Origin of the sequence: Halorubrum sp. SP9, assembly GCF_005435015.1 — an archaeon.
GTDB classification, from domain to species: domain Archaea; phylum Halobacteriota; class Halobacteria; order Halobacteriales; family Haloferacaceae; genus Halorubrum; species Halorubrum sodomense.
In genome coordinates this window covers 1-49,325 of record NZ_SGXU01000020.1, presented here as the reverse complement: position 1 = coordinate 49,325, position 49,325 = coordinate 1, and the positions used below count along the sequence as shown (strand labels likewise).

49 protein-coding genes and 2 tRNA genes are annotated in these 49,325 nt (G+C 70.1%); 24 read left to right on the top strand and 27 right to left on the bottom strand.

The annotated features are described in order from the left end of the window. Positions 1 to 97: 97 nt before the first annotated feature. The 8 genes from EXE45_RS11880 to EXE45_RS11845 form a co-directional block, all read right to left on the bottom strand. Complete coding sequence (locus EXE45_RS11880; RefSeq protein WP_137694463.1) at positions 98 to 847, bottom strand: hypothetical protein; 750 nt, start codon at positions 845 to 847, stop codon at positions 98 to 100. Between the two features lie 121 nt (positions 848 to 968). Beyond that, positions 969 to 1,973, bottom strand: coding sequence for a GTP 3',8-cyclase MoaA (moaA, locus tag EXE45_RS11875; RefSeq protein ID WP_137694462.1), 1,005 nt, complete (start codon positions 1,971 to 1,973; stop codon positions 969 to 971). A 115-nt stretch (positions 1,974 to 2,088) separates the two neighbouring features. Next, positions 2,089 to 2,856: an MBL fold metallo-hydrolase gene (locus EXE45_RS11870; RefSeq protein WP_137694461.1), complete on the bottom strand. Its 768-nt coding sequence runs from the start codon at positions 2,854 to 2,856 to the stop codon at positions 2,089 to 2,091. Positions 2,857 to 2,964: 108 nt separating this feature from the next. Then, entirely contained in the window at positions 2,965 to 3,390 is a 426-nt protein-coding gene (locus EXE45_RS11865; RefSeq protein WP_092923830.1) for a universal stress protein, read from the bottom strand. Positions 3,391 to 3,491: 101 nt separating this feature from the next. Next, positions 3,492 to 4,049, bottom strand: a complete 558-nt coding sequence (locus EXE45_RS11860; protein WP_137694460.1) for a diadenylate cyclase — start codon at positions 4,047 to 4,049, stop codon at positions 3,492 to 3,494. 141 nt (positions 4,050 to 4,190) lie between these two features. Beyond that, on the bottom strand, positions 4,191 to 5,129 hold the full coding sequence (gene cruF, locus EXE45_RS11855) for a bisanhydrobacterioruberin hydratase (RefSeq protein ID WP_137694459.1): 939 nt from the start codon (positions 5,127 to 5,129) through the stop codon (positions 4,191 to 4,193). Further along, complete coding sequence (locus tag EXE45_RS11850) at positions 5,126 to 6,013, bottom strand: prenyltransferase (protein ID WP_394347996.1); 888 nt, start codon at positions 6,011 to 6,013, stop codon at positions 5,126 to 5,128. Before EXE45_RS11850 ends, cruF begins: the two co-directional genes overlap by 4 nt. After that, positions 6,010 to 7,512: an NAD(P)/FAD-dependent oxidoreductase gene (locus EXE45_RS11845; RefSeq protein WP_137694457.1), complete on the bottom strand. Its 1,503-nt coding sequence runs from the start codon at positions 7,510 to 7,512 to the stop codon at positions 6,010 to 6,012. Before EXE45_RS11845 ends, EXE45_RS11850 begins: the two co-directional genes overlap by 4 nt. A 90-nt stretch (positions 7,513 to 7,602) precedes the next feature. On the opposite strand from EXE45_RS11845, the gene EXE45_RS11840 reads away from it, so the two are divergent. Together EXE45_RS11840 and EXE45_RS11835 are read left to right on the top strand one after the other, a co-directional pair. Beyond that, on the top strand, positions 7,603 to 8,352 hold the full coding sequence (locus EXE45_RS11840) for an SDR family oxidoreductase (protein ID WP_137694456.1): 750 nt from the start codon (positions 7,603 to 7,605) through the stop codon (positions 8,350 to 8,352). 496 nt (positions 8,353 to 8,848) lie between these two features. Then, the gene (locus EXE45_RS11835; protein ID WP_137694455.1) at positions 8,849 to 9,700 is read left to right on the top strand and encodes an SDR family oxidoreductase; all 852 of its coding nucleotides are present in this window, start codon (positions 8,849 to 8,851) and stop codon (positions 9,698 to 9,700) included. Positions 9,701 to 9,706: 6 nt separating this feature from the next. On the opposite strand, the gene thiE is transcribed toward EXE45_RS11835, so the two are convergent. After that, the gene (gene thiE, locus EXE45_RS11830; protein WP_092923807.1) at positions 9,707 to 10,339 is read right to left on the bottom strand and encodes a thiamine phosphate synthase; all 633 of its coding nucleotides are present in this window, start codon (positions 10,337 to 10,339) and stop codon (positions 9,707 to 9,709) included. Between the two features lie 113 nt (positions 10,340 to 10,452). Here thiE and EXE45_RS11825 point away from each other — a divergent pair, with 113 nt between their 5' ends. Further along, on the top strand, positions 10,453 to 11,904 hold the full coding sequence (locus EXE45_RS11825; protein WP_137694454.1) for an MATE family efflux transporter: 1,452 nt from the start codon (positions 10,453 to 10,455) through the stop codon (positions 11,902 to 11,904). Between the two features lie 96 nt (positions 11,905 to 12,000). Here EXE45_RS11825 and EXE45_RS11820 read toward each other — a convergent pair whose 3' ends face one another. From EXE45_RS11820 to EXE45_RS11790, 7 genes are all read right to left on the bottom strand, one after another. Continuing rightward, the gene (locus EXE45_RS11820) at positions 12,001 to 12,861 is read right to left on the bottom strand and encodes a mechanosensitive ion channel family protein (protein WP_092923799.1); all 861 of its coding nucleotides are present in this window, start codon (positions 12,859 to 12,861) and stop codon (positions 12,001 to 12,003) included. A gap of 106 nt (positions 12,862 to 12,967) precedes the next feature. Continuing rightward, positions 12,968 to 14,131: a 7,8-didemethyl-8-hydroxy-5-deazariboflavin synthase subunit CofG gene (gene cofG, locus EXE45_RS11815; protein WP_092923796.1), complete on the bottom strand. Its 1,164-nt coding sequence runs from the start codon at positions 14,129 to 14,131 to the stop codon at positions 12,968 to 12,970. A 115-nt stretch (positions 14,132 to 14,246) separates the two neighbouring features. Then, positions 14,247 to 14,906, bottom strand: a complete 660-nt coding sequence (gene cofC / locus EXE45_RS11810; protein WP_137694453.1) for a 2-phospho-L-lactate guanylyltransferase — start codon at positions 14,904 to 14,906, stop codon at positions 14,247 to 14,249. 15 nt (positions 14,907 to 14,921) lie between these two features. Further along, positions 14,922 to 16,100 (bottom strand): tubulin/FtsZ family protein, encoded by a 1,179-nt coding sequence (locus tag EXE45_RS11805; RefSeq protein WP_174549019.1) that lies wholly within the window; start codon positions 16,098 to 16,100, stop codon positions 14,922 to 14,924. Between the two features lie 109 nt (positions 16,101 to 16,209). Further along, complete coding sequence (locus tag EXE45_RS11800; protein WP_137694452.1) at positions 16,210 to 17,106, bottom strand: complex I NDUFA9 subunit family protein; 897 nt, start codon at positions 17,104 to 17,106, stop codon at positions 16,210 to 16,212. A gap of 86 nt (positions 17,107 to 17,192) precedes the next feature. Continuing rightward, positions 17,193 to 18,056, bottom strand: a complete 864-nt coding sequence (locus EXE45_RS11795) for a universal stress protein (RefSeq protein WP_137694451.1) — start codon at positions 18,054 to 18,056, stop codon at positions 17,193 to 17,195. Between the two features lie 96 nt (positions 18,057 to 18,152). After that, complete coding sequence (locus tag EXE45_RS11790; protein WP_092923781.1) at positions 18,153 to 19,532, bottom strand: hemolysin family protein; 1,380 nt, start codon at positions 19,530 to 19,532, stop codon at positions 18,153 to 18,155. 169 nt (positions 19,533 to 19,701) lie between these two features. Here EXE45_RS11790 and tmk point away from each other — a divergent pair, with 169 nt between their 5' ends. Continuing rightward, entirely contained in the window at positions 19,702 to 20,295 is a 594-nt protein-coding gene (gene tmk / locus EXE45_RS11785; protein ID WP_092923778.1) for a dTMP kinase, read from the top strand. Between the two features lie 47 nt (positions 20,296 to 20,342). Here tmk and EXE45_RS11780 read toward each other — a convergent pair whose 3' ends face one another. Together EXE45_RS11780 and EXE45_RS11775 are read right to left on the bottom strand one after the other, a co-directional pair. Continuing rightward, positions 20,343 to 20,666, bottom strand: coding sequence for a hypothetical protein (locus EXE45_RS11780; RefSeq protein ID WP_092923775.1), 324 nt, complete (start codon positions 20,664 to 20,666; stop codon positions 20,343 to 20,345). A 79-nt stretch (positions 20,667 to 20,745) separates the two neighbouring features. Then, positions 20,746 to 21,330: a DUF5813 family protein gene (locus tag EXE45_RS11775; protein WP_394348153.1), complete on the bottom strand. Its 585-nt coding sequence runs from the start codon at positions 21,328 to 21,330 to the stop codon at positions 20,746 to 20,748. Positions 21,331 to 21,474: 144 nt separating this feature from the next. Here EXE45_RS11775 and EXE45_RS11770 point away from each other — a divergent pair, with 144 nt between their 5' ends. Both EXE45_RS11770 and pyrF read left to right on the top strand, forming a co-directional pair. After that, entirely contained in the window at positions 21,475 to 22,788 is a 1,314-nt protein-coding gene (locus EXE45_RS11770) for a carboxylate--amine ligase (RefSeq protein ID WP_137694449.1), read from the top strand. Positions 22,789 to 22,835: 47 nt separating this feature from the next. After that, positions 22,836 to 23,666: an orotidine-5'-phosphate decarboxylase gene (gene pyrF, locus EXE45_RS11765; RefSeq protein WP_092923766.1), complete on the top strand. Its 831-nt coding sequence runs from the start codon at positions 22,836 to 22,838 to the stop codon at positions 23,664 to 23,666. 25 nt (positions 23,667 to 23,691) lie between these two features. Here pyrF and EXE45_RS20455 read toward each other — a convergent pair whose 3' ends face one another. Continuing rightward, positions 23,692 to 23,832, bottom strand: a complete 141-nt coding sequence (locus tag EXE45_RS20455) for a hypothetical protein (RefSeq protein ID WP_167603423.1) — start codon at positions 23,830 to 23,832, stop codon at positions 23,692 to 23,694. Positions 23,833 to 23,883: 51 nt separating this feature from the next. On the opposite strand from EXE45_RS20455, the gene trmY reads away from it, so the two are divergent. From trmY to EXE45_RS11750, 3 genes are all read left to right on the top strand, one after another. After that, positions 23,884 to 24,498 carry a tRNA (pseudouridine(54)-N(1))-methyltransferase TrmY gene (trmY, locus tag EXE45_RS11760; RefSeq protein ID WP_137694448.1) on the top strand — a complete coding sequence of 205 codons (615 nt, stop codon included), beginning with the start codon at positions 23,884 to 23,886 and terminating at the stop codon, positions 24,496 to 24,498. Between the two features lie 10 nt (positions 24,499 to 24,508). Continuing rightward, a complete protein-coding gene (locus EXE45_RS11755; RefSeq protein WP_199233619.1) occupies positions 24,509 to 24,925 on the top strand; it encodes a CHY zinc finger protein in 417 nt (138 codons plus the stop codon). Positions 24,926 to 25,372: 447 nt separating this feature from the next. Continuing rightward, positions 25,373 to 25,445 (top strand) — tRNA-Pro (locus EXE45_RS11750). Positions 25,446 to 25,599: 154 nt separating this feature from the next. Here EXE45_RS11750 and EXE45_RS11745 read toward each other — a convergent pair. After that, on the bottom strand, positions 25,600 to 29,676 hold the full coding sequence (locus EXE45_RS11745; protein ID WP_158294264.1) for a pentapeptide repeat-containing protein: 4,077 nt from the start codon (positions 29,674 to 29,676) through the stop codon (positions 25,600 to 25,602). Positions 29,677 to 29,800: 124 nt separating this feature from the next. Here EXE45_RS11745 and EXE45_RS11740 point away from each other — a divergent pair, with 124 nt between their 5' ends. Beyond that, a complete protein-coding gene (locus EXE45_RS11740; RefSeq protein WP_092923756.1) occupies positions 29,801 to 30,595 on the top strand; it encodes a DUF429 domain-containing protein in 795 nt (264 codons plus the stop codon). A gap of 42 nt (positions 30,596 to 30,637) precedes the next feature. Here EXE45_RS11740 and EXE45_RS11735 read toward each other — a convergent pair whose 3' ends face one another. Beyond that, on the bottom strand, positions 30,638 to 31,987 hold the full coding sequence (locus tag EXE45_RS11735; protein ID WP_092923753.1) for a sodium:calcium antiporter: 1,350 nt from the start codon (positions 31,985 to 31,987) through the stop codon (positions 30,638 to 30,640). Positions 31,988 to 32,128: 141 nt separating this feature from the next. Between EXE45_RS11735 and EXE45_RS11730 the strand changes: the two genes are divergently transcribed. Further along, entirely contained in the window at positions 32,129 to 32,830 is a 702-nt protein-coding gene (locus tag EXE45_RS11730) for a TVP38/TMEM64 family protein (RefSeq protein ID WP_092923750.1), read from the top strand. Between the two features lie 104 nt (positions 32,831 to 32,934). Here EXE45_RS11730 and EXE45_RS11725 read toward each other — a convergent pair whose 3' ends face one another. Together EXE45_RS11725 and EXE45_RS11720 are read right to left on the bottom strand one after the other, a co-directional pair. Continuing rightward, a complete protein-coding gene (locus tag EXE45_RS11725; RefSeq protein WP_137694446.1) occupies positions 32,935 to 33,354 on the bottom strand; it encodes a GtrA family protein in 420 nt (139 codons plus the stop codon). Beyond that, complete coding sequence (locus tag EXE45_RS11720; protein ID WP_092923744.1) at positions 33,354 to 34,880, bottom strand: sulfatase-like hydrolase/transferase; 1,527 nt, start codon at positions 34,878 to 34,880, stop codon at positions 33,354 to 33,356. The genes EXE45_RS11725 and EXE45_RS11720 overlap by 1 nt, the downstream gene beginning before the upstream one ends. A gap of 156 nt (positions 34,881 to 35,036) precedes the next feature. Between EXE45_RS11720 and EXE45_RS11715 the strand changes: the two genes are divergently transcribed. After that, a complete protein-coding gene (locus tag EXE45_RS11715; RefSeq protein ID WP_137694445.1) occupies positions 35,037 to 35,993 on the top strand; it encodes an alpha/beta fold hydrolase in 957 nt (318 codons plus the stop codon). Positions 35,994 to 36,120: 127 nt separating this feature from the next. Beyond that, a complete protein-coding gene (locus EXE45_RS11710) occupies positions 36,121 to 36,396 on the top strand; it encodes a hypothetical protein (protein WP_137694444.1) in 276 nt (91 codons plus the stop codon). 38 nt (positions 36,397 to 36,434) lie between these two features. Here EXE45_RS11710 and EXE45_RS11705 read toward each other — a convergent pair whose 3' ends face one another. Beyond that, positions 36,435 to 36,962 (bottom strand): hypothetical protein, encoded by a 528-nt coding sequence (locus tag EXE45_RS11705; RefSeq protein ID WP_092923735.1) that lies wholly within the window; start codon positions 36,960 to 36,962, stop codon positions 36,435 to 36,437. A gap of 83 nt (positions 36,963 to 37,045) precedes the next feature. Between EXE45_RS11705 and EXE45_RS11700 the strand changes: the two genes are divergently transcribed. The 4 genes from EXE45_RS11700 to EXE45_RS11685 all read left to right on the top strand — a co-directional run bounded on the left by EXE45_RS11700 (position 37,046) and on the right by EXE45_RS11685 (position 39,959). Then, positions 37,046 to 37,120, top strand: a tRNA-Val gene (locus EXE45_RS11700). Between the two features lie 139 nt (positions 37,121 to 37,259). Next, the gene (locus EXE45_RS11695; RefSeq protein ID WP_137694443.1) at positions 37,260 to 38,750 is read left to right on the top strand and encodes a carotenoid oxygenase family protein; all 1,491 of its coding nucleotides are present in this window, start codon (positions 37,260 to 37,262) and stop codon (positions 38,748 to 38,750) included. Positions 38,751 to 38,859: 109 nt separating this feature from the next. After that, positions 38,860 to 39,165 (top strand): hypothetical protein, encoded by a 306-nt coding sequence (locus EXE45_RS11690; protein WP_092923729.1) that lies wholly within the window; start codon positions 38,860 to 38,862, stop codon positions 39,163 to 39,165. 74 nt (positions 39,166 to 39,239) lie between these two features. After that, positions 39,240 to 39,959: an SDR family NAD(P)-dependent oxidoreductase gene (locus EXE45_RS11685; RefSeq protein ID WP_092923727.1), complete on the top strand. Its 720-nt coding sequence runs from the start codon at positions 39,240 to 39,242 to the stop codon at positions 39,957 to 39,959. 429 nt (positions 39,960 to 40,388) lie between these two features. On the opposite strand, the gene EXE45_RS11680 is transcribed toward EXE45_RS11685, so the two are convergent. Continuing rightward, positions 40,389 to 41,129, bottom strand: a complete 741-nt coding sequence (locus tag EXE45_RS11680) for a molybdopterin-binding protein (protein WP_092923724.1) — start codon at positions 41,127 to 41,129, stop codon at positions 40,389 to 40,391. 90 nt (positions 41,130 to 41,219) lie between these two features. Between EXE45_RS11680 and EXE45_RS11675 the strand changes: the two genes are divergently transcribed. Continuing rightward, positions 41,220 to 43,685, top strand: a complete 2,466-nt coding sequence (locus EXE45_RS11675; protein WP_137694464.1) for a penicillin acylase family protein — start codon at positions 41,220 to 41,222, stop codon at positions 43,683 to 43,685. Next, positions 43,682 to 44,020, top strand: a complete 339-nt coding sequence (locus tag EXE45_RS11670) for a hypothetical protein (RefSeq protein ID WP_092923721.1) — start codon at positions 43,682 to 43,684, stop codon at positions 44,018 to 44,020. Before EXE45_RS11675 ends, EXE45_RS11670 begins: the two co-directional genes overlap by 4 nt. Positions 44,021 to 44,023: 3 nt before the next feature. On the opposite strand, the gene EXE45_RS11665 is transcribed toward EXE45_RS11670, so the two are convergent. Beyond that, positions 44,024 to 44,389, bottom strand: a complete 366-nt coding sequence (locus EXE45_RS11665; protein ID WP_137694442.1) for a cupin domain-containing protein — start codon at positions 44,387 to 44,389, stop codon at positions 44,024 to 44,026. A 173-nt stretch (positions 44,390 to 44,562) separates the two neighbouring features. Here EXE45_RS11665 and EXE45_RS11660 point away from each other — a divergent pair, with 173 nt between their 5' ends. From EXE45_RS11660 to EXE45_RS11640, 5 genes are all read left to right on the top strand, one after another. After that, positions 44,563 to 45,453, top strand: coding sequence for a hypothetical protein (locus EXE45_RS11660; protein WP_092923715.1), 891 nt, complete (start codon positions 44,563 to 44,565; stop codon positions 45,451 to 45,453). Between the two features lie 86 nt (positions 45,454 to 45,539). After that, positions 45,540 to 46,580, top strand: a complete 1,041-nt coding sequence (locus EXE45_RS11655; protein WP_092923712.1) for a ring-cleaving dioxygenase — start codon at positions 45,540 to 45,542, stop codon at positions 46,578 to 46,580. A 120-nt stretch (positions 46,581 to 46,700) separates the two neighbouring features. Beyond that, positions 46,701 to 47,558, top strand: a complete 858-nt coding sequence (locus EXE45_RS11650) for a TatD family hydrolase (protein ID WP_092923708.1) — start codon at positions 46,701 to 46,703, stop codon at positions 47,556 to 47,558. A gap of 84 nt (positions 47,559 to 47,642) precedes the next feature. After that, positions 47,643 to 48,224, top strand: a complete 582-nt coding sequence (locus EXE45_RS11645) for a DUF2150 family protein (RefSeq protein ID WP_137694441.1) — start codon at positions 47,643 to 47,645, stop codon at positions 48,222 to 48,224. 73 nt (positions 48,225 to 48,297) lie between these two features. Beyond that, positions 48,298 to 48,780 carry a DUF456 family protein gene (locus EXE45_RS11640; RefSeq protein ID WP_137694440.1) on the top strand — a complete coding sequence of 161 codons (483 nt, stop codon included), beginning with the start codon at positions 48,298 to 48,300 and terminating at the stop codon, positions 48,778 to 48,780. Positions 48,781 to 48,795: 15 nt separating this feature from the next. Here the strand turns inward: EXE45_RS11640 and EXE45_RS11635 are convergent. Beyond that, positions 48,796 to 49,325: DUF63 family protein (locus EXE45_RS11635; RefSeq protein WP_137694439.1), on the bottom strand; the 530-nt coding region annotated here is incomplete at its 5' end.

The following is a 49,325-nucleotide window of genomic DNA, read 5'->3' as shown; positions in this document are numbered from 1 at the left end:
CAGCGAACGTAGTGAGCGAGCACGTCTGATTTTGGTTCGAATCCCACCGTGCTCGCTCCGAAACCGTCGGTTTTTTGATCGTCGCGTAATTAAGGATTCAAGAGTTTATCCTCTGATCTTCATGTCTCTTCATATAATATTCCTTGAATAGTAATTCATCATATAAATGTTGTGTCGTACTTAAGATCGACCAAAAGGCAACCACCAGCACAGCAATTATGACAGAAACTGTGAACATTAGTAAAAAGAATGGATCTGGCCAGTTGGCGGCCGCAAAAGTCGTATATGGCACTAGACCGCCGACAGCGGCAATTCTAAGATTACTAGAGAACATCGAAACAGATTGGAACCTTCGTAGCCTTGGCGTTTGAAAATCTGACATATAAATGAGCAGCAAGTCATATATTTCTCTTGGACGGTCCTCAATGAAATCAACACCTAATTCCGACTCCAGATCTTTTCGAAAATCTAAGTTCATATTGTTTGTAAGACGCTCACTTTCATCGCGGTCTTCATAAAAATTGAGCTTCCTTGGAAGTTTTTGCTGCCATTCTATCAATTTGATATACCAACTCGGCATTTTTTCCATTTGATCTGTTTCTCTGTATACAAAATACCTAAACGACAATGGAACTCTAAATAGACCCGATCTTAATTGATCAATAAATTTCCCAATTATGTACCCAGATAATCCTAATAAAACGAATAGAATGGATTCATTGGGCAATCTATCTGGATTAAGAACAGTAACCCCGACGATTAGTGGAGTCAGGAAAATGAGTCCTGGAACTAGCCGAGTTAGTGTATCTCTAAGTGAAAATCCCAGGAACGGCGAGTTTTGTGACACAATTTAAAATCACGTCCCCGATTTTTAAATAAGCTTTTCTGGATAACTGATGCTATCAAAAGAGTACGATTAGTTCGAAGACTGCGATCCAAACAAAACCTATCGAACATGGATCCTGTTTTCAGTCCGCCGCACTCGGCGTCCCGAGGTACTTCTCGTTCAGTTCGTACTCGCCGTCGTCGCCCTCGACGAGGTATTCGCCGTAGTAAGGCACGCGGTTCGCCACCACTTCCTCGAACGTCTCCGCGATCTCCTCGCGGGTCATCTCGCCCATCGAGCGGAGGTCGTCGTTGCGGTTGAGACACCCCTTCAGGTATCCCTCGTGGGTGACGCGGACGCGGCCGCAGTTGGCGCAGAACTCCTCGTTCTCGACGGGGTCGACGATCTCGACCATGCCGCCCGTCTCGTCGTCGCTCTCCTCGCCGACGAAGTAGCGCTTCCGGTCGTGCATCTCGCGGTGCTCGACGCGGTCGGCCTTCTCCGCGAGCCAGTCGTGGACGCGCCCGATGTCGACGTTCCACTCGGGCTTGCCGGTCAGCTCCGGCATGTACTGGATGAGCTGGAGCTGGAGCCCGTCGTTGTCCGCGACGTGCTCGACCATCTCCTCGACGTAGCCCGCGGTGTGCGTGAACACGACCATGTTGAGCTTCACGGGGTCGAGCCCGGCATCGACGGCGGCTTTGACCCCCTCCAAGACCTTCTCGTAGGCGCCCGACTTCGTCACCTCCGCGAAGTCGTCGGGGTCGAGCGCGTCCTGCGAGACGTTGACGCGGTCGAGCCCGGCGGCCTTCAGGTCCTCGGCGCGCCCGGGGAGGAACGTGCCGTTCGTCGTCATCGACACCTCCATCGAGTCGGGCGTGCGCTCGATGATCTCTTCGAGGTCCTGCCGGAGCATCGGCTCGCCGCCCGTGAACTTGACGGCGTCGACGCCGTACCCCTCGACGACCTCCAGGAAGCGGACCACGTCGTCGGCGCTCATCTCCGACTCGCTCGGTTCCATCGGCCCGCGCGTGTCGCCTAACCCCTCGTTGTGACAGTAGACGCAGTCGAAGTTACACCGGTCGGTGAGCGAGATCCGTACCCCCGTCACCTCCCGTCCGAAGTCGTCCGCGAGTGGGCCGGCCATGCGCGATGGAAGCCACTACGCGCGCTTAAGTATCCGGGTCGTTCGTGCGACTGTGTAACACTCACCGGTTACGTTACGGCCGCGACGCGGCATGATTTTAGTTACGAATCCGGCGTCACAGCGACACGCGGAGGCCGTCGGTCGCGACGCGCACCTCGCCGTCGAACCCCGCCGCCGCGACCTGTTGCTCCATCTCGCGCTCGCGGCCGCCGGTGTGCGGGTAGAGGTGCGACAGGAGGAGCGTCCCGATCTCGGCGCCCGCGAGCGACTCGCCGAGGCTCGTCGGCGTCGGGTGGTTCGACACGTCGACGTCGTCCGGGAACGAGCAGTCGTGGACGAGGCAGTCGGCGCCGTCAGCGAACCGCGCCATGCCCGCGAACGCCTCGCTGTCGCCCGAGAGGACGAGCGGCCCGGCGGCGGCCTCGGCGTCCGAGCTCGGCGGCGAGAACCGGTAGGCGAACCCGTCCATCGAGTGGCGCGTCTCGCGGGCCGCCACGTCGAACCCGCCGGCCGCGAACGGCCGCGACGCCGACACCTCGCGGACGGCGAGGTCGATCCGCCCGTCGAGATAGTCGTGGACGTCGAGCAGGCCGTCGACGAGCGACTTCGTTCCCGCGGGGCCGACCACTTCCAGGTGCTCCTCGCCGGCGAGCCAGCGCGCCTTGAGGAGCGGGAGGAGCGCGGCGACGTGGTCGAGGTGGTGGTGAGTCAACAGGACCGTCGAGACGCCCTCGTAGCCTGTGTCCGTGCCGGCGAGCCGCTGGAGGACGCCGCTGCCGCAGTCGACGAGCAGCGACCGGTCGCCGTCGTCGAGGAGGTACCCGGCCTGCGCGCGGTCGGGGACCGGCATCGCGCTGCCGGACCCGAGGACGGTGAGTTCCATGCCCGTCGGTCGCGTCCGCACTCACCTAATTCGCTCGGACGCGCGGCGGACGGCCGGGCGCTCCCCCGCCGGCCGGGCGCCGGCGCCCGAGCCCGGGGGACGAGCCGCCTACTTGATGAGGAACACCGGCACCGAGGCGTCGTCCGCGACGCGGTCGGAGACGCTCCCGAGCGACCGGATCCGCTCGCGGGGCGACTTCCCCTCCGGGCTCATCACGATCACGTCGATGCCGGCCTCGTCGGCGTACTCGACGATCTCCGTGTCTGGCGTGCCGTGGGCGATGTGCGTCTCGGCGTCGAGGCCGGCCGCGGCGGCCGCGTCGGCGACCGCGTCGACCGCGGTCTCGCCCTGCGATTCGAGGTCCTCGACGACGTCGTCGTGGAGGTCGCCCGAGTTGGCGGTCGCGATCCGCTGGTCGACGACGTACAGCGCGTGGAGCGTCGCGTCGTGGTCGGTCGCGAGCCGGACCGCGTGGTCGAGCGCCCGGTCGACGGCCTCGCTCCCGTCGGTCGGCACCAGAATCTCGTCGTACATGCGTCGGGGTTCGCCCGGCCGGGGCTTAACGGTGGGGCCTCGGTGTCGGCCTCCGAGAGCGCCGTGCGCGCCGAGAGCGTCGCGCCCCGCGCCGGCGGGCGCTACTCGCCGCGCCAGCGGCCGCCGATCTCCTCGCGCCGCATGCTGTTCGCCTCGCCGTCGCGGAACACGCTGACGCGCCCGGTCTCCTCGCTCAGCGTCACCGTCGCGACGACCTCCGGCCGGACGGAGGTCTCGATCGCGCTCATGTGTCGCGACCCCATCCACGGTTCGTAGCTCACGTCGTCGACGAGGTCGGCCTCCTCGTCGCGGGTGCCCAGGTCGCGGAACCTCACCATCTGGCGCTCCACCTCCCCGTCGACCGCGACGACGACGCCGCCGTCCTCCCCGACGCTCACCGACTCGGCGGCGGTCGCGAGCGCGTCCTCGTCGAGGACGGACGGACAGGTGTCTCGGGGCCAGCGGTTCTCGCCCATCGGGTCGGCGTACGCGCCGTAGTCGCTGTCGCCGATGACGGCGAAGTAGAGCCCCGGACCCTTCACGTGCGGCTCCTCCCACCCGTCGAAGGAGACGCTGACGTGTTCGGCGCAGTACGTCAGCCGGTCGACGACCTCGCACACGCGCTCGTGGTCGCCGTACTCGATGGCGAGGTCGCTCATCGCCGTCGGTCCTCCCGGTTGGGTCGTTCCGTTCGATTGCCGCCGTCGGTCACGGTCGGGAGGACGGGTCCGGGGTATATAAGTGCGGCCGAGTCGGTCGGCGCCGCGGTGAGGGCCGAGGACCCCGAGTTCCGCCCGCGTTCACGACCGTCGCCACTCCGTGAACGGCCGCGTGTCGAACCGGTCGGCGCGGACGAGGCCGACGCCGAACCCGGCCGCGACCGCCGCGGGCAGGAGGTTGCCGAACCAGACGTTGATCCCGCCCCAGAGTATCACGAAGCTCACCATGTCGTCGAGCATGAACTCGCAGTCGCGGAGCCGTTCGCGGATCCCCGCCGCCGCGAAGGCGCGGTCGAGCGTGACGACGGCGACGATCGCGGACAGCACCCAGCCGGCGTAGTTCGAGACGGGCACGCCGTAGAACGCGCCGCCGCCGAAGTCCCAGAAGCCGAGCGAGACCGCGCCGGGGTCCAAGACGACGTCCATCGCGACGACGACCGGGATCACCGTCGCCAGCCGGACCCACACGCTGTCGGCGCGCGGGCCGAGCAGGAGCAGGCACAGCAGGTAGGCGTTGGTCACCAAGGGGATGAAGAACACCGGGAGCGCGACGGGCACGCCCGCGAGCATCGGTCCGAGGTCGACCGTGTACGCGAACTCGCCGTACGGCCACCCGGTCGCGACGCCGACCCCCTCGATGAGATACGTGTACGCGGTCAACACGCCGATCCAGCCGAGCGCGCGGCGGTCGATCGTCGGCAGTACGCCGACGACCAGCGGCGAGCGCATCACGATCACGCCGAACAGCACGAACCACGGGTGGAACGCGAACGGCTCGGGCACCCACCCCTCGGCGCTGCCGACGAGCGCGACCGCCCCGACGAGCGGGAAGACGACGGCGATGGTGAAGCGGTTCTCGCGGACGAGCCGGTCGAGCAGCGCCTCGGCCTCGCGGCGCGTGTCGGGCGCGCGGTCGCGGAGCGCGTCGAGGCGCGACCCGGTCGTCGCGGTCGCGGCGCCGCTAGCGGACTCGCCGGCGACCGACCCGCCCTCCGCCGGGCCGCCGTCGCCGTCGCTCACGGCAGCGCCTCCCAGAGCGGGTACACCCGCCAGAGGCCGCCCATCGACAGCAGCGTGCCGACGACGGTGTTCAGCGCCGGGAACCACCAGTAGGCGCGGTCGACGGAGACCGACGAGCGCGCGACCCACGCGACGAAGACGGGGTACACGCCGAGCAGCGCGCCGAGCCGGAAGTCGACGATCCAGAACGCGGCGGCCGCGGCGGTCCACGCCGCGAAGCAGTAGGCGTACGTCCGCGCCTCGCCGAGGAACGTCGCGGTCGTATCGATCCCCGCCGCGCGGTCCGGCTCGATGTCCGGGATCGCGGAGAACGTGTGCATCCCCATCGTCCAGAGCCACGCCCCGGCGAGCGCCGCGAGCGGCGGGTGCGCGCCCGCGACCGTCGCGTACGCCGCCGCGCCCGGCAGGGCGTACAGCCCGTTCGACAGCGAGTCGAGCAACGGCGTCGTCTTGAACCGGGCGGGCGGGGCGCTGTAGCCGACCGCTAAGACGAGGAACCCGAGCAGGTACGGCCACGCGACGCGGGGCGTGATCGCGAGCGTCGCGAGTCCGAGGAGCCCCGACGCGACGACGGCGGCGACCACCAGGCGGCTCCCTCGCCAGCGCGCCTCGCGGCCCTCCTTTTTGGGGTTCAGTTCGTCGATGTCGGCGTCGAACACGTCGTTGACGCCGTAGAGGAACACGTTCGCGGGAACGAGGAAGTAGGCGGCGAGCGCGACCGTGACGGGCGTAAACAGCCCGCTCACGCCGCCGATACCGTAGGTGACGCCGACCGCGACCGGGCCGGCGAGGTAAAGCCAGAACCGCGGCCGCGACAACACCAGCAGGTACCGGAGCCCCTCGCTCCCGGCGGATCGGTTCTGGTCGCTCACGGCCGTCATCAGACGTCGTCGTCGGTCATCGCTTCCGCGGTCAGCCCCCCGCTTATCAGGCACATCGGGACGCCGATGCCGGGCGTCGTCGTCGACCCCGTGAAGTAGAGCCCGTCGACCGCGTCCGAGACGTGCGGCGGGCGCAGCAGCGACGTCTGCGTGAGCGTGTGCGCCAATCCGAGCGCGCTGCCCGCGTAGCTGTTGTACCGGTCCGCGAAGTCGTCGACCGAGAACGTCTCCTCGACGACGATCCGGCCGCGGAGATCGGTGTCGGTGTTCGCCGCGATGTCGTCGATCACGAGGTCGCGGTAGCGGTTGCGGATCTCCGGCGTGTCCGCCAGTCCGGGCGCGACCGGGACGAGCGCGAAGAGGTTGCTGTGGCCCTCCGGCGCGACGGAGTCGTCGGTCTTCGAGGGAACACAGAGGTAGTACGCGGGGTCGTCTGGCCACTCGGGGTCGTCGAAGATCTGCGCGAAGTGTTCGTCCCAGTCGGTCGGGAGGACGAGCGTGTGGTGTTCGAGGTTCGGCACGTCGCCCTCGACGCCGAGGTACAGCAGGAAGGCGGAGGGGGCGTACGTCCGCGACTCCCAGTACTCCTCGGTGTACTGCCGCTTCCGCTCGGGGAGCAGCTCCTGTTCGGTGTGCGCGTAGTCCGCGTCGGAGACGACGCGGTCCGCGAGGTAGCGCTCGCCGTCCTCGGTGTCGACCGCGAAGGCGCCGTACCGCCCCTCGATGCCCGTCACCTCGGCGTCGGTGACGAACTCGACGCCGAGGTCCTCGGCGAGCTCGACGATGCCGTCGACGACGGCGGCGATCCCCCCGTCGGGGTAGTAGACGCCCATGTTGTAGTCGACGTGGCTCATCAGGTTGTACAGCGCCGGCGTATTCGTCGGCGAGCCGCCGAGGAACACGAGCGTGTACTGCATCAGCTGCTGGAGCTTCGGGTGGTCGAAGTAGTCCTCGACGTGGCCCTGCATCTTGCCCAGCAGCGAGAGCCCCCACGAGTAACGGAGGACGTCTCTGTCCACGTAGTCGCGCAGCCGCGGGCGGTCCTCGTACACGAAGTGCTCCATCCCGATCTCGTAGGTGCGCTTCGACTCCTCCAGATAGGCGTCGAACGCCTCGCCCGCGCCCGGCTCGTACGACTCGAAGATCTCCCGGTTCCGCTCGCGGTCCGGCAGCACGTCGACCTTGTCCCCGTCCTTCCAGAACACTCGATAATGCGGGTCGAGCCGCTCTAACTCGTAGAACTCGTCGGGCGACCGGTCGAAGTGGCCGAAGAACCGCTCGAAGACGTCCGGCATCAGGTACCACGACGGCCCCATGTCGAACCGGAAGCCGTCGACTTCGAGCCGACTGGCGCGCCCGCCGAGCTGCTCGTTCTTCTCCAGCAGGGTGACGTCCGCGCCGGCGTCCGCGAGGTAACAGGCCGTCGAGAGCCCGCCGAATCCGCCGCCGATCACGACGATCGACTCGCCGGCGACGCCGTCGATGTCCGGGACCACGTCCATGTCCGAGCGTAGGGACGGAATCGGTATAAATACCGGCCAGATGCGGCGAGAGGATACCACTAAGTCATCGACGAACGTAGCCGACTTCACATGGATCTGACGGTCGCGATCACCGGGGCAACGAGCGGCATCGGGCGAGCCGTCGCCGAGGCGTTCGTCGACGAGGGGGCGTTCGTCGCCCTCTCCGGTCGTGACGGCGCGGCCGTCGATCGGACCGTCGCGGCGCTGAACGGCGAGACCGACGACCCGGACGGCGGAGCCGATCCCGAGGCTGAAGGCGACGGGGAGTCCGACCGCGGCACCGCCTGGGGCGACCGCGTCGACGTGCGCGACGAGTTCGACCTCGAACGCTTCTTCGAGCGGGTCGCCCGCGAGGCCGGCCCGGTCGACGTCGCCTTCGCGAACGCCGGCGTCTTCCACGGCGCGCCGGGCGAGCGCCCGACGACCGAGGTCACGTACGCCGACTACGACGACACGATGCGGACGAACGCGCGCGGCGTGTTCGCGACCATCTCCGAGGCGGTTCCCCACCTCGCCGACGACGCGCGCGTCATCGTCCCCTCGGGGTCGGTCGCGGCCGAGTCGAAGCCCGGGATGGGCGCGTACGCCGTCTCGAAGGCGGCCGCCGAGGCGGTCGCGCGCGGCTTCGCGGCCGACCTCGACGCGACCGTCGGCGTCGTCGACCCGGGGCTCGTCGCGACCGACCTCACCGGGAAGGAGCGCGCCCGCGACCCCGAGAGCGTCGCGCCGCTGTTCGTCTGGGCCGCCACCGAGGCGCCCGCCGAGGACCTGAACGGCGAGCGGTTGGGACTCCGGGAGTGGAAGTCCGCGACGCGATAGGGGTGGATTGTAGCCGGGTTAGCGGCGAAGGTCGCGAGGGGCGCAGCCATTCATTTATAAATACCTGATCACACAGCGGCGGCAGACACCTCCAAAGCCCCAGCCGCTCGCTGATAAACATCTGTTCGCAGATCGATGACGAACACCTCCAAAGCCCCAGCCGGGAGGCCGCCGTACGCTCGCTGCGCTCCTCGCTCAGTCGCTGACGCTCCTTCGCTGCGGTGCTTACGTCGCCTACGGCGACCTCGCGGCTGCCCCTTTGAGTCCCACCCCGCACAGCACCTCACGCCTCCCCAGCCTCGCGGTTCGCGCTCTCCGAGCGCTCACCGCGTCCCTCGCGCGTGCTGCTCGGCCGCAACGCGGCCTCGCAGGCACGCGCCACCACGGTTGTCATTTATAAACGATTGTCGCCGCCGCACGTCGGTATTTAAATTCCACCTCGTCGATTCCGCGCTCGACCACCGAGAATTATCCCGCGGTCGACCGAACGTGGGGTATGCCACTCGCGGACCCCGATCTCTCGGGCTCGACGGCGTTCATCACCGGGACGACTCGCGGCATCGGCAAGCAGATCGCGCTCGCGCTCGCCGAGCGGGGCTGTAACGTCGTCTCGACGGGCAAGACGACGGACGACGACGACTCCGAGCTGGCGGGATCGATCGAACGGACGGCCCGCGAGGTGCGCGAGCGCGGGCCCGAGGCGCTCGCGCTGGAACTGAATCTCCGCGACGAGGAGCGCGTTGAGGAGGTCGCCGAGGAGGCCATCGATCACTTCGGCGAGGTGGACATCGTCGTCAACAACGCGAGCGCGATCCAGCTGGCGAACGTCGCGGACCTGCCCGCCGACCGCTTCGACCTCCTCACCGACGTGAACGTCCGCGGGACCCACCTCGTTGCGCACGCGTTCGCGGACCACCTCGCGGACCTCGACGAGGCGTGGCTGCTGACGAACGCGCCGCCGGTCACGACCGACCGCTCGCCGGGGAAGGCGCCGTACGCGTGGTCGAAGCTCGGCATGTCGTTCGTCACGCTCTCGCTCGCCGAGGAGCTGGCGGGCGACGACGTGGGCTGTAACACCTTCTGGCCGGTGACGACGATCGACACCCGCGCGACGCGCTACTTCGGGCTCGGGACCGAGGACGACTGGCGGACCCCCGAAATCGTCTCCGACGCGGTCCTCGAAATCCTCGCGCGGGACCCGGCGGAGTGTACGGGCGAGAGCTTCTACGACGAGGCCCTGCTCCGCGAGGCGGGCGTGACTGACTTCTCCGAGTACAACCTCACCGAGGGCGATCCGGAACCGATGTCGGCGCGGCTGTTCGACCCGGAGTTCGAACGCGAGGACTGAGGCCCCTCACTCCGTCACCGCGTCCCGAATCGCCGCGGTCGCGGCCTCCGGGTCCTCGGCGGCCGTGATCGCCGACAGGACTGCCACGCCGGCCGCGCCCGCCTCGACCACCGGCGCCGCGTTGTCGGCGTCGATCCCCCCGATCCCGACCACCGGGATCTCGACCGCGTCGACGACCGCGGCGATCCGCTCGGTCCCGATCCCGTCGCGGTCACCGGAAACGTCCTTCGAGTCGGTGCCGTAGACGGCGCCGACGCCCAGGTAGTCGGCGCCCGCGGCCTCGGCCGCCTCGGCCCCCTCGACCGTCGAGGCCGAGACGCCGACGACCGCCGACTCGCCCAGCTGTTCCCGGGCGACCGCGACCGGGAGGTCGGACTGGCCGAGGTGGACGCCGTCGGCGTCGACCGCGCCTGCGAGGTCGATCCGGTCGTTGACGATCAGTGGCACCCCGGCCTCGTCGGTCTGCTCGCGGACGCGGAGCCCCGTCTCGTAGCGCTCCCGCGCGCTCGTCGCCTTGTCGCGGAGCTGGACGACGTCGACGCCGCCCTCCAACGCGGCCGCGACGACCTCCGGCGTCGTCCGCCCCGCCGAGCGGCCGGCCGCCGTGACGAGGTACGTCCGCCATCCGTCGATATTCACACATGGTACGAGCGGGTGGTCGGATAAAAACGGTTGCGCTCCCGGCGCGGTCGAGCGCGGGGACGCGGGTCGGACGGACAGACACAACCCGGCCCGCCCCCTATGTCGGTCCAATGCTATCCCGGCTCCGGAACGGCGCCGCGCGCGTCGCCGAGGCGGTCGCGGGCGCGCTCGACCGGGCCGGCGTCATCGACCGGTCGCGGCTCGACGAGACGATGGGACTGGCGTGGCCCCGGATCGTGACGGGGTTCGCGATCATGTCGAAGAACACCGTCGACCTCGCGGTGATCGGGTACGCGGTCGGCGTGTCGGCCGTCGCGGGGATGGGGTTCGCGTTCGCGTACTGGCAGCTGGCGAAGTTCGTCTCCATCGGGCTCGCGGGCGGCACCGTCTCGCTCGTCTCACAGAACTACGGCGGCGACGAGCGCGGGCGGGCGGGGCTGGTCGTCAAGCAGTCGCTGATCGTGGCCGCGCTCCTCGTCGCGCCGATCGTCGCCGGCTACGTCCTCGGCGCCGAGCGCCTGATCGCGCTCGTCGGCGGCGACGGGGCGGCGCTGTCCGCGGGAACCACCTACCTCGTCGTCACGGCGCCCGCGCTCGCCTTCGAGTTCTTCAACATGATCGCGAGCCGGACGTACGCCGGCGTCGGAGACACCCGCACCCCGATGATCGCGCGCGCCGGCGGCGCGCTGCTGAACGTCGTCCTCACGGTCTGGCTCGTCCTCGGCGCCGGGCTCGGCGTGTTCGGCGCCGGACTCGGCACCGCGGTCTCCATCGCCGCGGTCGGGCTGGTCCTCGCGTGGGGGATGACCGGCCGGTCCTACTTCGGCCGCGGCGCCTCCCCCGTCCCGGTCGGGCGCTCCGGCCCGTGGTTCGACGCCGGGCTGACGCGTCAGCTGCTGCGGGTGTCCGCGCCCCTCATCGCCCGTCGAGTCGCGGAGGGGATCGTCGTCTTCCCGCTCCTGTGGATCGCGTCGTCGTTCGGCCAGGCGACCGTCGCCGCCTTAGAGGTCGGCCGCCGCGTCAGGGCCCTGCTCGGCAGCTTCAGCTGGGGCTTCTCCATCGCCGCCAGCACGCTCGTGGGCCAGCGGCTCGGCGCGGGCGAGGAGACGCTCGCGACCGCCTACGGCCGCGACGTGATCGCCTTATCGGCGGTCGTCTACGTCCTCGCGTCGACCGCGGTGATCCTCGCCGCGCGTCCGATAGCGGGCGTGTTCGTCGACGGTCCGGCCGCGGTGAGCGCGACCGCGGCGTTCGTCGTCGCCGCCGCGATCTCCGCGGTTCCGCTGGGGGTCGACGGCTCGATCACCGGGTCGCTCCGCGGCGCGGGCGACACCCGATGGCCCTTCGTCGCGTCGATGATCGGGCTGTACGCGTTCGCGCTCCCGGCCGCGCTGGTCGGGCTCGCGACGCCGCTCGGCGTCGGCGGCCTCTACGCGGCGCTGGTGGCGGAGAAGCTCGTCCCGGCCGGGCTGAACGGCTATCGATTCCGGTCGAACCGGTGGCAGGCCGTCAGCCGCCGATACCGGCCCGGCGCGGGCGACGCGGAAGAGGAAGCGGGGTAGGGCGGGTAGGGCAGGTGAGGCGGGTAGGGCAGGTGAGGCGGGTAGGGCAGGTGGGGCGGGTAGGGCGGTGCGGACGGCCGCGGGCGTCGCGGCAGCCTACTCGTCGGCCGCGACGTCTTCGAGCACTTCGACGCTCCCGGTGAGCTGCCGGTGGACGTACGGCATGTCGATGCCGGCGTCGTCGAACGCCTCCTTCACGGCGGTGACGTACTCGGAGCGCACCCGGACGAAGTCGCCGCGGTCGGGGTCGTCGATCCACCAGCGCGACTGGAGGCCGACGGCGGAGTCGCCGAGCTCGACGAGCCGGACCGAGACGCCCGGGTCGTCGAGTATCTCGTCGTGGGCCTCCGCCTGCTCGACGATGATGTCGGTCGCCTCGCCGATGTCGTCGTCGTAGCCGATCCCGAAGACGAACTTCTGTCTGAGCGTGTCGTAGGCGACGGGGTTGGTGACCGCGCTGTTCGCGAGGTCGCCGTTCGGCACCGTCACCAGTTCGTTGTCGAACGTCCGGACCCGCGAGACCCGCAGGTCGATCTCCTCGACGCGACCGGACTCGCCGTCCCACTCGATCCAGTCGCCGACCTCGAACGGCTTGTCCTTGAGGATGAACACGCCGGCGACGAAGTTGCCGAGGAGGTCCTGCGCGGCGAACCCGACCGCGAGCGCGATGGCGCCGCCGAACACCGCGAACGCCGAGAGGAAGCCGCCGTAGCCGGCCACGGCGAAGCCGATCGCGATCGCCGCGACCCAGACGACTGCGTTGAGCACGTTCGTCCCGAGGCTCAACACCGCCTCGTCGAACCCGCGCGACCTGACAACCCGCCGGAGTCCCGGGATAAGTACGTACTTGCCGAGCAGCAACACCGCGAGGAAGCCGGCGAGGAATCCGACCACGGACGTCGCGATCGCCGCGACGTCGACCGCGTTCGCGACCGCGTCGAGCTGTAAGGGGTACATCGTCCACCCCTTCACGAGACTATATAAAGAAGCTACTGGCAGCGCGGTTGTTTATTTCCGGTGCGGGACGCGGCCGGTCGGGCGCCCCGCTCGCGGGGAGGGTCGGTCAGTCGCTCCGCACGGCGAGCGGCCCGTCGCCGCGGGCGACCGCGCGCAGCCGCCGCCCGTGGACGTCGTCCGCGGCGATCCGCTCCCGGACCGCGGGCGGGATCCACGCCTCGCGGCCGTCGGGTTCGGGCGCGGCGTCGACGTCCCCGGGCCGGAGGTCTTCGGGGAGGAACCGCGCGTACGTCGGGAGCCGCTCGCACAGCGGCACGCCGCCGGCGTCCGCGACGGCTTCGAGTCCGCGGAGGTCGGGCCACTCGTAGGCGGGGTTGATGTAGTCGTCCGTCACCGGCGAGACGCCGCCGAGGTCGTCGATCCCGCAGTCGACGAGGTCGGCCGCCGGCGAGAGGTTCGGGGGAACCTGAACGGACACCTCGGGCGGGAGCGCCGCGCGCGCCATCGCGACGACCCGGCGCATCGTCGCGAGGTCGGGCTTCGGGAAGTCCGAGCGCTCGTTGGGGACGACGTTCTGCACGATCACCTCTTGGACGTGGCCGAACCGCTCGTGGAGCGCCCGGATCGCGAGCAGGCTCTCGGCGCGGTCGCGCCAGTCCTCGCCGATGCCGACTAAGATCCCGGTCGTGAACGGCACGCCCTGCCGGCCCGCCGCGCGGATCGTGTTGAGCCGCTGGCCGGGGGTCTTCCGTCGCCCTCCCGAGTGCGCGTCGACGTCGGCGGTCGTCTCCAGCATTACCCCCATCGACGCGTTCACCTCGCGGAGGGCGGCGAACTGGGCCTCCGTCAAGTCACCGGGGTTCGAGTGGGGGAGCAGCCCCTCCTCCAGGGCGATCTCGCAGGCCCGGTAGAGGTACTCGTGTATCGAGTCGAACCCCCACTCGGCGAGCGTGTCGTGGACCTCGGTGTACCGGTCGTCGGGGTCGTCCCCGAAGGTGAACAGCGCCTCCGTACAGCCCGCGTCGGCGCCGACGCGGCACTGCTCGCGCACCTCCTCGGGCGAGAGCAGCGACGCCTCGCCGGGGACGTCGTAGTAGGTACAGTACGTACAGGTGTACCGGCACGCCGTGGTGAGCGGGATGAACACGTTGCGCGCGAAGGTGAGCCGATCGGCGGCGTCGACGTTGGAAGGGCGCACCGAGAGCAGTCGCTCGACCGCGCGCTCGTCGACCGCGACGTCGACCCCGTACTCGTCGGCCCCGGCGAACACGGCCGTCACTCGCGGTCGGCGTTCAAAAAGGATCGCGGTTGCGGATCCCGTTGCGACACCTGATTCGGTTACGCCGAGAGGAAACGGAACCGCGGATCGGTTTCGACTCCCTCGCTCACTCTCGCGTGACCGCGACGCGGCCCTCGGAGGCGTCGAGCGCGAAGCCGGCCCCGCGGAGCCACGTCGCCGCCCGCCCCTCGCCGTGGATCAGCACTTCCGCGAGGTCGGCGGGTTCGTCGATGTCGGTGCCGAGTCGGTGCGAGTCGACCGCGGCGAAGTCGGCCCCGATCTCGGCCGCGATCTCGCGGTGGTCGAGGTACGACGCGCCGTGGTAGTCGACCCGGAATTCGGGGTGCGTGGCGACGAAGGCGTTCGTACCGCCGCCGCGCCCCGGAGCGACCGCGACGTCGGCGTCGCGCCCGGCTTCGAAGAGTCGTCGCAGCGCCGCGGGAGTCGCGAGCGCGAGGTCGGCCATCACGACGGCGACCGGTTCGAGGGAGCCGTCGATCCCGGCGCCGTCCTCGCCGCCGGTTCCCAGCCGCGCGCCCAGCGCCGCGTTCACCGCGGTCGTCAGGGGGCGATCGTCGACGGTGACCGGGTGATCGAGGTCGACGGCGTCGGTCGCGAGTATCCGGGGGTCGCCCCCGGCGGCGACGACCGCGTCCAGCACGTCGTCGAGCATCGCCCGCGCGAACTCGCGCCGCTCCTCGGGCGAGAGGGCGTCCGAGAGCCGCGACTTCGGGCGGTCGGTCGAAAAGGGGACGATGACCTCCATCGCGAACGGCGGCCCTTAGAACAGGGATTCCAGCTCGTCGCTGTCGTCGCTGACGAGCTCGTCGAGGTTCTCGTCGCTCTCCTCGCGGATCTCGTCGAGGTTGTCCTGCGCCTCGATGGCGACCTGCTGGAGCTCCTTGATCCGCGGGACGTTCGTGACGCCCGCGAGCAGGATGACCGTCGCGACGAAGCCGGCGCCGCGGTACGGGTAGTCCCCGCCGCGGACCTCCATCGAGCCGGTCTGCTCTTCGAGCCACTTGCGACCGCGCTCGATCCCCTTCCGGTTGAGGTACTCCGGCGGGCCCGCGAGCACGAGCAGCGCGCGCTCCGCGCCCTCGATCTCGCAGGGGAGCGTGAGCCGGCCGAGCGCCGCCTTGCGGACGAGGCTGGTGATCCGGTTCGTGGTGTGCGCGCTGTCGAGCTCGTCGTCGTCGCCGTCGTCTCGGAGCCGCGAGAGCAGGCCGCCCGAGGAGCGCTCCTCGACCTCCTCCTCCGCGTAGCCGACCGTGGAGACGCCGCCGCCGGAGAGCGTGTTGATGATCTCCGAGGAGTCGACGACGCTCTCGGCGACCTCCTGACCCTGCTGGATCTCGCCGGCGCCGAAGAGGATGCCGAACCGTCGGACGATCTCCTCGTTGATCTCCTCGTAGCCGCCCTGGACGGACTCGCCCGTCTTCCGCCAGGCGTCGTTGTCGAACACCATCAGGTTGTCCACCTCGCGGACGAACGTCTGGAACGAGCGGGCCGCGTTGAGGGTGTAGATGCCTCCCTCGTCGCTGCCCGGCAGGATCCCGAGCCCGTAGACGGGCTCGGTGTAGATGCGCTTGAGGTGTTTCGCGAGCACCGGCGCGCCGCCGGAGCCCGTCCCGCCGCCGAGGCCGGCGACGACGAGGAAAGCGTCGACCTCGTGGACCGGGATCGAATCGATGGCGCCCTGGACCTCGTCGATGTCCTCCTCCGCGATCTCCGCGCCGAGTTCGTTGTCCGCGCCGACCCCGTGACCCTTCACCCGGGACTGCCCGATGAGGACGCGCTGACTCTCGTCGATGTGTTCGAGCCCCATGAGGTCCGCCTTCGCCGTGTTGACGGCCGCTGCGGCCCGCACGATCTCGGAGCCAGTCCGCTTGTCGTACTCCAAGAACTTGTCGACGACTTTACCCCCCGCCTGTCCGAATCCGATCATTGCGAGTTTCATCGTGTGCTCCCTCCGCGTTTGAACTGAACAGAACGCGATCTCGTATATAAGCCTTCGGTTGCCGTTACCAGCGGTGATATTAGGACGCTTGACACGTTCGCGTCGCCGGTCATCGGATCCCGAGGTGTTCGCCGAGCGTGGTCAGTTCGGCCGGGTCGACGCCGAACGCGCCGACGTCGTTGTCGGCGGTCGTGTTATCGAACTTCAGCGAGCGGTACTGGTCCGGGCCCATCGGGAACCCGGGCACTGCGCCGAGGACGGAGAGCCCGATCTTCGCCAGCGGCATCGGCAGGGGGACGATGGTGACTCCCTTCCGCTCCGCCTCGTAGACGAGGTCCGTCACCTGCCGGAGCGTGAGCACCTCCGGGCCCCCTATCTCGTAGGTCTCGCCGACGTGCTCGTCGTCGGTCACCGCGGCGGCGATCATCGGCACGAGGTCCTCGACGTGGACCGGCTGGAACCGCGTCTTCCCGCCGCCGGGAAGCGGGTACAGCGGGACGCCCGGCGCGAACATCCCCTTCAGCCGCTTGGTGAACGAGACGAACTCCCCGCCCTCGCCGAAGACGACCGAGGGGCGGAAGATCGTCCAGTCGAGGTCGCTCTCGCGGACGATCGCCTCCGCCTCGCCCTTGGCGCGGATGTAGGCGGTGTCTCCGTTCGGGTCCGCGCCGAGCGCGCTCAGCTGAACGAACCGCCCGACGCCGCCCGCCTCGGCCGCGCGGACGAGGTGCTCGGTCCCGCCGCGGTGGATCCGGTCGTGCATCCGGTTGCCGCCGTCCGGTTCGAACAGCGGCGAGAGCGCGACCAGGTTCACGACCGCGTCGTGGCCGTCGACGGCCGACGCGATGGAGTCGTAGTCGGTCACGTCTCCGGAGACGCCAGTCACTCCGTCCGGCGTTTCTTCGGGCGATCGGGAGAGCGCGGTCACCGCGTGGCCGTCGGCCGCGAGCGCGCGGCAGAGATACGAACCGATGAATCCGGTCCCGCCGGCTACCAACACTTTCATGCGTGGTATCTCGCGTGGAAGCCCCGTAAACCTACCGCGGCGTCAGACGCTCGGCGGCGGTCCCGCGTCGATCCGGCGCGTCGAGATCACGCCTCATCAGACACCGGAACCGTCAACACCGGCACGGGTGCGCTCCGGAGGGTGCGCTCGGCGACGCTCCCGAGCAGGTACCGGCCCACGCCGGTCCGCCCGTGGGTCCCCATCGCGACGAGGTCGACGCCGGGGTCGTCGACGTACGCCCGGATCCCCCGCGCGGCCGAGGAGGCGACCTCGACGGCGCCGACCGCCTCTAACCCGGCGTCCTCGACGCGCTCGACGCCCTCGGCGACCGCGTCGTCGGCGTACTCGGAGAGCACGTCGACCTCGACGTGGTCCCCGAGACCGACGCCGCCGGATTCGACGACCGAGAGGACGTGAACCGTCGCGCCCGTCCGCTCCGCGATCGGAAGCGCTCGGTCGAGCGCGGCGGTCGCGGCCGGACTCCCGTCGGTGGGCACCAAGATGTCCCCGTACGGGTACGGGGTCTCCTCGTCGCCCGGGCGGAGGGCCAACACCGGCACCGGCGACCGACGGACGACGCGCTCGGTGGTGCTGCCGACGAGGCGTTCGACCCCCTGCCGCCCCCGCGTGGACATCGCGACGAGGTCGGCGTCGATATCCGCGGCGTACGCGGCGACCGTCTCCGGGACGCCGCCCTGCCGAACCGCCGTCTCCGCGTCGACGCCGGCCTCCGCGGCGCGCTCGGCCGCGTCCTCGACGATCGACTCGCCCTCGCGTTCCAGCACGTCCACCACGTCGCCGCCGATCCGCGTCACGCTGTCGCGGGTCGTGTCCGCGACGTGGAGGAGGTGGACCGTCGCGCCGTGGTCGGCGGCGATCGACAGGATGTGCTCGAAGGCCGCCGCGGCCGCGTCGCTGCCGTCGGTGGGGACGCAGATTCGATCGAACATACGCCCCCGGTCGCGCCCGCGGGTGAAAAACGCTCGTGTGGTTGCCGCGCTGCGGGACCGTCCGGTCCCGGTCGCGGGAGGGAGACGCTCGTCCCGCTACGCGGCGTCGCCGGGCGACTCCGCGTCGGCGTCCGATCCGTCACCGGCGTCGCCCGACTCGTCCGAGCCGTCGCGCCGCGTGACGCGCACCGTCGAGATGCGCGCGCCGTCGACCGCGGTGACCTCGAAGGCGTACGCCTCGGTCTCCGCGACGTCCCCGACCTCGGGGGAGCGCCCGATGCGGTCGAGGACGTACCCGCCGAGCGTCTCGTAGCCGTCGCCACTGAGGTGGGTCCCGAGCGCGTCGTTGACGTCGACGAGCGCGACGGACCCGTCGGCCTCGTGCGTCCGGTCGCCGGTCCGCCGGATCGTGTGGCGGCGCTCGGCGACGTCGAACTCGTCCCGGAGGTCGCCGACCAGCGCCTCGGCGACGTCCTCGACGGTGGCGATCCCCTCGAAGGCGCCCCACTCGTCTATCACCGCCGCCATCTGTCGGCGCTCGTCGCGGAACTGGACGAGGAGGTCGCTCGCGCTCGTCGTCTCCGGGACCACGAGTATCTCGCGCGCGAGGTCCCCCGCGGTGGCGTCGGCGTCGTCCTCTTCGGTCGCGCGCAGCACGTCCTTCACGTCCACGTAGCCGACGACGCGGTCGGCGTCGTCGCTCCCGACGACCGGGTACCGCGTGTGCCCCACGTCGAGGACCGTCTCGCGGATCGCCGCCAGCGACGCGTCCGCGGGCAGCGAGACCACGTCGGGGCGGGGGACCATCAGCTCGCGGGCCGCGGTGTCGTCGAGCTCGAAGACGCCCTCGATCATCGCGACCTCGGACTCGTCGACGTGGCCGGCCTCACCTGATCGGGCCAGCACGCGCCGGATCTCCCGCTCTTCGAGCGTCTCGTCGCTCTCGGAGGCGGGCGGCACGCCGATCAGGCTCGTGAACGCGTTCGCGGTGCCGTTGAACACCGCGATGCCGGGCGAGAAGATCAGGTACGCCAGCCGCATCGGCGGCGCGAGCAGCAGCGAGATCCGCTCCGCCTGCGCGATGGCGATCGTCTTCGGCGCCAGTTCGCCGAAGACGACGTGGAGGAACGTGATGACGGAGAACCCGATCGCGAACGCGACGAGGTGGACCGCCCCCTGCGGCAGGATCCCCCCGAGGACCGGTTCGATGAGCGCCGCGACCGCGGGCTCGCCGATCCACCCGAGCCCGAGCGACGCGAGCGTGATCCCGAGCTGGGTCGCCGCGAGGTAGTCGTCGAGGTTGGTCATCACCTCCTGGAGCGTCTCCGCGCCGGCCGTCCCGTCCTCGACCAGCTGGTCGACCGAGGTGGCCCGGATCCTGACGAACGCGAACTCCGAGGCGACGAAGAAGCCGTTCAGCGCGACCAACACCAGCGCGCCCGCCACGCGAGCGAACGAGACGGCGATCGCTACCATCCGACCCCTCCGAGCGCGCGACCGACCGCTGAGTCGACGACCATGCCCGCCGTTCGGGGAGCGGTCACTAAAAAGGGCGGTCGGACGGGCGTCGCGCTCGCGGCGAGGCGCCTCCGACTGCGCCGCCGCGACCCGGGTCGTTTATTCGTCGCGGCGGCGGAACGCCACCATGCTGATCACGCTGGAGGGGCTCGACGGCAGCGGCAAGACGACCGTCTGGGAGGCGCTCCACGACGTGTACCCCGACGCGACGTTCACCCGCGAACCCACCGACAGCTGGTACGGGGAGGCGGTGGCGCGGTCGATGGGCGACCCGGAGGCCGACCCGCTCGCGGAGCTGTTCCTGTACACCGCCGACCACGCGAACCACCTCTCGGAGACCGTGCGGCCGGCGCTTTCCGACGGCGACCTGGTGATAGCCGACCGCTACTCGGACTCTCGGTTCGCCTATCAGGGGGCGACGCTCGCGCGCGCCGACGCCGGGATCGAGCGGCCCGTGGAGTACGTCCGCGGGATCCACGCCGCGTTCTCCCGCCCGCCGGACGCGACGATATACCTCGATCTGGATCCGAAGACCGCGGCCGAGCGCGCCGGCCGGACCGACAAGTTCGAGCGAGACGGCTACCTCGCGGCCGTTCGCGACAACTACGAGCGCCTCATCGACGCCGACCCCGGCCGGTTCCACCGGGTCGACGCGACGCGCGCGCCAGAGGACGTGGTCGCTCGCGTCGAGGAAGTCGTCGCGGACCTCGTCGAACGCTGAGAGGCCGCCGGTTCGCTCGAACGCTGAGATCCCTGTTCGCGAGTCCCTCAGCGCGTGTCCGGCAGTTCGTACTCCTCGGGCGACGGGACGTAGAGGTAGTCGATCGCGACGCCCAGCGCCAGCGGGAGCGCGACCAGCAGCGACAGCAGGATCGTCGAACTCCCGACATCGATCCCGGTCCCGACGCCGAGCACGCCCGTGAAGACGATCGTCGAGACGAACAACAGCACTGGCGTCAACACGAGCGTGTACACGACGGATCCCCACGACGTCGAGAGCTGAATCCGAAAGAATCGGGTCGCGACCCCGGCGAGGAACGTGTGGAACGCGACCAAGGCGAGGAGGCTGCCGAACCCGAACAGCGCGAGCATGGTCGCCGTACGGGCCGCCGACACTTCCCCCTATCGTCCCCGGACCGGGTCGCCGCCGCTCAGACGGCACCGTCGCCGCTCAGACCGCACCGTCGCCGCCCTGCCGGCGCGCGGCCGAGAGCAGGTCCGAGACGGGCTCCGTGTACTCGTAGCCGGGAATCACGCCCTGGACGTACGTCCCCTCGACGAAGTCGATCAGCGCGCCCGCGTCGTCGACGCCGCGACGCTCGTTGCTGTCCGTGAACGCGTAGGTGACTCGGATCTCGTCGCCCTCGCGCTCGACGACCGGATCGAACTCGCGCTCGCGGCGGGTGACCCCGCCGACGTCGACCGCGCGTCGCTCGAAGGTGTCGGCCCAGCCGTCCTCGACCACGGCGGCGACCTCGTCGGCGGTGACCGCCGAGAGCATCGGCACGCGGACGGTCACCGCGAATCCGATTCGTTCCGCCTCTGTCGGCTCGGCGCGGACGCGCCCGTCGAACGCGGTCGTCGTCGAGACCCACGCGTCGCCGTCGCGCTCGAAGGAGCCGCGGTCCGCGAACGCCCGCCGGACCCGGTCGGGGAGTTCGTCGGCCGCGTCGGGCTCGTCGACCGCGTCGGGCTCGTCGACCGCGTCGACGCGCTCGGCGTCCGGTTCGGCGTCGTCGGATTCCGTCATACCGATCCGGAGGCGACGCGGCCTGAAAAGGCGCTCGCGTCGACCGCGAGAGCCACGCCTCCGGTGTCGACGCGTCGCTTCTCGTCGTCGATACGGGCACTCCGAACCGGTACGTGGGACGCTTTTGTGCGTCGACCGACGAGACGGGGTATGGCAGACCATTTTCGATCCACCGAGGGACTGATCGACGCGCTCGCGGACGCCGACTTCGACCGACCGCCGGCGCTCGTCAGCAACGCGCACATCACCGGACTCGGCGTCGCTCGCGCGCTCGACGCCCACGACGTGCCCGTGATCGCGCTCGACCGCGCGGGCGGCGCCGGCGACGCCGGCGACGCTGGGACCGGGACCGTTACCCACGACGGGCTCGCCCCGCCGTCCGACGCGGTCGACTTCGCGGGGGCGGTGACGTACCCGCTCGACGACCTCGACGGGTTCCGCGAGGACGTGGAGGCGATCGTCGACGCCGCGGGCACCGAGGCGGTCGCGTTCGGCTGTATGGACGAGTGGGCGCTCTCGTACGCCGAGGCCGACCCGGACGGCGTCCGACTCCCGTTCGCGGGGAGCGAGACGCTCGACGACGTGTTGAACAAGTCGGAACTGTACGCGACCTGCGAGGCGCTCGGCGTGCCCTACCCGGAGACGTACCGGCTGGCGGAGACCGCGGCGGCGGGGACGCGAGATGCGGACGCGTCGGTCGAGGAGGCCGCCGACGCGCTCGGCTTCCCGCTGGTGGTAAAACCGGAGCTCAAGCGCGACTTCGAGGAGGCGTTCGGCACCAACGTGATCGAGGTCGCGGACCGCGAGGAGTTCGCGGACGTCGTCGCGGCCGCGAGCGAGGAGGGGATCGCCGTGATGGCCCAGAAGCGCGTCGACATCGCGACCGGGAAGGACCACTCGCTTGCGTCGTACGTCCCCCCGTCGGGGAGCGACGACGCGCTCGCGGTCGTCGGCAACGCCGCGGTGCGATACCCGCGCGACTTCGGCACCTCCTGTCTCGTCGAGACCGCGGACGAGCCCGCGATCGAGGAGCGCGCGCTCGCCGTCCTCGACGACGCGGGGTACCACGGGATCAGCGAGTCGGAGTTCGTCTACGACGAGGCCCGCGAGGAGTTCCTGCTGCTGGACGTCAACACCCGGCCCTGGAAGTGGATCTCGATGCCGGTCGCCGCGGGCGCGAACCTCCCGATGGCCGCCTACGCCGCGGTCACCGACGCGACCTACGAGTCGGACGGCGTCGAGCCGACGCGGTGGGTGTACCTCCGCGACTACCTCTCGCTGCTCGCGGGCGATGAGACGTTCTGGGACCAGCTGTCGGCCGCCGACTGGCGACGCCTCGTCTCCGGCGAGTTCGAGCGAGAGGGGAACCTCACCACCGGCGTCTACCGCCCCGCCGACCCGGGACCGGCCGCGAAGCTGTTCGAGACGGAGTTCGTCGACCGCGAGTACTACTGCTCCTGTTAACGAGCTCGGAACACAACGGTTAGTGCGCCCGCCGCCACAGGGCGCGTATGGGTTTCTTCGAGACGCTCGCGGACCGGATCGACGCGGTCGACAGCGTCGTCTCGGTCGGGCTCGACCCCGACCCGAGTCGGCTCCCCGAACACGTGACCGACGCCGACCTCCCGCGGTGGGCGTTCAACCGACGGATCATCGACGCGACCCACGAGCACGCCGCCTGCTACAAGCCGAACGCGGCGTTCTACGAGGACCCCGACGGCTGGCGCGCGCTCCGCGAGACCGCGGCGTACGCGGAGGGAAAGGGGGTCCCGGTCCTGCTCGACGCGAAGCGCGGCGACATCGGCAACACGGCGCGGCGGTACGCCGAGGTCCTCGACCACGTCGACGCGATCACCGTGAACCCGTACCTCGGGCGCGACTCGCTCCAGCCGTTCCTCGACCGCGCGGAGAAGGGCGTGTTCGCGCTCTGTCGCACCTCGAACCCGGGCGGCGCCGACCTCCAGGACCTCGAACTCGCCTCGGGCGAGCCTCTCTACGAGCGCGTCGCCGCGCTCGCGGATGTGTGGAACGCGAACGACAACGTTGGCCTCGTGGTCGGGGCGACGGCGCCGGAGGAGCTGGCCGAGGTCCGCGAGATCGTCCCCGAGATCCCCTTCCTCGTGCCCGGCGTCGGCGCGCAGGGCGGCGACGCAGAGGCCGCGGTCGAGCACGGGCTCGCGGCGCGCCCGGACCTCCCGGTCGACGTCGGCCTCGTGAACTCCTCGCGCGGGATCATCTTCGCTGGCGAGGAGTCGAGCCGCCCCGGCGACGAGGCGACCTACTTCGGCGCGGCGGGCGACGCGGCGAAGCGGCTCACGAAGCGGCTGAACCGGCACCGATAACGACCGGCTCGCCGAGCGAACCGAGCTACCCGCGGCCGGCGGCGCACCCGGAGCAGGCGCGCGCGCTCTCGTCCCAGTGGTCGTCGCAGACGGCGCGCCCGCAGCGGTCACAGGTCCGGCTCGCCGTGGCCGCCTCGCAGACCTGACACAGGCCGGTGAGGCTCATACCCGGCGATCGGGTCGCACGCCTTATGAGGATCCGGGGCGAGCCACTGACATGCGCCAGTTCGTCGTCGTCGGCCGCGACGTCCCCACCGACCCCGACGTCATCTCGCTGTCGGACATCCCCGGGGCCGGGCGGCTCGACCTCTGCTGCCGGTGCGTGAGCGCCGGCGTCTTCCTCTCGCACGGGATCCGCGAGGCGGTCCGGGTCCACCTCGTGATCGCCGACGAGTTCACGGTCACCTTCGACGCCGACAGCCTCAGACACCTTCACCCCGACGAGCGCAACGTCGCCGCGCGGGTCCGCGACGCGCTCGACGCCAAGGCGGACGCGATCGGCCACATGCCCGCGGACGTCTCGCCCGGCGTCGAACTCCGCCGGATGGGCCTCGACGCGACGCTCGACCGGCTCGTCGGCGGGGACGGGCGCGGGCCGGACGGGACGCTCGTCCAGCTCCACGAGGACGGCGATCCGCTCGTCGACGCGGAACCCCCCGAGGACCCCGTGTTCGTCCTCTCGGATCACCACGACTTCGCCGAATCGGAGGCCGATGCGATCGCCGACCGCGCCGAGCGGCGACTGCGCGTCGGGCCCGAGCTGCTCCACGCGGACCACGCCGTTACCGTCGTCCACAACTGGCTCGACACGGACGGGTACGCCAGCTACTGACCCTCCGGCGATGTCGACCGACCCCTCCGACCGCGAGACGACGACCGCGCCCGACACCGACCCGCGCTTCGAGGTGCCCCTGCGTGGAATCGACATCGACCCCGAGACGCGCTGCGCCCACTGGGACGACCCGGTCGACGTGGTCGCGCTCCGGTTCGGCTGCTGTGGGGCGTACTACCCCTGCGACGCCTGTCACGACGCGGCCGCCGACCACGAGGCGGTCCCGTGGCCCCGCGAGCGCTTCGACGAGCCGGCGGTGCTGTGCGGCGCCTGCCGGACGACGCTCACGGCCCGCGAATACCTCGAGGCCGACGACGACGCCTGCCCCGCGTGCGGCGCCGCGTTCAACCCCGGCTGTCGGAAACACCGCCACCGGTACTTCGAGGTTGAGGGTTCGGACGACGGAGACGGCAACGACGATTTATAAATAAGGACGCGGTGCGGTGGCGCGTGCCGACGAGCGCCCGACAGGGCGCGAGTCGCACGCGCGAGGGACGCGGCGAACGCGAGCGGCGAAGCCGCGAAGCGTGAGCCGCGAGGCTGGGGAGGCGTGAGGCTGCGGTGCGATCGCGGTCGGGTGGGACTCAAAGGGGCAGCCGCGAGGCCGACGTACGCTCGCTGCGTTCCTCAGTCGGTCGCTAACGCTCCCTCCTTGCGGTACTTGTGTCGCCTACGTCGGCCTCGCGGCTGGGGCTTTGGTGGTGTCCACCGTCTATCTGCTTTTCTGACACTTATAAATGAACGAGGGATCTTCGGCGGTGCCCGTGGCTGCCGTCAATCCTCCCAGACATCATTGATCCGCATGCTGACTGTACCTCTCCGATCGCCCCCCTTTCGGAAGGATTAAAAGAACGAGCGGCCTTCAATCGAGTGCGGGCCGGTGGGGTAGCTTGGTATCCTTCGGCCTTCGGGTGGCCGTAACCACGATTCAAATTCGTGCCGGCCCACTTCCCGCATATTCTTTTTCTACCTTTTACTGACAGGTGTCCGCGTCCCCGTGTCGTGTCTCAACGGGCCGCCCCGAGGCGTCTCAGTGGATCGTTTTGAAGCCGAGACGGAGCGCTATCGATCGACGCCCCGTTCGCGATCGGTCACCGAGCGTCACCACGACACGCGGCGACCGAGGACGAACACCACGAGCGCGACCAGAAGGGCGCCGAGGAACGACTCTAAGCCCGCGAGGAACCGAGACAGCGTCCCGACGGGCTGGATGTCGCCGTACCCGAGAGTGGTGAACGTGACGATGCTGAAGTAGAGGTTCTTCACCATGATGTCCGCGCCCTCGGGCGTCGCGAGCTGCGAGAGGCCGTCGAGTCCCTCGGTGGTCAGCCCCGCCGCGTCTCCGGACGTCCCCTCCGTGAGCGTCGCGTACATGAAGCTCCATCCGACGACCACGACCACGGAGGCGTAGATGACTCGCCACAGTCGTTCGCCGTAGCCGCAGGACTGGTGTAGCAGGTAGTTTCCGAACCACTTGCCCGCCGAGACGAGTCGCACATCGGGGTCCTGATCCGGGTCTCGAACGAACCGGTAGTTTTTCGCCCGCCTGTACTTCATTTCCTGAACGAAGAACTGCGCGGCCACGTGTCGGTCGCCGACCTGATCCGCGCCGTTTTTGGCCTTCAGGTAGGTGTTTTCGAGGTCGGCGGCCGTCGTCGTCTCACGGAACTCCTCGTCACCGGTCATCTCGTACAGCGCCTCGCTGCTCGGCATCTCCGAGGCATCCTCGGCGTCGGCGATCTCCTCGATGACTGCCCTGTCCAGTCCGGTCTGTTCTTGGAGCATCCCGACGTGATCGACCTCGTCGAAGAGCTCCCCGTCCAGCTTGTCGTCGACCTCGTCCAGCTCGTCTTCAACGGCGAGCGCGTCGATGAGGTCCTGTCTTCCGGGGTTCACGAACTCCGCGTCGTCGACGGTGGTGTGTAGTTGCCAGTTGGCCTCCGCGAGTTCCTGTTTGTAGTTCCCGAAGTCGAACCCGTCGAAGCTGGTGTTCGCGAACCGGAAGTACTCGAAGAGGTCCACGTCGCTCGTCTCCCCGAGGCCGTCGGAAAGTTCGACCGCGCCGAGCTCCGCGTTCGCGAGGTCGTAGGCGACGTCGCCGTCATCCGGGAGCGCGATCGCCCCGTCGGCGATCTCACAGTTCCGCATGTCAACGACCGACCCGTCGCCGGTCCGCGTTCCCAGACACGTGAGATCGGCGAACGTCGACCCGAAGAACGCGGCCCCCGACTCGAAGTTCACGCCGTCGAAGTTCGCCACGCCGCCGACCGTGATCGTCTCGAAGGAGGCCGGCCCCTCGACGACCGTCTGCGCGAACGACGCGTCTTCGGCGAACTCCGCGTCGTCGAACGCACACGCGTCCCGCAGTTCGCACAGCTGGAAGAGCGCGTCTCGCCCGAACGTCGCGTTGCTGAACGTCGTCGGACCCCCGACCGACGTGTCGACGACGTTGACGTCGTCCTCGAAGCGGGCGACGTCGCCGTCGAACTCGCCCTCGACGGTCATCGAGAGTGACAGCTGCCCCTCGAAGCGGCTCGACGAGATGTCCAACCCGCCCTCGATCGTCCCCTCGAAGAACATGACCGTCCCGCCGAACGTGACGGAGGAGAGGTCGCAGTCGCCACCCACGTCGAGGTGGACGAAGTCGGCCTGTTCGCCCACGGACGCGGAACTGGCCTCGAGCGAGCCGCCGACCTCGGCTTCCCGCAGCGTCAGCAGCTCCTCGAACGTCCCGAGCGAGAGGTCCATATCGCCGTCGATTTCGGCCCCCTGGAACGTCGTCACGTCCCCGAAAGAGACCCCACTGAACGCGCAGTCCCCGGCGACGCGCGTCCGCTGGAACGAGAACCGCTTCGCGACCGAGGCGGCGTCGAAGTCGACGCCCCCCGCGGTCAGGTCCTGGCAGAGTACGTCCTGCCGGACCTCGGCGCTCGAAACCGACAGCGTTCCACCGACCCGTGCGTCCGAGGCGTGGATCGTCTTCTCGACGGTCAGCTTCGACGCGGAGACGTCGCCGTCGACGTCGGCGTCCGACAGTCTGAGATTCCTGACCCGGCCGCCCCGGATTTTGATATCGTCTTCGGCCTCGATCGCTCCCATTTTGAGGGAGCGATCACAGACCACGTGTCCGAGGTCGAGTGTCCCCGCGGCGTGTGCGTGCTCGAACGACGCCGAATCGAAGACGGTCCGAGAGAACTCCGCGTGGGCGCCGAACCGCGCTCCCTCGAAGTCTCCGCGATCCGTGAACGTCGCCCCGGTGAACAGCGCCTCTTCGCGGATGGTCGCGTTGTCGAAGGAGACTCCGTCACGGAACTCCGACTTCCCGAACCACGCGTGTTCCATGGTCGTCCCCTCGAAGGACGCCCACGTCTTGAACGTCACCACGTTACAGTTCATCCCGCCGGCGACCCTTCCCCCCTCGAACCAGAGCGGTTGCCCGAACTCTGCCCGCCGACAGTTGATCGACCCCTCGACGGTGGCGTACCTGAGATCGATCGGGTAGTTGTCGGGCCCGTCTACGATGTCGAACGAGAGGTTCAGATCGCCGAACCGAGCGCCGACGAACTCCTTGGGCCCCCGTCCCGGCCGTTGAATCGCTTCGAGGAACGCGTCCCGAACGGCCTCGTCGTCGGTGTCTTCGACCGGGGCGTGAAACAGACAGTACTCGCCGCCTTCCCGTGGACTCCGGTGACAGGTCCAGACGTCGTCGTCCTGCTCCCGCGCGTGTTCTCCGAGGTCGCGTCCGTACGAACAGCCGTCGTCCGGGCGAGCGGCGGGGTCGACGCGCGCGTCCTCGTCCCAGTCCGTCTCGATCGCACCGACCTCGCCGTCCGTCGCCGGGTCGGAAGCCTCGCGGCCGTCTCCCCCGTCAATGTCGAGCGCGGTCCGAACGGTCTCGCGCATCTCCGCGAGGTCGCCGGCGTCGACGCCCGAGACGGCCTCGGCGTCGATCGAGTCCGTCAACGTGAGGAACTCCCGAAGCATGTCGTCGTCGAACGTGGCCAGCGTCTCCGCCCCGGCCGTCTCCATCACCGCCGCCAGCTCCCGGAGCTTCTCGCCCGCTTCGTCGGCCACCTCGTCGCCTGCCGGCGGCTCCGCGTCCGTCGCGCTCGCTCCGTCGGCGTCCTCGGCGACCGCCTCTATCTCTCCGTGAACGGCGTCGACGCTGCTCGTGTCGAGGTCCTCGTCGCGGGTACTCGCGAGCACGTCGGCGATCTCGTCGGGGTACGCGTCGGCCAAGCCGTGGAGCGCCTTCTTTGCGTCCGCCCGCGTCTCCCCGCGAGCGTCCGCGAGCAGGTCGACGAGTTCGAACTGCGCCGGCAGCACCACGTCGGGGTACTCGGCCACGAGCGCGCGACACGCGCCGACCGCGTGGGCACGGACCTCGTCGTTACTGTCGGTGAGCGCATCGGCGAGCGCACCGCTCGTTTCGGTCACGGCCCCGGGAGCGTCTTCGGATACGGACGCCAGCACTTCGCTCGCGAGCGCTCGCACGTCCGCATCCGGATCGTCGAGGCGGTCGGCCAGCGGCTCGACGGCCTCGACTACCAAGTGCGGTTGCCGTTTGGCGATCCGATTCAGACACAGCGTAGCGTGGTACCTGACCACGTTGTCCTCGTCGTCCAGCCGGTCGCGGAGCGATTCGGTGTGCGTGGCGACTTCCTCGGGATATCTCAGCGCGAGGCGTGTGAGCGCCAGTGTCGCCTCGTTTCGCTCGGTCGACGTCTCAGCGCCTGTCCGGTCGGCGGCGTCTTCGACAGCTCTCACGCTCGCATCCTCGATGTCGCCCGCGGCGTCGGGACCGAAGTTATCGAGCGCTCTCCCGCATTTCTCGCGGACGTCGCCGTCGCCGTCCGTGAGCCCCCTGACGAGGGGTTCGATCGCGTCTCGACACGCCTCCGGGCGGTTTTCCACGAGCCGGCTGAGCGCGAGCGCGCTGTTGTGTCTGATCACGCTCTGATCGTCGGCCTCGAGCCGTTCGATCAGTGCCGGAAGGGCGTCCAGAACCGCGTCCGATCGCGTCTTTGCCACCCGGCTCAGGACCGTCACCGCGTCGTTTCGAACCGTTGCGTCGTCGTCGTCGAGAAGTGCCACGACCTCCGGAACGTGTTCGACGACCGCGTCCTGATCGCTCGCGGCCGTCTCCGCCCACTCCGAGAGCGGTGCGTCCTCGCGCATGTGTGCCCCGTTCAGAGCGAGCAATATAAGCGTGGGTGAGCTTCGACGACCGCCCGGGGTCGGTCCGGGCTCGCTGTCACTCGATCTGACACGGTTTATTACCGACACCGCCGACGGTGACGACATGCCAACCGAGACCGTCGCGGGCGTCGACTGGGCGGGCGGGGCGTGGCTCGCAGTCGCGATCGACGAGGACGGCGAGCCGGAGTGCCGCCTCGAACGCGACCTCGAAGCGCTGTGGAACGGCGACGACGGCGTCGATCGAATGCTGGTCGACGTGCCGATCGGACTCCCCGACGACGCGGAAACCTTGGCGGCTCGCGAGGCCGTCGACTCGGCCGCGCGGTCGGCGGCAGAGCGCCCGAGCAGCGTGTTCCCCGTTCCGTCGCGGGGCGCGTGCGAGGCCGCGAGGACCGGCGCGGACTACGAGACGGTGAGCGAGCGAAACCGGGTCGACCTCGACAAGGGCCTCAGCCGCCAGTCGTACCACATCGCGCCGGCGGTCGGCGAGGTCGACGCGTTCCTCCGGGAAGACGAGGCGGCGCGCGAGAAGGTGATGGAGGCGCACCCGGAGGTGTGTTTCCGCGGACTCGACGGCAGCCGCCTCGAGCGCTCGAAGACGACGGCGCCGGGCGTCGGGGAGCGGTTGGACGCGCTCGACGGGCACCTCGACGACCCGGGCGCCGCGCTCGGGCGGATCTGCCGGGATCTGGCCGGCGACCCCGAGGCGATCGGTGGCGGGCGCGAGGCCGACGCCGCGGACCCCACCGTCGACGACGCCGTCGACGCGCTCGGGCTGGCGGTCGTCGCGCGCTACCCGGTCGACGAGCTCCGGTTCCTGCCGGCCGGCGCGGAGTACCGAGACGCCGAGGGAATTCCGATGCGGATGGCGTACTGGAGCGCGGCGCCGCTGGCGTGACCGCGCCGACATCGACGGATCGAAAAGCGACCGGAGGCTCGCTCAGTCCTCGCGTTCGGGGAGGGATTCCCGGCGGCCGAACGCGGTCTGTGCCGTCCGCACCGTGCGTCTGACGAGTTCGTTCGCGCTCCGCCGCCGCTTGACGAACAGCGCGATCCCGAGGACCGCGTAGACGGCGGTGAAGGCGTACAGCACCGTCATGCTCAGTTCGGTCGCGGCGGGCTCGGCGTAGGTCCGAATGATGTAGAACTCGGCCATCACCTGCGTGGCGAATAAGACGAGCAGCGCGACCGCCTCCCGGGCGCTGATCTCGAAGTTGACGATGATGGCGATGGCGAAGAAGCTCTGGGCCGCCGTGATCCAGATCTCCGCGGCCTGCTTGGCGTCGAACGAGAGGGTCCCGATCGAGCCGGCCGAGATGGAGTACACGACCGCGAGCGTTCCGATGAGTAGGGTCCACTGGTTGAGCTTCGAGGAGATGAGCGCGTTGAAGCCGGCGGTCGAGCGCGCCTTGTTCACGAGGTACGCGACGACGATCAGCTCGGGGCTCTCGGAGGCGAGCGGCGCGAGCCACTGGATCATGAAGAACTCCGGGATCCCGTACTGGAGCCCCAGCTGCTCGAGCCCCTCGGCGAACGGGTGGACCGCGGTGAAGATGATCGCGCCCGAGAAGGCGAACCCGAACAGGACGACGCCGATCCGGCGCGCCTTCGGGTACTCCTGAAAGTAGGCGGGCACGCCGACGTGAGCGGCCGGCGGTTCGACGTCGCCGCGGATGATGATGGAGATGTACAGGACGAACAGTCCGACGAGGAAAGCGGTGTCAATCGGGCCGATCCCGCCGCTCAGCGGGATGAAGAAGGCGTACGTGGTCGCGACGAGGAGGAACGTGATCTCGGTCGCGAGGTCCCGGTCGAGGGTCACCGCGTCCGTGAGGGTCCCCGACCGTCGTTCGACCGCGGCGTCGTTCGTCGTCGCGGCGCGGTAGATGGTGAACAGCGCGATACCGGACCAGCCGAGCCCGATGAGGATCCGGTTCGCGCCGGTCATGTTCGCGACCGCGAGGTTGCCGGCCGCGGCCGAGCCGGCGCCGGCCTGCCACGCGTACAGCGCGTCGACGGCGTACTCGGGGGCGACGGCGAGCACGGCGAGGACCGCGATCGCGAACGCCTGCGGAACGTCCTTCTCGGCGGTCTCGGCGGCCCACGCGAGCAGGAACGCGGCGCCGAGGATCGATAGCCCGGAGACGAGGACGGCGGCCAGCGGCGTGATGTTCTCTCCCGGATGGACGGTGCCGTACCCGCCGTACGAGAAGAACGTCCCGATCCACGGGAGCGTGACGGCGAACGTCAGAGCGACGGAGACGAGCGGATGTCGGAGCCGGCTGGACATGAATGGGACAGTACCCACGACGGCGAACGAGAACATAAAGGGCCGGACGTTGCGACGGCCGTCCCGGACACGGTCCGAGCCGTCGCAGGTGGTCGTCCCGTTGGCAAGGTTCAAGGCCCTCTGTCACCCGCTATCACCTGAATGCAACTCTTCTCCTCGCGGGCGGACCGCCGGCGGGGGATCGCGGCCGCGGTCGGCGTCGCGCTCCTCGCGGTCGGGCTCTACGTCCTCGTGAACCGGTACGCCGGGTTCATCACCGACGCTGAGGCTCTCCGCACGTGGCTCGACCAGTTCGGGTTCTTCGCCCCCGTCGTCTTCATCGGCATCCAGGCCCTCCAAGTCATCGTCGCGCCGATACCGGGACAGGTCCTCGCCTTCGTCGCGGGGTTCCTCTTCGGGTCGTTTTGGGGAACCGTCTACAGCCTCACCGGCGTGCTGATCGGCAGCGCGGTCGCCTTCTCGCTCTCGAAACGGTACGGTCGCTCCTTCGTCGAGGGCGTCCTCCACGAGGACGTGGTCGCCCGCTTCGACGACTTCGTCGACACGGTCGGCGTCCCGGGGCTGTTCGCGTTCGTCATCATTCCCGGGCTCCCCGACGACGCCATCTGCTTTCTGAGCGGGCTCACCAAGTGGTCGCTTCCGACGTTCATGACCGTCATCGCCGTCGGTCGGCTCCCCGCCTACGTGATAACGGTGTACGCGGGCGGGGAACTCGCGAGCGGCCGGTTCCTCTCGGCGGTTGCGCTCGTCGCGGTCGTCGTCGTCGCGTCCGCCGTCGGCTACTACAAACAGAACGCGGTGCGTGACTTGGTCGAGCGCTTCGAGCCGCGGCTCCCCTTCTGAGCGCCCGCGGACCGTGCTTCTGAGTGCCCGCGGACCGCGCTTCTGAGTGCCCGCGGACCGCGCTTCTGAGTGCCCGCGGACCGCGCTCAGAGTCGGCGTCCGCCTCACCCCCACGTCCACTGTGAGTCGAGGACGAAGCGGTAGACCCCGCTGACGAGGATCGCGACCGCGTTCGCGACGAGGTACATGACGCCGACCCACCTGACCAGCGCGGCGAGCACGCCGAGCTGGATCGGGATCGCGGTGCCGCGGACGAGGTTCGTCTTCAGCAGTCCCGAGAGGTAGTCGGCGACGCCGGTGTTCCGGGTCGCGCGAAACGTCCACGCGTTGTTGAGGACGTACGAGCAGACGATCGTGATCTCGATGGCGACCGTCGCGCCGACGTAGAGGTTCAGTTCCGCGACGTCGACGAACAGCCACAGCAGCGCCATCTGGAGCCCGGCCGTGAGCGCGCCGACGACGAAGCGGCGCATCTGGCCCGCGATGGGCCCGCTCGCGAGGTCGCGGAGGACCGCTCGAATCATCACTTGTACCCGAGCGCTTCGAGGCGGGCTTCGAGGTCCTCGTCGACCTCGTCGTCGGTCGCCGCGCCGCGCTCGGCGGCCGCCGCGCCGCGCTCGCGCAGCAGTTTCGCGTGGTCGTCGACGACCGGCGCCAACCGGTCGATAACCGCTCGCGCCTCCGCGTCGGGGTCGACCGCGAGGTTCTCCTGTTGGGTCGGGTCGGAAGGGCGATGGTACAGCTCGCGCTCGCCGGCGTCGACGTTCTCGATGTACGTCCAGTCGTCGTCGCGCGCGCTGACGAACAGGTCGCCGTCGGACAGCGATCGAGGGATCGGCTGCTGGGTCACGTCCTCGCCGCGGACGGTGACCGAGACGACGGGGTCGTCGGGGAGCGCGTCGCCGTTCGGATCGCCCGATTCGGACGGAGCGTCGTCGCCGCCGAGCGCCGGCAGGAGCGACTCGCCGTGCCACTCCGGCGCGGAGTCGACGCCGAGCAGGTCGGCGACCGTGGGCGGGATGGCGTCGAGCCCGACGTGGCCGTCGACGCGCCCGCCGTCGAGCCCGGGGACCTCCGCCACGAGCGGGACGTGGATCAGCTCGTCGTACAGCTTCGGGTAGTGTGCGAGGTGGCCGTGGTCCTGGAACTCCTCGCCGTGGTCGCCCGCGAGCAGCACCGCGGTGTCGTCGGCCACGCCCGCGTCGGTCAACGCGTCGAGCAGCCGGCCGATACTGGCGTCGACCTGTCGCACCGTCGCCTGGTACAGCGTCCGGAGTTCGCGAAGGGTCCGCTCGCCAACTTCGAGGCCGAGGCTCGTTCGGGTGTGCGCGTGAAGCATCCGATGGGTGCCGACGATGCCGTCGGAGACCTCGCGGATGTACCGCGGCGCGGGGACGTACGGGGTGTGCGTGTCCATGTAGTGGACCCAGAGGAAGAACGGCTCGTCGGTGTCGTCGACGAACCCGATCGCGGCGTCCTCGACGTCGAACATGCGCGAGGCGTCGAGGAACGGGCGGTCGTCGTCGTCGCCGCGGAGCTTCGACGCGAGCCGGCGGACCGGCGAGGTCGCGAGCTGGATCCACGCTTCGACCGTCGGGTGCGCGGCGAGGTACCGGCTGTAAACGCTGGAACCGACGCTCGTAACGAACGGCTCGAACTCGTCGAATCCGTCGGGGTATCCCCAGTGATCGGTGAGGAAGCCGTTCGCGGCGTTGAACCCCCCGGTCGCGATTCCCGCGTCGGAGAGCACCTCCGCGAGGGTCACCGACTCGTCGACGCCGATATCGCCCGACCGGGCGAACACGGGCTCCGAGGCGAGTATCGAGGGGAACGAGAACGGGGTCCAGTTGCCGGTCGCGAACGCGCGGTCGAACACGGTCCCGGAATTCGCGAGGCCGTCGATAACGGGCGACTGACGCGCTGTATCGTACGGAGAGACGGCGTCCGCACGCAGTGAGTCCACCGTGACGAGGACGACGTTCGAGACGGTCGCGTCGTCGCTCGACGCGTCCGCGTCCGCGGCTGAGGGAGTCGACGAATCGGCTGTCATAGGGCACGTGCGAATCCCCGGAGAACGCGCTCACCGCGGTCGAACGCCGGAGTTCGTTATATACTCGGAATCGCGGCTGCCAGCCGCTTGAGGATTTCGATCCCCCGCACCCCGGGCGAGCGTACCTATTTGCCGGTACCGACACACGGGATCGGTATGGACGACGCCCCCGCTGGCCGGCCGGTCGACGAGGCTGCGCTACCGGAACCGGTCCCCGACGACGAGATACCGGACTCGGTTCCGGGCCGGTCCCGCGCGGTCGAGACGAACGGCGTGCCGCTCCACGTCGTCGAGGCCGGCCCGGAGGACGGGAAGCTCCTGATCTTGCTTCACGGCTTTCCGGAGTTCTGGTACGGCTGGCACGAGGCGATCGCGCCGCTCGCGAACGCCGGCTACCGCGTCGTCGTCCCGGACCAGCGCGGCTACAACTGCTCCGCGAAGCCGCCGGCGGTGCGCGACTACCGGATCGACGAGCTCGCGCGCGACGTCGTCGGCCTGATCGACGCCTACGACCGGGAGACGGCCGCCGTCGCCGGCCACGACTGGGGCGCCGCGGTGGCGTGGTGGCTCGCGCTCCACCACGAGGCCCGCGTCTCGGAGCTGGTCGCGGTCAACGTGCCGCATCCGAGCGTCTTCGAGCGCGCGCTCCGGACCTCGTGGGACCAGCGGCTCAAGAGCTGGTACGTGCTCGCGTTCCAGCTTCCCAAGCTGCCTGAGGCGGTCGCGAGCGCCGGGAACTGGCGGCTGGCGACGAACGCGTTACGCGACACGAGCGCGCCCGGCACCTTCGCGGACGAGGACCTTCGGCGGTACCGCCGGGCGTGGGACCGCGACGGCGCGTTCGAGGCGATGGTGAACTGGTACCGCGCGATCGTCCGCGACCGCCCCGAGCCCGCGAAGACGGCGGTCTCCGTCCCGACGCTCGTTATCTGGGGCGCGCAGAACCGGTTCCTCGCGCGCCGGCTGGCCCACGAGAGCGTCGAGCGCTGCGCCGACGGCCGACTGCTCGCGATCGACGAGGCGACCCACTGGGTCGTCCACGAACACCCGCACCGCGTCGCCGAGGCGATCGCGGACCACGCCGACCCGCTGCCCCCGGGCGCGCGGGAGTGATAGCCGATTCGGCCCGCGGGTCCGACGTTTCGGCGGACCCTTCGGACTCCGATCGACCCGGCGCGCCGAATACTGTCCTCGAAACGCGGCCACAAAGATTATATCTGCCCTCCACCAAAGGACAGATATGAGCAAACACTTCGAAGACGCACGGTACTACCTCGGTCGAGCGGCGGAACACGCGAAAGCCGGCGTGGTAGAGGAGTTAGAGCCCGTTGAGGCGCGTGTGAAGGAGATCGTCGGTCGCGACGAGGAGGAGGAGCCCGAACCCTCGCGGCTGGACAGGCTCCAGGCTGATTTAAAAGAACTCGAGGACCGCGCCGAGGGTGAGGCCCGCGAAGCGGTCGTGTCCGCCCGGAAGCGCGTGGCCGAGTACCGCGGCAAAGACGCCGCCGCGGAGTGACGCCGACCGAACCCGTCGAACGGCCCGAAGACGACGACCTATTTCAGCGGCGGCCCCGTGGTCGCGGCCGCGTCGCCGCCGATTCGCTGCTCGGCGGGTAGCACCGCGTACTCGATGCCCGCGTCCTCGAACAGCGACCGCGCCCGTTCGATGCCTTTCTGCGCGTCGACGTCGGTCGCGCGGTAGTGCCGGATCGGGTGGCGGATCCACGACGGCTCCCAGTGGGCGTACACGTCCGTCGTCGAACGGTCCGAACCGGCGTACAAGGCGAGGTGAAGCTGGTGGTCGCTCGCGAGCGCGCCCTCCGGATACCGCACCCAACTCGCGACGGTGGTCTCCGGAGGCGTCGCGTACGCCCGATACTTGAGCGAGGAGACGAGGTTGCGGACGAACCCGAGCCGGTGGAGCCGCGCCTCGACGACCGGGTACGGCTCGCGGACCGTGAACGCGTACTGCTCGCGGGGCGTCTTCCGCTCGGCGTAGAGGCCGACGAGCGACAGCGGCGCGTGGAGGAGGCTCGCGACGTGCTGGCGGAGCCGCTCGAGGAAGCGGAGTTCGTGGGTCACGGCGGGCGATTCGGGCGCCCCCAGAATGAAGCTTCGGCGTAAGGTAACTCTTAAGTCCGGAGGTCGGATACCTCGACATGGACGGGTTGGTGGTCTAGCTAGGTTATGACGGCTCCTTCACACGGAGCAGGCCGGCGGTTCGAATCCGCCCCAACCCATCCGCTTTCCTGACGTTCGTGAAGGAGCTACTGAGAGGTCAAGGATTCTCATCCGGATCCTCTCGACGGAACGCAGCGGCGATGTAGGAGAGGCAGCGATCGCCGTCAGACCTTAGCCCGCCGCGCCCCCGTAGCCTGTATGGTCTCGCACGCCGGGTTCCACTCGCTTCACGAGGAGACGACCGCGTCGATTCCGGTCCGGGGCGATCTGCCCGCGTGGCTCCGGGGCAGTCTGATCCGGAACGGTCCCGGCGCGTTCTCGTTCCCGGACGGGAGCGACGTGGACCACTGGTTCGACGGCCTGGCGATGCTGTACCGCTTCACCTTCGATCCGGGGGACCGCGCAGACTCGGTTTCGGGTGGCGACGGCGACGCGGTCCACTACCGCAACCGCTTCCTCCGGAGCGACGCGTATGACGCGGCGACGAGCGGCGAGTTCGAGGGCGGGTTCGCCACCGGCGAGACGACCCTGCGCTCGCGGCTGGCGACGTTCCTCGCGGAGCCGTACGACAACGCGAACATCGTCACCGAGCGGATCGGCGACGAGTACGTGGCGCTGACCGAGTCGCCGCGGGGCGTCGGGGTCGACCCGAACACGCTCGCGACGGCCGGCCACGTCGACCGGGAAGGCGACGCGCCGAGCGGCCAGCTCTCCTGCGCTCACTTCAAGCGCGACCCGGCGACGGGGGCGCTCGTCACGGTCGACACCGAGTTCGGACGGACGAGCCGGTACCACGTCACGGCGTGGACCCGAGACGGGGAGCGTCGCCACGTCGGCAGCGTCGACACCGACGAGCCGGCGTACATGCACAGCTTCGCGCTCACGCCCCGGTACGTCGTCCTAACGGAGTTCCCCCTCCGACTCGACCCGCGTCGGTTCCTGAAGCCGGGCCGGCAACCCCCGTTCATCGAACAGTTCGAGTGGGAGCCCGATCGCGGCACGCGGATCGTCGTGCTGGACCGGACGACGGGCGACGTGGTCGCCGACCCGACGACCGACCCGTTCTTCGGGTTTCACCACGTCAACGCCTTCGAGCGGGACGGCGGGACCGAGGTGGTCTTCGATCTCGAAACGATCCCGGACGCGACCGCGATCGACTCGCTGTACTTAGAGAACGTCCGCGCCGGCGAGATGGGGACCATGGCGGGTCGGATCGAACGGTTCACCGTCGACCTCGGATCGGCGATCGGTGCGAACCGATACGGCGGCGGCGACGCGGCGGTGTCCCGGGAACGCCTGTTCGACGGCGGCAGCGCGCTGCCGACCGCGTCGCCCGCGCGCTGGTGCCGCTCTCACCGCTACGTCTACGCGATGGGGATGGACACCCCGGTCACGGAGTGGGCGCGACGCGTCGTGAAGGTCGACGCCGAGACGGACGCGGTCCGGACCTTCGACGACGGCGGCGACTACTTCGGCGAGCCCCTGTTCGTCCCGGCGCCCGACGGCGAGGCCGAGGACGACGGCGTCGTCGTGACCGTCGCGCTCGACGTCGACGCCGACCGGTCGCGCCTGCTCGTCCTCGACGGCGAGACCCTCTCTCTGCGCGCTCGGGCGACGTTACCGCACGCGGTCCCGTTCGACTTCCACGGCCGGTACTTCCCGGAGCTCCGGGCGAAGCCGGCCGAGTGAACTCGGTCGGGGTTCGTCCGGGTCGCGTCGGTAGTGCTCAATAGCCATCTATCGGCGTACGATGGCCTCATAGTTCGTTTTATGACGGATCGGGACGGCCCTCAGACCCATGGGAGCGAGCGACGTGGTCCGACGGCGATGTACGGTCGCGGCGGAACCGAACCGCGACGGTGGGGTGACGCTGTACGGCGTCGACGGGCGGGCCTACCAGGCTATCGACGCGAGTGAGGGGGTCTGCGAGCGGCTCCGGGAACTCGGTCGCGGAGACACCGTCACGGCCGTGCTGGAGCCGGTCCGATGTCGCGGCGACGGCTGGCGGATCGTCCGGCTCGACGGCGTCACCTCACGAGGCCACCCGCTCGAGCGGACGCCCTCGTCCTCGACGGACGGGGGCGTCGACGGACCGGAGCCCTGAGAGCGGCGCTGCTACGGACGCAGCCGAATCGCCGCGAACACATCGTTTTCAACCGGGCCCCCGTTAGCGGAGACATGACTCGCACGGCAGTGATCGCCGGCGTCGGTCCGGGGCTCGGGGAATCGCTCGCGCGGAAGCTCGCGGCGGAGGGGTGTCGGGTGGCCCTGTTCGCCCGCTCGACGGAGTACGTCGAGGCGCTCGCGGCCGACCTCCCCGACCCGGGGGAGGGGCTCGCGGTCACGACCGACCTCACCGACGTCGACGCGGTCCGGGACGGGTTCGAGACCGTCCGCGAGGCGTTCGGGCCGGTGGACGTCCTCGTCAACCACGCGAGCGCCGCGTCGTGGACCGGCCTGATGGACACGAGCGTCGAGGCGTTCGAGGAGGCGTGGGCGGTCAACGGCCGGGGCGCGTTCGTCTGCTCGCAAGAGGCCGTCGACGACATGCTCGAAACAGGCGGCGGGACGGTGATCTTCACGGGCGCGACCTCGGCGGTGCGGAGCCGCGGCGGCGCGATCGGGTTCACGGCCGCGAAGTTCGCCGCCCGCGGGATGGCGATGGACATCGCCCAGGAGTTCGGCGGCGAGGGCGTTCACGTCGCGCACGTCGTGATCGACGGACAGATCGACTCGCCCGACGCCCGCGAGCGCCAGCCCGACCGAGAGGCGGAGACGTTCCTCGACCCCGACGAGCTGGCCGAGACGTACTGGCATCTCGTCGAGCGGGACGACGTCGGCACGCAGCCGTTCGAGGTCCACGTCACGAACGGGCCGAACCCCTCGGAGTTCATCTAGCGACGCGGGCGCAGATGACGGGGCGTCTGGAACGACGCCGTGACGCGGTCGGAGTCGGACTCGGTGACGCGGTCGGAGTCGGACTCGGTGACGCGGTCGGAGTCGGGGTCGCAGTCGGGGGAGTACCGAGGCGACGCGTCTGTACGCCGGGGCGCACCGGTCGCCGGCGGTCCGAGGCGTCTGTCAGAACGTGATGATCTCGTCGTCGTCGTTCTCCGCGAACTCCGTGGCCGCCTCCGAGGCGTTCGCGAGGCGACCGTAGTCGGCGTGCGACTCGTCGCCGGCGAGGACCACGGTTGCGGCGCGTACCGTCGTGTGTCCGGATGAATCGCACTCGTACGAAACCCGACCGGGGCCGTGTGTTCGGACCGCCGGACCGACCACGAACGCGGGCAGACGGTCCCCGGACGGGTCCGACGCGACCCGTCCTCACCAGTCGCGCGACACCGGCGTCTCGCTCGCGTTGGCGTTCTCCAGCAGCCACGCCGCGGCCGCGTCGAGCGCGTCGTCGTCGGTCGCGGTCACCTTCAACCGGTTGTGGGCGGCCTCGCGGTCGGGGTAACAGCCGACGGCGACGTCGAACCGCTCGGCCGCCTCCGCTAAGGCGGCGATGATGTTCGACTCCGGCTCGACGGTGTACAGGAACCGCGAGCGACGGTCGCCCGCGAACTCGTCCCCGACCGTCTCGAACGTCGCCTTCAGCTCGTCCGGAATTCCCGGCATGACGTAGACGTTCTCGACGACGCAGCCCGGCGCGAGTCCCGCCTCGGTCACGAGCGGTCGGCTCCCCGCCGGGACCGCCGCCTCGGCCGCGACGTCGACGTCGAACTCGCGGTCGGGCACCCGCTCGCGGATCGCGGCCAGCCGCCGTTCGACCGACTCGCGCGTGAGGTCGGTGACGACCATCTCGCGGTCGAACGCGTCCGCGACCGCCTCCACCGTCACGTCGTCCGGGGTGCTCCCGATGCCGCCGGTGACGATCACCGCGTCGAAGTCGTCGGCGTACTCCCGGACGCGCGCCGCGATCTCGGCCCTCTCGTCCGGGATCGAGAGGATCCGCTTCACGGCGACGCCCCGGTCGCTCAGCTCCGCGGCGAGCCAGTTCGCGTTCGTGTTCACCGTGTCGCCCGAGAGCAGTTCGTCCCCGACCGTGATCAGCGCGACCTCCATCGATCGGCCGTACGGCCGGCCGACGGATGTACGTTTCCCGCGCCCGATCCGATCCAAATTATAATGAGGGATCGCGGCCTCGGTCGGGAGGTGACGCGCGATACCACGCGCCGCGCGGTCCTCGCGAGCGCCCTCGCGGCCGGCACGGCCGGGCTGGCGGCGAGCGACGCGGCCGACCTCCTCGACTCGTTCGCCCCGCTGTCCGGCGAGGCGTGGGACGCGGCCGACCGGTCGCTCCCCGAGACGGTCGAGAGTCCGCACGGGCGGGCGAGCGTCGCCCGCGACGAGTTCGGCGTCCCGCGGATCGAGGCGGACGAGGAGCCAGCCGCGTACTTCGCGGTCGGCTACTGCCAGGCGTTCGACCGGCTGTTCGCGATGGACCTCCAGCGCCGCGCCATGCGCGGCCGGCTCTCCGAGGTCGTCGGGGAGGCGACCCTCGACAGCGACGAGTTCAACGTCGCGATGGGGTTCGCCGACGCCGCCGAGGCCACGTGGGAGGTCGTGGCCGAGACCCGCGCCGGCCCCCTCGTCGAGGCGTTCGCGGACGGAGTCAACGCGGCGATGAGGGACCTGCCGCTCCCGCTTGAGTTCGAGCTGATCGGCTACGAGCCCGCGCCGTGGACCCCCGTCGACTCGATGCTGATGGAGAAACAGATCTCGTGGACGCTCACCGGGAACTTCGGCGAACTCCGGCGCGCGCTCGTCGCCGACCGCCTCGGTGCGGAGCGCGCGGCGACGCTGTTTCCGAGGCGGTACGACCACGACGAGACGATCCTCGACGGGACCGAGACGCGGCTGTCCGAAGCGGGGGCGTCCGCACTCCGCGGGGCCGACCGCGCTTCGGTCCGCTCGCCCGTCGATTCGCTCGGATCGACCGATCCGGTCGGCCCGGCGCTGACCGACTGGCTCTCCGGCTTCGAGTCCCCGACGGGCGTCGGCTCGAACAGCTGGGTCGTCTCGGGCGAGCACACCGCGAGCGGAACGCCGATCGTCGCGTACGACCCGCACCTCTCCTTACAGGCGCCGCCGCTGTGGTACGAGCAGTCGGTCGACACCCCCGAGCGGTCGGTCCGGGGCGCGACGTTCTCCGGCGTCCCGTTCGTCATCGCTGGCGCGAACGACCGCGGGGCCTGGTCGTTCACCAACCTCGGCGCCGACGTCCTCGACTGCTACCGGTACGAGATCGACGACGCGGGCGACCGCTACCGGTACGACGGCGAGTGGCGCCCGTTCGAGACCGACGAGCGCGAGGCGATCCCGGTCGCGGGCGGCGAGGACCGCGGGCTCCGCGTGCGCCGCACCGTCCACGGACCGCTGATCGAGCGCGAGGGGCGCACGGTCGGCGTCGCGTGGACCGGCCACACCGCGACGCGCACCACGGCCGCCATCGAGGCGTACGGGCGAAGCGAGGGGATCGACGACCTGCTGGAGGCGACCCGCGACTTCGATCTGCCGACCCAGAACCTCGTGTACGCGGACGCGGACGGGCGGACGCTCTACTTCGCGACCGGCCGGCTCCCGATCCGCCGTATCGACGGCGAGGTCGTCGCCGGGGATCGGATCTTCGACGGCTCCGCGGGCGAGGGGGAGTGGGAGGGGTTCGAGCCGTTCGGCGAGTCCTCGTGGGACGGCTTCGTCCCCTTCGCGGAGAAGCCGCACGCGATCGACCCCGACGCCCTCTCGACGGCGAATCAGCGCCCGATCGACGACCCGGTCCACTACGTCGGCGTGCACTACGCGGCCCCGTACCGCGGCGCGCGGATCGCCGACCGGCTCGACGACGCGGTGGGCGGGGACGACGCCGACGACCCCGGGAGCGGGACCGGCGCCACGGACCCCGACTTCCACCGCGCGCTCCAGAGCGACGTTCGCGACGGCCGCGCGCCGGAGTTCGTCCCCGAGTTGGTCGCCGCCGTCCGCGCCGGGGCCGACCCGGATCCGGCGCTCGTCGACGCCGCGAACGCGCTCGACGAGTGGGAGTACCGGATGCGGCGCGACTCCCGCGCCGCGCTGCTCTTCGCCCGCTACCTGCCGAAGTTCCGCGAGCGCGTCTTCGACCCGGCCTTCTCCGACGCCGACCTCGGGGAGGCGTACTACCCGAGCGACTGGACGCTCGCGCGCCTCCCCGGCGACGACCCGCTGTTCGACGGGCGTTCGCGTGCGGACCTCGCGGTCGAGGCCCTCCGCGACGCGCTCGACGAAACCGACGAGGCGGGCTGGGAGGCGTACGGGGACTACAACACCACCCGGGCGATGGACCACCCGCTGGGCGGTGAAGCGCCGTTCCTGAACTACGAGGAACTGCCCGCCGACGGCTCGTCCGCGACCGTGAAGAACTACCGCGTCGAGTCCGCCGTCGGGTCGAGCTGGCGCATGGTGGTGCGCCCGGGGACCGACGCGACGGCGGTCCTGCCGGGCGGGAACTCGGGCGACTACTTCTCGGAGCACTACGACGACCAGCTCCGGCGGTGGCTCGACAACGACCAGCGCCCGATGCCGCTCGGCGCTGGCGGCGGGCCGACGGTGCGGTTCGAGCCGGCGGAGGAGTCGCGATGAGCGGCTCGCCCTCGCTCCTGGACCGCGTCAGGACGGAGCCGCGACCGCACGCCGTCGCGCTCGTCGCCGCGACGGCGGTCGGCGTCGCGCTCGCGTCGGCCCACTGGCTCGGGCTGATCGCGGCCGGCGCCCTCGCCTCGCTCGCGGCGCCGACGGTCCGTCGCGGCGTCGCGTACGCGCTCGGCGCCGGCGTGACCTCCCTCGTCGCGTTCGCGGTCTCGCTCGGCCCGGCGGCCGCCGCGGTGCCGGGGATGCGGCCGGTCGTGTACGTCGCGGTCGGCGCGGGGCTGGGGCTGCCCCTGTTCGGGTCAGTCGCGCGCGCCGTCGCGCCGTGAGGATCAGTCGAGCCGTTCCGGCTCGGTCACGGTCTCGTCGCTCTCGACGTTCCCCGTGTTGCGCGTCTCGCTCGGCTCGAACAGCACGACGTCGGCCTCGGGCTCCGCGACCGGACGGTGTTCGGTCCCGCGCGGGACGATCGTGAACTCTCCCGCCTCCAACACCGCGTCGGCCGCCTCGCGGAACTCGATCCGGAGCCGCCCGGAGTGGACGAAGAACAGCTCGTCGGCCGCCTCGTGTCGGTGCCAGACGAACTCGCCGTCCGCCTTCGCGAGCTTGACCGCCTGCCCGTTGAGTTCGCCCGCGAGCCGCGGCGACCACGTCTCGTCGAACGAGTCGAACGCCTCGGCGAGAGAGACCTTCTCCATGGCCACGCTCGGCGGCGGAGCGGTAAAGTTGCTGTCCACCGGCGCCGGCGATCGGGCGGCCGCGGGTTCGACGGCGAGGAGATATATACCGCTCCGGAGCGGTCCGGACCGCTCGGGCGGCCGCGATACCCCTCATATAAGCGTTTACTAGGAGGCTCGGCGTGCGGCGACGTATGGCAGCCACTCACGCGGACGAGGGGAACGACCCGGTCCGTGCGGCGCGGGCCGCCCTCCGGATCGAGCGCCGCCGGACCGTCGACGAGCGGGAGGCGCTTCGGGCGTTCCGCGGTCGCGTGTCGTCGATACCCGACGAGAGCGTGAGCACCGGTCCGTCGGACGCCTCGGGGGGTGACGGATTCGCCGGTGTCAGAGGCCTAGCCGGCGGTTCGGTGAAGGGTTCCGTCGGGGGCGCCGGCCGCGGGACCGCCTCTCCCGGCTCTCGACTCGTCGCGGTGCGGGACGCGTACCGAGCGACGGTGATGTCGGTCCCGCACTACGAGGCGGAGTACGACGACACCTACGAGCGGAGCGTCGTCGAGGAGTTCGGCCCCGAGCTCGCGTACGCGCTCACCAGGACGGACTACTTCCACGAGGAGTACAAGCGCTCCCTGCTGAGCGCCGCCGAGACCGCGGTCCAGGAGCGCGAAGCGTTCCTCGACGCGCTCGAATCGGAGACCGAGTCGGTCGAGCGCGCCGAGTCCCGACTCGACCCGATCCGGACGGAGATCGAAGCGATCCGCGACGAACTCGGCGGCGACGCCGAGCCCCGGAGCGAGAGCGACGACGAAACCGAGGCCGGAACGCCGGGGTTCGGCGCGCTGGACGCCTGTCGGACTCGAATCGAGGCGCTCCACGGGGACTGCGACCGGATCGCGGCCCGCCGCCAGCGCGTGCTCGCGGAGCACGAGCGGCGGCTCGCGCTGAGCGACGACGTCGACCTGCCGGCGTACTGCTACCAAGACCTCGACGTCACCTACCCGGTCCTCGCCGCGGTCGGCTCGGTCGGCGAGCGACTGGACGGGCTCCGCGACCGGATCGAGCGGGCGATGGCGCGGACGCGGTGAGCCGTCGGTCCGCTCCGCCGCGGCCGAGGACCCGGTAACATCCGTGTCCGCGCCGATTCAAGTCCCTGGGCCACGTATCGGGTACTATGACGGACGAATCCGATTCCACCGACGCCGGCGCCGAGGGCGCGGCGGGAGACGGCCCGACGCCCACCCCCGGAATCCACCACGTGACCTGCGTCGCGGGCGACCCCCAGCGGAACCTCGACTTCTGGGTCGAGACGCTCGGCCTCCGGCTGGTGAAGCGGTCGATCAACCAGGACGACCCCGGCACGTACCACTTCTTCTACGGGGACGCCGAGGGCACCCCCGGCACCAGCATGACGTTCTTCCCGTGGACCGACCTCCCCGAAGGCGAGGTCGGCGCCGGGCAGGTCTCCCGAACCGCGTTCCGCGTCCCCGAGGGGAGCCTCGGCTACTGGGAGGAGCGGTTCGACGAGCGCGGCGTCGACTACGACGCCCGCGAGGAGCGCTTCGGCGAGACGGTCCTCCCCTTCCGCGACCCCGACGGGCTCCCGGTCGAGCTGGTGGCCGTCGAGATCCCCGACGACGACCCGACGACCGCGTGGACCGCGTTCGTCCCCGAGTCGGCCGCGATCCGCGGCTTCCACTCGGTGACGCTGTGGCTCGACGACGCCGAGCGCACCGAGGGGCTCCTCGAAACGATGGGGCTGACCGAGTCCGAGTCCGGGGCGGACGCCGCGACCGGTAACGACCGAACTCGCTTCGCCGCGGGCGGCGCCGTGGGCAAGTACGTCGACGTCGTCGAGACGGACCGGCAGGGGAGCTCGGGCCGCGGCACCGTCCACCACGTCGCGTTCCAGACGCCGACCGACGCCGACCAGTCCGGGACGCGCGACGCGGTGGCGTCATTGGGATTACGCCCCACGGAACAGATCGACCGCCACTGGTTCCGTTCCGTCTACTTCCGCGAGTTCGCCGGCGTCCTCTTCGAGCTCGCCACCGCGGACCCGGGGTACGCGAGCGACGAACCGCTCGACGCGCTCGGGGAGCGCCTGGTGCTACCCGGGCGGTTCGAGGACCGCCGCGACGAGATCGAGGCCGGGCTCGACGACGTGACGGTGCCGAGGCCGGAGACGGAGTTCGCCGCGAACCGCGCCGACTGAGCGGCGTCTCGGCGCGCCACCCCGGGCTGAACGCGATCCCCCCGCCCGAGACCGATCCCTCCCGAGACCGATCCCGCCCGAGACCGATCCTTCTAATCGCGCGCGGTCGAACGGACCCCCATGACCGAGGATCTCGGCACGCCCGTGCTGGACGATCACCTCCACCTCGACCCGCGACACGGGCGGGGGATCGAGGCCGTCGAGGAGTTCGCGCGGCTCGGCGGCACCCACCTGCTCGTGGTGAACAAGCCCTCGTGGCTGCTCGGCGTCGAGCCCGACGAGCCCGAGGAGTTCCGGGCCGTCTTCGAGGAGACGCTGGAGACGGTCGCGGCCGCGACGGAGGCGCTTCCGGGGCGCGCGTGGCCCGTCCTCGGCGTCCACCCCGGCCTGATCAGCCGGCTGGTCGACGAGCGCGGCTTCTCGCCGGAGGACGCCCGCGACCTCATGCGCGGCGGCCTGAAGGTCGCGAGCGAGTACGTCGCGGACGGCGACGCGCTGGCGCTGAAGTCCGGACGCCCCCACTACGACGTGAGCGACGCGGTCTGGGAGGCGTCGAACGCGGTCACGCGCCGCGCGTTCGAGCTCGGCGCCGAGGTCGACTGCGCGGTCCAGCTCCACACCGAGGCCACGGAGGACCTGACCGACCTCGCCGCGGTCGCGGAGGCGGTCGGCCTCGACCCCGCGAACGTCGTCAAACACTACGCCGCCGGCGAGCTGGCGGGCGTCACGCCGAGCGTGATGAGCGACGAGGAGCGGTTAGAGCGCGCCGCCGAGTCGGGCGAGCCGTTCCTGATGGAGACCGACTACGTCGACGACCCGGACCGGCCGGGGATGGTCCTCGGGCCGAAGACCGTCCCGCGGCGGGTGCGCTGGCTGCTGGAAGAGGGGCACGAGGAGGCGGTCCGGCGCGCGCACGTCGAGACGCCCCGGGACGTGTACGGGATCGACACCGAGTCGACGCTCGAACGGGAGCCCTGAATCCGGGATTCTCACGGGTGAGACGCGGTCTCGCGCGGCGATCGATAGGAAAGGCATTTGAGTAGTCCGGGCGACGTACGGGACATGACCGACGACGACGCCGTCGAAACGTTCTATACCGACGAACGCTGGCAGAACTGGCTCGACAGGCTGGCCGAGGAGGACCTCGACCCCGAGAACGAGGACTCCGCGCGGCTCCTCCTCAACCTCCAGGACGACGCCGCCATCGCCGTGGTGAAGGTGCTGGCCGCGTTCGACGAGGACCGCATCGACGAGGACCGCGCCGTCGAGGAGATCCACGACATCCGCGACATCGTCCTCGCCGACGTCGACTTCGACGACGAGGACAAGGTGATGCTGATCGACGGCGTCCAGACCTCGCTCGTCCCCGTCTTCTACGCGGCCGAGGAGTACGTCGTCGGCGGCGTCGTGGAGGGCGACGTGAGCGAATTCGTGCGCGCGGCCGCCGAGGCCGAGGAGGGCGACGACCTCGACGCCGCGCTCGGCTACGTCGTCCAGGCCGGCACGCGCGTCATCGACGGCGAGGCGCTCGACATGGAGCTCGTCGAGGACCTGGCGTACGGGCTTGTCTCCGAATGGGTCAACGGGCTCGACTCGCTCCAGTCGGCCATCGAGGACCCGGAAGTCGTCGAGGAAGAGGACTAACCGCGTCGGCGGACCCGTCCCCGCCGGGTCGATCGAAGTGAAGTGTTTTCAGCGCACGTAGCGTCCGGTCCGTATGGTGACTCTCGCGGCCGGGGTGGCGATCGCGCTGCTCGTCGTCTGGACGGCCAGCTCGTTCGTCCCGCTCGTGCCGGGCGGCGTCCTCGCGGCGCTGACCGTCGTCGGCTACGCGTACACCACCGGGTTCGCGGAGCCGAGCCTCGCCGTGGCGGTCGCGCTCGTCGTCGTCTCGCTTTTCGCCGCCGTCGCGGACGTCGCGTCGGGGATGGTCTCCGGGCGGCTCGGCGGTGCGTCGACCCGGACGGTCGTCGTCGGGACGCTGGTCGGGATCGCGCTCCTGATCCCGCTCGGCCCGATCGGGCTCGTCGTCGGATTGGGGGGCACCGTCTTCGTCGCCGCCCTCGACGAGCACGACGGCGACACGCGCGAGGCCGCTCGGCAGGCGGCCTACGCGGCCGTCGGCGCCCTCGCCAGCGCGTTCGTCCAGGCCGTCCTGCTCGCCGGCGTCACGGTCGCGTTCGCGCTGGCGGTCCGCTGAGGACGGACGCCGAGTTCACGCCGCGACGGAGAACAACAGCAGGTTGTGCGCCGCCGGGCCCAGCCCCATCGCCGCGACGAAGCCTAAGAGCAGGTAGCCCTCCGACGGGGTCTCGCGGACGTACGCCGCGAACAGCCACACGACGGCGCTCGCGACCGCGAGCTTCACGAGCAGGAACAGCCACCCCTCGCCCAACACCGGCACCGGGGGGATCCCGCCGAGTTCCAGGAGGATCCGCGATATCGGCGTGCGCTCGCCGAAGCCGAGCTGGGTCGTGCCGACCGCGGTCGAGACGCCGTCGAGCGCGTGGCCGAACAGCGCGAGGGCGCCGACGCCGCCGGTGACCGCGACCTCGGGCCGGAGGCGCGTCAGGCCGGCCCAGGCGGCGCCGGTGATCGGGAGGGCGAGCGCGAGCGCGACCGCCGACCAGCGCGCGCCGGCGAGAGAGAGCCCGGTCCCGAGGGCGACGGCGACGACGGGGAGGAGGCAGAGCGCGCCCGCGGCCGCGAGGGCCGTCGGGAGTTGATACGCTTCCCGTCCTCTCC

What these genes read in the sequence shown, in the direction of transcription:
- EXE45_RS11665 (WP_137694442.1), bottom strand. Translation starts at nt 44,389, where the DNA reads ATGGAGAAGGTCTCTCTCGCCGAGGCGTTCGACTCGTTCGACGAGACG.
- EXE45_RS11805 (WP_174549019.1), bottom strand. Translation starts at nt 16,100, where the DNA reads ATGAAACTCGCAATGATCGGATTCGGACAGGCGGGGGGTAAAGTCGTC.
- EXE45_RS11710 (WP_137694444.1), top strand. Translation starts at nt 36,121, where the DNA reads ATGAGCAAACACTTCGAAGACGCACGGTACTACCTCGGTCGAGCGGCG.
- EXE45_RS11820 (WP_092923799.1), bottom strand. Translation starts at nt 12,861, where the DNA reads ATGTACCCCTTACAGCTCGACGCGGTCGCGAACGCGGTCGACGTCGCG.
- EXE45_RS11670 (WP_092923721.1), top strand. Translation starts at nt 43,682, where the DNA reads ATGAGCGGCTCGCCCTCGCTCCTGGACCGCGTCAGGACGGAGCCGCGA.
- EXE45_RS11770 (WP_137694449.1), top strand. Translation starts at nt 21,475, where the DNA reads ATGGCAGACCATTTTCGATCCACCGAGGGACTGATCGACGCGCTCGCG.
- EXE45_RS11835 (WP_137694455.1), top strand. Translation starts at nt 8,849, where the DNA reads ATGCCACTCGCGGACCCCGATCTCTCGGGCTCGACGGCGTTCATCACC.
- EXE45_RS11840 (WP_137694456.1), top strand. Translation starts at nt 7,603, where the DNA reads ATGGATCTGACGGTCGCGATCACCGGGGCAACGAGCGGCATCGGGCGA.
- EXE45_RS11680 (WP_092923724.1), bottom strand. Translation starts at nt 41,129, where the DNA reads ATGGAGGTCGCGCTGATCACGGTCGGGGACGAACTGCTCTCGGGCGAC.
- EXE45_RS11860 (WP_137694460.1), bottom strand. Translation starts at nt 4,049, where the DNA reads ATGAGCGACCTCGCCATCGAGTACGGCGACCACGAGCGCGTGTGCGAG.
- EXE45_RS11715 (WP_137694445.1), top strand. Translation starts at nt 35,037, where the DNA reads ATGGACGACGCCCCCGCTGGCCGGCCGGTCGACGAGGCTGCGCTACCG.
- EXE45_RS11865 (WP_092923830.1), bottom strand. Translation starts at nt 3,390, where the DNA reads ATGTACGACGAGATTCTGGTGCCGACCGACGGGAGCGAGGCCGTCGAC.
- EXE45_RS11795 (WP_137694451.1), bottom strand. Translation starts at nt 18,056, where the DNA reads ATGTTCGATCGAATCTGCGTCCCCACCGACGGCAGCGACGCGGCCGCG.
- EXE45_RS11790 (WP_092923781.1), bottom strand. Translation starts at nt 19,532, where the DNA reads ATGGTAGCGATCGCCGTCTCGTTCGCTCGCGTGGCGGGCGCGCTGGTG.
- EXE45_RS11870 (WP_137694461.1), bottom strand. Translation starts at nt 2,856, where the DNA reads ATGGAACTCACCGTCCTCGGGTCCGGCAGCGCGATGCCGGTCCCCGAC.
- EXE45_RS11695 (WP_137694443.1), top strand. Translation starts at nt 37,260, where the DNA reads ATGGTCTCGCACGCCGGGTTCCACTCGCTTCACGAGGAGACGACCGCG.
- EXE45_RS11685 (WP_092923727.1), top strand. Translation starts at nt 39,240, where the DNA reads ATGACTCGCACGGCAGTGATCGCCGGCGTCGGTCCGGGGCTCGGGGAA.
- EXE45_RS11845 (WP_137694457.1), bottom strand. Translation starts at nt 7,512, where the DNA reads ATGGACGTGGTCCCGGACATCGACGGCGTCGCCGGCGAGTCGATCGTC.
- EXE45_RS11825 (WP_137694454.1), top strand. Translation starts at nt 10,453, where the DNA reads ATGCTATCCCGGCTCCGGAACGGCGCCGCGCGCGTCGCCGAGGCGGTC.
- cofC (WP_137694453.1), bottom strand. Translation starts at nt 14,906, where the DNA reads ATGGAGGTCATCGTCCCCTTTTCGACCGACCGCCCGAAGTCGCGGCTC.
- EXE45_RS11740 (WP_092923756.1), top strand. Translation starts at nt 29,801, where the DNA reads ATGCCAACCGAGACCGTCGCGGGCGTCGACTGGGCGGGCGGGGCGTGG.
- EXE45_RS20455 (WP_167603423.1), bottom strand. Translation starts at nt 23,832, where the DNA reads ATGAGCCTCACCGGCCTGTGTCAGGTCTGCGAGGCGGCCACGGCGAGC.
- EXE45_RS11725 (WP_137694446.1), bottom strand. Translation starts at nt 33,354, where the DNA reads ATGATTCGAGCGGTCCTCCGCGACCTCGCGAGCGGGCCCATCGCGGGC.
- EXE45_RS11645 (WP_137694441.1), top strand. Translation starts at nt 47,643, where the DNA reads ATGACCGACGACGACGCCGTCGAAACGTTCTATACCGACGAACGCTGG.
- EXE45_RS11780 (WP_092923775.1), bottom strand. Translation starts at nt 20,666, where the DNA reads ATGCTCGCGCTGTTCGGGTTCGGCAGCCTCCTCGCCTTGGTCGCGTTC.
- tmk (WP_092923778.1), top strand. Translation starts at nt 19,702, where the DNA reads ATGCTGATCACGCTGGAGGGGCTCGACGGCAGCGGCAAGACGACCGTC.
- EXE45_RS11730 (WP_092923750.1), top strand. Translation starts at nt 32,129, where the DNA reads ATGCAACTCTTCTCCTCGCGGGCGGACCGCCGGCGGGGGATCGCGGCC.
- EXE45_RS11800 (WP_137694452.1), bottom strand. Translation starts at nt 17,106, where the DNA reads ATGAAAGTGTTGGTAGCCGGCGGGACCGGATTCATCGGTTCGTATCTC.
- EXE45_RS11720 (WP_092923744.1), bottom strand. Translation starts at nt 34,880, where the DNA reads ATGACAGCCGATTCGTCGACTCCCTCAGCCGCGGACGCGGACGCGTCG.
- moaA (WP_137694462.1), bottom strand. Translation starts at nt 1,973, where the DNA reads ATGGCCGGCCCACTCGCGGACGACTTCGGACGGGAGGTGACGGGGGTA.
- EXE45_RS11640 (WP_137694440.1), top strand. Translation starts at nt 48,298, where the DNA reads ATGGTGACTCTCGCGGCCGGGGTGGCGATCGCGCTGCTCGTCGTCTGG.
- EXE45_RS11690 (WP_092923729.1), top strand. Translation starts at nt 38,860, where the DNA reads ATGGGAGCGAGCGACGTGGTCCGACGGCGATGTACGGTCGCGGCGGAA.
- trmY (WP_137694448.1), top strand. Translation starts at nt 23,884, where the DNA reads ATGCGCCAGTTCGTCGTCGTCGGCCGCGACGTCCCCACCGACCCCGAC.
- pyrF (WP_092923766.1), top strand. Translation starts at nt 22,836, where the DNA reads ATGGGTTTCTTCGAGACGCTCGCGGACCGGATCGACGCGGTCGACAGC.
- EXE45_RS11650 (WP_092923708.1), top strand. Translation starts at nt 46,701, where the DNA reads ATGACCGAGGATCTCGGCACGCCCGTGCTGGACGATCACCTCCACCTC.
- EXE45_RS11745 (WP_158294264.1), bottom strand. Translation starts at nt 29,676, where the DNA reads ATGCGCGAGGACGCACCGCTCTCGGAGTGGGCGGAGACGGCCGCGAGC.
- EXE45_RS11655 (WP_092923712.1), top strand. Translation starts at nt 45,540, where the DNA reads ATGACGGACGAATCCGATTCCACCGACGCCGGCGCCGAGGGCGCGGCG.
- EXE45_RS11735 (WP_092923753.1), bottom strand. Translation starts at nt 31,987, where the DNA reads ATGTCCAGCCGGCTCCGACATCCGCTCGTCTCCGTCGCTCTGACGTTC.
- EXE45_RS11755 (WP_199233619.1), top strand. Translation starts at nt 24,509, where the DNA reads ATGTCGACCGACCCCTCCGACCGCGAGACGACGACCGCGCCCGACACC.
- EXE45_RS11660 (WP_092923715.1), top strand. Translation starts at nt 44,563, where the DNA reads ATGGCAGCCACTCACGCGGACGAGGGGAACGACCCGGTCCGTGCGGCG.